Raw genomic sequence first — 57,671 nt, forward strand, 5'->3', positions numbered from 1 at the left:
CGCACGTCGGCCGGTGCCGCACCGCCCGGCGAACCGCGGTCCCCGCGACGCGTCACACCGTCAGCCGATCCCGAACGTCCCCGCGGGGGGCACCGGCGACGGTACGGCGTCCTCGTCCCGCACCGGCTGCGCACCGCCGATGAAGTCCCGTAACGCGGCACCGTGTTCCACCCGGGCCGGGAAGGCGTCGGCGGCGGTCGCGCGGGACAGGCCGGCGATGTCCAGGGGACGGTCGGCCCCGGCCAGGACGGCGTTGCCGAAGCGCCGGCCGCGCAGCACTCCCGGCTCGGCGATCAGCGCCAGTTCCGCGAACCGCGTCCCCAGGGTGGCCAGCTGGGAGCGCAGGAAGGCGAACGGGGCCGCGTCCGCGAGGTTGGCGAGGTAGACGCCGCCGGGCCGCAGGACGCGCGCGGCCTCACGGACGTAGCCGACGGAGGTCAGGTGCGCCGGCACCCGTGAGCCGCCGAAGACGTCGGCGACCAGCACGTCCGCACTGTCGTCGGGCGCCGCCTCCAGCCACGCGCGGGCGTCTGCCGCGTGCAGCGTGACCCCGGCGCCGGCGGGCAGCGGCAGTTCCTCGGCGACCAGTTCCAGCAGTCCCCGGTCGAGCTCCACGACGTGCTGTCGGGAGCCGGGCCGGGTGGCGGCCAGGTAGCGGGGCAGGGTGAGCGCTCCGCCGCCGAGGTGCAGGGCATCCACGGGGACGCCCTGCTCGGCGACGATGTCCAGGGCGTGCCCGAGCCGCCTCGCGTACTCGAACTCCAGGTGCGTCGGCTCGTCCAGGTCCACGTACGACTGCGGCGCCCCGTCGACGGTGAGCAGCCAGGCCCGCTCACGGTCCACGTCGGGCATCAGCTTGGCGGTGCCATGACCGACGGCACGGGTCACGGGGATGGGCTCGCTCACCGCTCCATTGTCCCCGCGGCCCGGACGTGCGGCTGCCCGCCCCCGTCACAGGGGCGGGCAGCCGTCCGCCGCTCAGCCGACCGACGTCACCGTGCCGGCCCCGACCGTGCGTCCGCCCTCACGGACGGCGAACCCGAGTCCGGCCTCCAGGGGCACGTCACGTCCCAGCTCGACGGTCACCGTGACCGTGTCGCCGGGCCGCGCCACCGCCGTCCCGCCGAGGTCGACGTCGCCCACGACGTCCGCCGTACGGATGTAGAACTGCGGGCGGTAACCGGTCGACACCGGTGTCGTACGGCCGCCCTCCCGGGCGGACAGCACGTACACCCGCGCCGTGAAGCGCCGGCTCGGCGTCACGCTGCCCGGCGCGGCCACCACGTGCCCGCGTCGCACCGCGTCCCGCGGCACCCCGCGCAGCAGCAGCGCCACGTTGTCCCCGGCCTGCGCCTCCTCCATGGGCTTGCCGAAGGTCTCCAGGCCGGTCACCACGGTCTCCACCTCCGCGCCGAGCACCTCGACCCGGTCGCCGACCCGGACCGTGCCCCGCTCCACCGCGCCCGTCACGACGGTGCCCCGGCCGGTGATGGTCAGCACGTTCTCCACCGGCAGCAGGAACGGCGCGTCCAGATACCGCTCGGGCATGGGCACATAGGTGTCCACCGCGTCGAGCAGTGCCTCGACCGACGCAGTCCAGCGCGGGTCGCCCTCCAGCGCCTTCAGCCCCGATACCCGTACGACGGGCGCGGACTCGCCGCCGTACCCGTGCGCGGAGAGCAGGTCGCGGACCTCCAGCTCGACCAGGTCGGTCAGCACGGCGTCCTCGCCGTCGTCCACGGCGTCCGCCTTGTTGAGCGCCACCACGATGTGGTCGACGCCCACCTGACGGGCGAGCAGCACGTGTTCGGCGGTCTGCGGCATGATCCCGTCCAGCGCGGAGACGACGAGGATCGCCCCGTCGAGCTGCGCGGCGCCGGTGACCATGTTCTTGACGTAGTCGGCGTGGCCGGGCATGTCGACGTGCGCGTAGTGCCGGGTGTCGGTCTCGTACTCGACGTGCGCGATGTTGATGGTGATGCCGCGGGCGGCCTCCTCGGGGGCCCGGTCGATGCGGTCGAACGGCACGAAGCTGCCGGACCCGCGCTCGGCGAGGACCTTGGTGATGGCGGCGGTCAGGGTGGTCTTGCCGTGGTCGACATGACCCATCGTGCCGATGTTCAGATGCGGTTTGGTGCGGACGTACGCCGTCTTGGACATGGCGGTACCTCGAAGCCTCTCGATGGTGACGCGTGGTGACGCGTGGTGACGCGTGGTGACGCGTGGTGACGCGTGACGGTCCCGGGCGCGGCGGATCGGCGCGCGGCGGGACTCCGGACCCCTGGAACCTGGCCGACCCTCCCCCTGGGGGGTCCGCCGGACTGTCCGGGGAGGGTCAGCTTCGGGCGCCGTCGACTGCGGCGGGGAAAGCCGGAACGGCAGCCTTCGGGGCATCCGCGACGGCGGATGCTGCGAGAGGGAAGGCGTACCGGAACATGGCTCGATCCTTGCCGAGAGGCCGTCCCGCGTCGAATGGTTTTCCGCGCCGTGCCGCGCCGCTACGCCCCGATGTTCCTCAGCGCCTCCCGCACCGACAGCGGCGCGAAACGTCCCTGCTCGCGCGCGAGGAAGGACCGCACGGCGTCCGGGTCGGTCCTGGCGTACTCGCGCAGGCACCAGCCGATGGCCTTGCGGACGAAGAAGTCCGGGTGGCCGGACCGGCGCAGGCAGTAGTCGAAGAGGCGTTCGGTGTCGGTGCGTTCCCGGAACCGCAGTTGGTGGAGCAGGGCGGTGCGGGCGAGCCACATGTCGTCGTCGGCGATCCACTCGTCCATGTCGGCGGTGAGTCCGGGGTCGGCGGCGACCAGCGCCCCGACGACGTGCGCGGCGAGCGGGTCGACGGTGTCCCACCACGGGACCGTGCTGACGAGGTGCCTGGTGACGGGCAGAAAGCCGGACGAGCAGTGCCGTACGTACCGGCGCAGATAGTCCACGGCGAAGTAGTGGTACTCGCGCTCGGGCAGTTCCCAGCAGCGCAGGGCGACGGCCGTGCAGTCGGCTTCGTCGGGCCGGGGAAGTCCCGCCGTGACGGTGGCGGACAGGGCTCGGCGGACCGGGGTGGTCAGGCCCAGGAACGGGGCGACGTCCTTCATGTAGGCCCGCATGACCGGGGCCCGCTCCGGGTCGGCCGCCGGCCCGTAGGCGGCGGTGAGCCGGTCCAGCACGGTGTCGGCGAGCGGGCTGCCCGGTGGACGCGGTGGGTCCGCCGCCGCCCCGTCTCCTGTGACGCGCATGAGACGAACACTACGGCGATCACACATATTTGTCGGTTAGTGTCGCCGGATGCCCGATGCCACCATCCGCTCCGGGGGCACCGCCGCGGTCTCTCCCCGGACCGCCGCCACCGACCTCGCGGTCGCCGTCCCCACGGCCGCACCCGCTCTCGCGCCCGTCACGGGCTTCGCCGCCCGCTGCGCGAGAGTCCTGCTGTCGCCCTGGTCACGGCTCTCACTGCTGGTCGTGCTGCTGGCCTCGGCGGCGGCGGCGATGCTGGTCCTCGAACCGCAGCGGCTGCTGACCGACGGCTGGCCGGACCGGCTCGGCGGGGCGGTGGCGGTCATGGCGTACGCGGTGGCCTACGGGGTGTGCACGGTGTCGTTCGTGCCACGACCGCTGCTGAACCTCGCGGCGGGGGCGCTGTTCGGCTCCCAGCTGGGTCTGGCCGCGGCGCTGGGCGGCACGGTGCTGGGCGCCGGGCTCGCCTTCTGTCTGGGGCGGGCGCTCGGCCAGGAGGCGCTGCGTCCACTGCTGCGCGGCCGCTGGCTGAAGGCCGCGGACAACCAGCTGAGCCGGCACGGCTTCCGCTCGATGCTGGCGGCCCGGCTGTTCCCGGGCATCCCGTTCGCCGCCTCGAACTACTGCGCCGCCGTCTCCCGTATGGGCCTGCTGCCGTTCCTGCTGGCGACCGCGCTCGGCTCGGTCCCGAACACCGCCGCCTACGTCGTGGCCGGCGCCCGCGCCTCCACGCCGACGTCCCCGGCCTTCCTCATCGCGCTGGCCTGCATCACCGTACCGGGGCTGCTGGGCGCGGTGGTGGCGTGGCGCAAGCGGCACCAGCTGCGCGCGCGGTGACGGTCCCGGCGGTACGTCAGACCTCTTGGGGGACGGTCGCGCCGGCCGGTCCGCCCGCCTCGCACATCGCCCGCGACGCGTAGCGGGCGCCGCGCTCACGCATCACGTGGAGCAGGGCCGTGGTCGGCCGGGGCCGCCGGCCCCGGGCTCCGCCGTATGGCCGCGTCCGAACACCCGCGCCCCTGCCGGATCGCCGTCGCCCACGTACGCGTCGGTGAGCCGTACTCCCCGCTCGCGACATCCTGGTCCCGCGGCCGCGGCGGCCGGCCGTCACCTGCCGGGCCTGCGGCGACGGTGTACCACAGGGGAGCCGGCCCCCCGTCCGCGGTCCCCGGGTGGACGGCGTGCGGCCCCACGGCGGCCCCGCGGCGGCCCGATCCGGTCATCCTGAGGGCGCCGGGCCGTCATCCCTCTTCCGCCGGGCGTTCATCCGGGGGCGATACGCTTCCCCCTCGGCGCACCTGATCACCGATCACCGCACACGGCGGTGCGGTGCGCCCTACTCCCGTTCACAATCGGCACTTGGACTCCGCTGCCTCATGTCTTGGTTTGAATCCCTCATCCTCGGACTCGTCCAGGGGCTGACCGAGTTCCTGCCCGTCTCCTCCAGCGCGCATCTGCGGCTGACCGCGGCCTTCTCCGGCTGGGAGGATCCGGGCGCGGCCTTCACCGCGATCACCCAGATCGGCACCGAGACCGCTGTGCTGATCTACTTCCGCAAGGACATCGGCCGGATCCTGTCCGCCTGGACCCGCTCCCTGACGGACAAGGAGATGCGCCGGAACCAGGACGCGCGCATGGGCTGGCTGGTCATCGTCGGCTCCATCCCGATCGGCGTGCTCGGGGTGACCCTCAAGGACCAGATCGAGGGCCCGTTCCGGGATCTGCGGCTCACCGCGGCGATGCTCATCGGCATGGGCATCGTGCTCGGCGTCGCCGACCGCCTCGCCGCGCGGGACGAGAGCGGCGGCCGGCACCGCGTGGCCAAACAGCGCAAGGAACTCGGGGACCTGACCGTCAGGGACGGTCTGATCTACGGCGTCTGCCAGGCCATGGCGCTCATTCCAGGCGTCTCCCGCTCCGGCGCCACCATCAGCGGCGGTCTGTTCATGGGCTACCGGCGCGAGGACGCGGCGCGCTACTCCTTCCTGCTCGCCATCCCGGCGGTGCTGGCCTCCGGCCTGTTCGAACTGAAGGACGCGACGGAGGGCGGGCACGTCTCCTGGGGCCCGACGATCTTCGCGACGGTCGTCGCCTTCGCGGTCGGGTACGCGGTGATCGCCTGGTTCATGAAATTCATCTCGACCAAGAGCTTCATGCCGTTCGTCTACTACCGGGTCGTCCTGGGCATCCTGCTGTTCTTGCTGGTCGGAGCCGGTGTGCTGAGCCCGCACGCGGGCGAGTCCGGCGGTTGAAACCGGGCCGCACAGGTAGTGCTATCCGGCATTTCCCAGTGCCTGATTGCAGCATCACGCCATGATCATCTCCCACTTGTCTCCCACTCATCTCCCACCGGGGAGGCGGGATACGCCCCACTAGGGCGTGTGCGTCCGCAAAGTAGGGGATGACGCGGAAGGGCCCGCACGGCTTGGGCGGGTTCTTCCGTACAAAGGGTGGAGCGGGTCAGCTCAGGCCGAGACGATCCAGGAGGGCCTGGACACACGGTCGGCGAGGGCCTCTCCGGGTCCGGGCTGCTCGTGGCCAGTGCCAGCACGGCGGTCACGATGACGTCGCTGAGCTCCTTGAGCTCCTTCTCGACGTCCTGCCACCTGTGGCTGCTGCCCTTGAGCGGGTTGGCACCGAGGGCGCCAGTGATGGCCTCCGCCGCCTCTCCACACTCCTCCCCGAGCTCGAGGACTCGAGCCGGCCGCCCAGCCGGCCGATGTCGGGCGAGCCATCCCACTCCGAGCCGGCCCGCCGTAGTGCGTGGGTATCGCACCGGCAGAGGCACCGGACAGGCGCAGGACCTGGCGGGCTTCACCGCCGAATTGGCCGCGTCCGCCCTGCCTGACGCCAGCCGCTTCTCGGACTTCGCCACACCACAGAGCTGGGATGCGGCCCTAAGCCTGCTCGCCACCGCTCTGCCCTCCGACGCACCCAGCATTGTCGTACTCGATGAGATGCCCTATCTCGTGCGTGAGGACGCCAGCTTCGAGGGAGCCTTGCAGAAGTCCTTCGACCGGACCCTGTCCAAGCTCCCGGTCCTGCTGATCCTCATCGGTTGGGACATCGCCACGATGGAACAGCTCAACACCTACGGACGCCCCTTCTACCAGCGTGGCACCGAGATGGCCGTCCCCGCTCTCACCCCCCACGACGTCGCCTCCCTGCTCGACCTGGCCCCGGCCGACGCCTTCGACGCTCACCTCATCACGGGCGGCCTTCCCTTGATCCTGGAAGAATGGCCCCACGGCGCCGCCCTGTGGGACTACCTCGAACAGGCCCTCACCCGGCCCACCTCCGCACTCCTCGTCAGCGGCGAACGCACCCTGGCCGCCGAATTCCCCACCGAAGCGCAAGCCCGCACCGTCCTCAGCGCCATCGGCCACGGCGAACGCACCTTCACGCTCATCGGCCGAGCCGCCGGCGGCCTCCACCCAGGCTCCGTCAAACGCTCCCTGGAACTCCTCACAGGCCGCCGCATGGCCGCCGCCGAACTCCCCCTGTCCACCAAGCCGAGCCGCGAGACGCGCTACCGCATCGACGACCCCTACCTGCGGTTCTGGCTCTCCTTCATCGGCCCCGGCATCCCCGCCGTCGAACGCGGCCGCGGCGACCGCGTTCTCGACTCCATCCGAACGAGCTGGACATCCTGGCGCGGGCGCGCCATCGAACCCGTCATCCGCGAAGCCCTCTGGCGCCTGGCCGACGACTGGCTCCCCGAGGGCACCGGCGTCGTCGGAGGCTACTGGACCCGCACCAACAACCCGGAGATCGACCTCATCGGCGCCGACCGCTCCCCCATCGCAAAGAAGATCACCTTCGCCGGATCCATCAAATGGCTTGAGAACAAGCCCTTCGACCAGCGCGACCTGGCCCGCCTGATCACCCATCGCTCCCAGCTTCCCGGAGCCGACGACGACACCCCCCTGCTCGCGATCGCCCGCAGCGGCTGCACCGCGGAAGGAATCACCACCCTCACCCCAAAAGACCTGCTCGCCGCTTGGAACTGAGCGGGGACTCAAGACCGTTCAGCTTGAGCACCGCGAGACGTCGTCGAGCCCGCCGTGAACGCCGGCCTCACCTTGCCTACCACAACGGCCGCACCGAAGGCGTCAACACCCGCACCAAAAGGATCATGAGACCGCAGCCGCACAGCGCACGGATGCCGATGCCCTGGCCCGAGGGCGCTTGGGTCCCCGGGGGGACCGGACGACGGGCCGGCGCTGCCGGAGCCCACGGAGCTGCCTCACTCCCCTGCCGGCCGTCGGAATGCATGCCGCGAATTGCCCCGCCCAGCGACGCCGCGATCCAGCATCACGGCCGTCGCCGTCGGGGATGTACACCTTGGCAAGGAGATCACTGACAGTGAGGATGTGACGTGGTGACGCTGCTGGTGGGTCTGACCCCTCGGCTGACAGTGAAGCCATCGCGCAACTGGCGCAGCACACTGCGCAGGCTCTTCCCCCGCAGCGCGTCGATCTCGTCGAAGAACAGCACCAGCGGACGCGGACAGCTCCGCACCCACTCAGCCAGCCCCCGCGTGAGCCGGGACCCGGGCACCGCGTCGGGCCGGGAGGCGCAGGGCGCGAGCCCATCAGGAAGCCCAGCGGACTCCGCGGACCGCCGAATCGCCTCCAGCACCAGCAGCTCGGCCTGGCCGTAGTCCTCCCCGGCCACCTCCCCGCTCTCGGACGAGAAGTGCAGCGCCGCGTACACGCGAGTGGAGGCCATGCTGCCGGGCCAGGCCAGGACCGAAGCCGAAGCATGGATCAGCCGGACGTCAGCCACCGTGGAGCACCTCGACCCCCTGAGCACGCCGCCCCGGCTGCCGACATCCCCGAACCACGAGCCGACGGCCTGAAGCCATTCCTCGGGCACTGGAGCCCCTACAGCCCACGACACGCCGCCCGACTGAGGCTCCACCCAGCGTCACGGAACGTCAGCATCGAAGGTTCCGGCCTCGGCCTGGACGCCGGCCGTCGAGGCGGGCGGTGAGGTCCGGGACGAGGCCCGGGTCGCCGAGCTCACCGGCGACGTCCTGGACGGCTGGCCCAAGGGCATGCGGCTGATCGTCCGCAAGGAAAGACCTCATCCCGGGGCCCAGTTGAGGCTCACGGACGCGGACGGCATGCGGCTGACCTGTTTCGCGATCAACACCGTCGGCCGGCCGATTGCCGCTCGAACGACTCGCACTCCTGCCGAACCCCGGCTGACCAGCGGATCCACCCGTCCCTACAACAGCCCTTCCCCACCCGGAGCAGTGGAACCCGGCGCCACCCCGAGACGACACTCGGGCCCTCGCCCTGCCCGACCTCAGCCCAGAACACGAAAACGGTCCACCGACTCCGTCGGCGGACCGTCACGCAAGATCGAGGCTAGCGCTCTCTCACTGGACTTGAAATCTTCCGTTCCGTGAGGTGCTGACCTACACGGCCTGATACGTCCTGACCCAGCGGTAGTAGATGTTGTTGATGCTGGGGTCTGCGAGTTCCGCGTCCGTGGGTTCGATACCTCGGTCGACGCGCCACTGATGACTCTCGGTGTTGAGGATCAGATGCATTGGCTGGTCGAAGAACCGGCTCCGGGGGTCCCTGAGGTCGTTCGACCGGTTCAGCCGGCGCACCAACCTGCCGTTGAAGTAGAAATCGAATTCGGTGGCGCTTATCCAGTGCACGCCGTAGCGGTGGAATCCATTCCGAAGAAGAGGTTGCCCGGCGCCGTCCCCAAACACCTGCCCAGTCTCACCATTGTACCCGTAGCTCCCATCTGCGAAATACCCCTTCTGGCTTCTCGCCAGTTCAGTGAAGGGGTTCCGCTGGAATATGTGGTAGGCGGTGTTCATGTGCTTTCCGTGCAATGACTCGTTGCCGTAGCATTCGATCACGTCAATCTCGTTGACGTCGTCTCTGCTCAGGAGCCAGAAATTCGATGAGAGCTTCAGCCCGCTCACACGCATGAGTACTTCGGTGTAGAGAGGGTACTCGACTGGGGTGCGGGAGGTCACGTAGCCGCAGTAGACCCTCCCGTCCGGCGCCCTGCGGCCCTCGACGATGAGATTTCCGTCGGCCACCCAGGAATGGCGCGCACTGTAGAGGCTGTTGGCCGGGCCCGACCAGCCATCCTTGTGCTGGTCCAGCCATCTGCCCCTGAAGGTTTGAGGCTTGCCGGTGTAGTTGAAGTCGTCCGAATGGCTGGGGAGAAGCTGCCAGGACCTGTTTCCGCCAGGGGCGGCCGGCACGGGGTACTGTTCCCATTCGAGGTCTGCGGCATGAGCGGCGGGTGCGGGACCCGCGAGCCCCGCACCCGCTCCGAGTGCGACGGCACTCCACTTGATGAGATCACGTCGGTTGACCACGATCGTTCTCCTTCTTCGATTCCCGCCTGGCTGAAGAATCTTATATTTGGCGATGACTTTCGCAGCCCCTGGGCGTCAAAATTCGAGAGCTCGCGTGCGTGCAAAAAGTTCCGGAACGCCCACGTGGCACGATCATTCCACCGCGCAGGAGGAACTAGGCTCCAGGAGGTAAGTTTCTGGGCTTTCGCTCGCTTGATCATTCAATGAGGTGAACCGGTTTCCCGAATGCTACAGCGGAGTGTCGCAGGGTGACAATCGGTACGGCTGCAGTAGTTCCCAGGATTTCGTGCCGTGCCCGACTGTGATCCAGCGGCGACCTCGGTCACTCGCCCCGTCGCGCCGGTCACGATTCATCAAGCCGGCCTTCCTGTGCATGGCATCCCCAGGGCCCGCCGTGGCAGGTGAGGATGCCCCGCCGAAGCCCCGACGCATCGTCCCCTCGTCTCTGGAGTCCGACTGAAGTCTCTACCGAACCCGTACCGAACCTGGAACGGTTCACTCCGGCTGATCCCGAGCTCCCGGGCGGCCTCGGTCACCGTCCGGCCCGACGACCGCACGAGCTCGATTGCGTCCCGCTTGTACTCCTCCAAGTACCGCTTCGTGTACTTGCTTCCCACCTGGCACTGCTTCCTCTGGGCTCTCACATCTCAGTCTCCAGGTGTCCACGATCACGGGAAGGCTTCACACGACCACCTCTCCCCCAGCGCCGACACCCACCACGACGACTGCCCGGCCAGAGCGTGTCGTGGCCTCCTGCGGACGTGGACAGACGAGTCGGAATGCCGGCAGACAGGAGTCTTCGACCGGATCCACCGGGTCCGGAGAGGCGGAGCTGCCTGCCGCCGGCGAACTCGCCTGGTCGCTCGGCATCGGGGGAGGTGACGACGAGTACGCCTGGCGGTTGCTGATCCCCGCCGGCACCAGTGCCGTCAGAGGGCAAGGTTGGGCCGCCGTCGGGATTCCATGGTCACGACTGGCCCGCGAGCGGTTCACATGCTCTGTCACGTCGTCGCCCGCCGGGGACCGCTGAACATGCGGCACGGCCACGCCTCCAGAGCAGGCAGGGAGCCAAGGGGCACAGGCAACTCCTGTTGCGGCGCCCATCCGAGGTCGCGCGTTGCGTTTTCGACGTCCCAGGCCCGTGCACCGTGGATCGAGACTCCGTGGTAGACACCCGACCCGGAGGCGGACAGGGCTTGTCGCACCAACGCGGCCGCATCCGCGTCACCCAGCCAGCCGTCTGCAAGTTCGCGATGTGTCAGGGGCCAGCCGGTGAGCCCTAGCCGCAGGCAAGAAGCCCCAGCGCCCGTAGCATCGTGATAGAGTGCGGCAGCCACCTCCATCGCCGCCTTGCCGGTGCCGTAGTGGCAGCACGGGCGCGCAGGCCGATCGGTTGCAACGGGAACGTGCCCTTCTCGGTAGGCTCCGCCGGCGGCGTGCACCGAGCTGGCCAGCACCACGGTGGGCACACTCTCCTCAGCGGCGGCGTCGAGCGTGTTCTGTGCCAGTGTCAGGTTGTCGATCGCGACGGGCCACGGCGACCACGGACTGGCGTTTGCGGCGAGATGGAGCACCGCGTCGGCGCCCCGCATCGCCCGTCGCAGAGGTCCCGGGTCGCGCATGTCGCTGATCGTGATTCGCTCAGGTGAGAATGAAGGGTCTCCCGCAGACCTGTCAATGACATGAATACGCCAGTTCTTGGCCAGCGGAGGTACAACTACTCTCGCGACCCGGCCGGAGCCCCCTGTTACCACCAGCCGCCGGGACTCAGTACGTCGCATCGAATGCTCCTCATTGCATCAGCAAGCGTCGACGGAGACCCGAAGTCTCCAGGCTCTCCCGGGACCGAGGCTCAGGCAGAAAGACGAAAGGTTCCAGTCGGACACACAGACCGTCTTCTCCTCTCTTCACGATCGCCCTCACGGCTCGCCCGGCGCGTTGGCTGCTGCTCGGCCCAGCCGCAACCGTCATCCAGCCGAAGGCACAACCACCAGCGTGCGCCCACGCCACGCCGCGCCGCGTGGAAGTGCCTTCCGCCCTGTCAGACAGGGTGGTCATGCTCTCGCCGTGCGCTCGGCCTTCTCTCGGGCCACCGCGGTGCGCAACTGCCGCACCCTGCCCTCGATCGAGCGAGGGTCTCCTGAAGTCAGTTCGCTGCCGATTCCCACAGCCACCGCACCGGCGCGGATGTAGTCGGGCGCCAGCTCGAGGGGCACACCACCGGTGGGAACCAGAGCGAGCTGTGGGAAGGGAGCAAGCAGATGCCTCACGACGTCCGCACCGTAGACGCTCGCGGGGAACAACTTGACGAAGTCGGCGCCTTCCTCAATCGCCGTGACGGCCTCGGTGGGGCTCAGTGCGCCCGCCAGGGTCGCCATGCCGTAGCGATGTGCGGCTCGGAGGACGGTGCGGTTCACCGTGGGAGATACGACGAATCGTGCGCCGGCGAGCTCGCTCATGCGCACGGTGGCTTCGTCCAGGACGGTTCCGACACCGATCAGAGCTTCGTGCGCCGGCCAGCCGTGGCTCAGGTCCGCGACGACATCAAGGGCCCCGGGAGTGGTCATCGACACCTCCACGACGCGCTGACCGGCTTTCAACAGGGCCAATGCCTGCTCACGGGCGAGATCAGGGCTCTGTGAGCGGACCACAGCGACGACCCCATCTCGGGCGATGCGGCTGGCAGTCTCGTAACGCGGCATGACTCCTCCGACGACGGTGTCCGTGGGGTGCTTGATATTCAGGGGTGTGGGCTCGCCTCGGCAGGGGAAGCGTGTCCGGGCCATTCGTTGCCGTGCTTCGCCCGTGCTACCAGCGCTGCCGGGGCGGTAGGCAGGTCGGCGACGTCCGAGAGCGATGTCATCGCGGCACCGGCCAGCAGGTGCCCGAGTCGCAGGCAACCGGCATCGTCAAGACCCACGAGGGCTCCGTGAATCCATCCTGCGGCGAACGCGTCGCCTGCACCGACGGGTTCGACCACGTCGACCGGCAGCGCGGGCACCGCGGTCCGACGGCCTCCGCGGAAGGCGACGGCCTCACTGCCACCGTCCTTCACCACGACGACGTCCGGACTCGGGAGGTGGTCCCGAACCGCTCCCGCGGTGCGAGAAGCCCACAAGGTCTGCGCCTCGTCGAGGCCGACGAAAACCACATCGCAACGATCGGCGATGGCCATGAGCGACTGTGCCGCAGCGTCGCGGGCGGGCCAGAGGGACGGGCGGTAGTTGACGTCGAAACTGACACTCGCTCCCGTGTCACCCGCGAGCTCAATCAGCGAGATGACCGCTTCACGACAGTTCTCCGACAAGGCCGGCGTCACACCGGTCAGGTGGATCCAGCGCGGACGCACCGCAGCGATCCGTTCCGCGTAGTCTCCGTCCATGAGCGTGGCGGCCGAGCCGGACCGGTAATAGTAGATGTCGGACCCTTCGGGCGCGGGGTCCTTGAAGTAGACACCCGTTCTGCGTCCCGGCATCGTACGCGCGAGCTTCGTCACCACGCCGTGCCGACGGAGTTCGCCAAGGACACGGAGACCCATCGGATCGTCTCCGACGAATCCGGCCCAGAACGCCGCTGTGCCCAGCCTCGAGAGGGAGACCGCGACGTTCGACTCCGCGCCCGCCACCCCGAAGGCACAGGCGGACGCCTCGTATAGACGAAGGCCGTCGATCGGCACGATCTGCGCCATCGTCTCGCCCAGACAGACGACGGCAGGCCCTCCTTCCACGACAGGCCGGGTCATCGGACTTCCGCCTCGTGCATGGTCACGGACGTTCCGACGGCTCCCTCGTCCGGCCGGTGCCCGGATTTCCTGGTCCCCATTCTGTCCCGCCTCTTCGAGGTGTCGAGTGCTTCGCTGTCGGCCCGCGTCACCAGTCACCGTGCGATCCGTCCTGGTGGGTGAAGCGGGGTGTGGTCCAGTCGCCGGCGTAGACACGGTCCATGAGCTGTGCTTCGTCGACTTCGATGCCCAGGCCAGGCCCGGTGGGTACGGCTATGTGTCCGTTCTCGACCGAGAACGGCACCGCCAGGATCCCGGCGCCGAGATCGGCCCCGTCGTCCAGTGCCAGATACTCCTGGATCAGGAAATTGGGTGTGCTGGCAGCCACTTGAAGGCAGGCGGCCAGCGAGACGGGCCCCAGGGGGTTGTGCGGGGCGAGCGCGACGTAGTGGGCCTCGGCCATGGCGGCGATCCGACGGACTTCGCTGATCCCGCCGGCATGGCAGAGGTCGGGCTGGACGACGGACACGGCCCGGCGTTCGAGGAGTTCCCGGAAGCCCCACTTGGTGAAGATCCGTTCGCCGGCCGCGATCGGCACGTTCGTCGCCCTGGCGATCTCCGCCAGGGCGTCGACGTTCTCCGGGAGACACGGTTCCTCGATGAAAAGGGGGCCCAGCGGACTCAGGCGTTCTGCCAGGCGTCGGGCCATGGCAGGTGACGTGCGGCCGTGGAAGTCGAGCGCGATGTCGAAGGCGGGACCCACAGCCTCGCGAACCGCAGCGACCCGGGCAACCTGGCGGTCGACGTACGCCACCGAGTCGAGCGCCCTTACCGGTCCGTCCAACCCGAACTTGATCGCCGTCATTCCCGCGGACCGTGAGCGCCGCGCGGCGTGGGCGAACTCCTCGTCCGTGACGCCCCGCGCGTGCCCGTACATGCGCACCGAATCACGGACAGCGCCGCCCAGCAATGCGTGGACGGGGACTCCCAGGTCCCTGGCGGTGATGTCCCACAGCGCCTGGTCGATTCCACTGATCGCACTGCACAGGACGGCTCCGCCGCGGTAGAAGGCCCCACGGTACATTCCCTGCCAGTGGTGTTCGATCCGTCTGGGGTCACGCCCTGCGAGGTATTCCGCGAGGTCGCCGATCATGCGCTCGACGACCCTCGCCTGCCCTTCCACAACGGCCTCACCCCATCCGATGACACCCTTGTCGGTCTCCACCGCCACGAACAACCATCTGGGGCGAACGTGGAAGGTGCGGACCTTCACTATTCTCACCGCGAATCTCCTCTTGGGGCGATATTCCTCGCCCTTTGACGACAAGCTGTAGATTCCTGAGCGGTGCGCCCGGCGGGTAGCCCGCGTACCTGCATCTGCCGCTCGGTGTCCCCGTCCCACGCGACCTTCCGGACGTGGCGGTGGTGCCGCGCTCCCCGGCCCGCGTGGACGGCGCCTCGACTCACGTCACCGAACTCCGGCGCCCAGCGCCTACCGGGCAAGCCAACCCCCGTCGACAGCGAGGACCTGGCCATGGACGTATGCCGCCGCGCGGGAAGCCAGGAAGACCGCCACGTCGCCCACATCGTCCGGGCCTCCCCATCGGCCGGCCGGGATGCGGACCGAGAGCTGCTCCAGCCGGACGGGGTCCGCAAGCAGTGCCGTGTTCATCTCTGTGGCCATGTATCCGGGCGCTATCGCGTTGACGTTGACTCCCCGGCCCGCCCATTCATTGCACAGAGCCTTGGTGAGCTGCGCGACGGCACCCTTGCTCGCCGCGTACGCGGCCACGGTGAATCCGCCCTGAAAGCTGAGCAGTGATGCGAGGTTGATGATCTTACCCTCACCGCGCTGGATCATGGGCCGACCGAAGATCTGGCACAGCTGGACCACCGAGCGCAGGTTGACGTCGATCACCGCGTCCCAGGCATCGAGCGGGAAGTCCTCGGCAGGATGCCGGACCTGCGCTCCGGCGTTGTTGACCAGGATGTCGACCTGGTGACCGGCGAGCACTTCGGCCCCCGCGGCCGCGACGCCTTCGCGGTCCCTGAGATCGACGCCGACGTGACTCACCGAGCGTCCGAGATCTGCGGCTGTCCGCCTCAGCCGGTCGTCCAGGGCGCTCCGGCTGAGCACGACCACATCGGCGCCCGCGGTCAACAACGCGCGGCTGATACCCAGTCCGAGGCCGCGTCCTCCGCCCGTGACGACGGCGGTACGGCCCGTGAGGTCGAATGGGGAGATCATGAGACTGCGTCCCCGTGTGTGCTGAGGAGAACTTTCAGTCCGTCCGAGCCTGTGGCCGCTGCGTCGAAGGCGTCGGAAATCCGGTCGAACCCGTAGACGGACACTGGAAACCTGTCCAGCCCCAGCGCGTTGTGCGCTATCAGGTCGATCGCGGTGCGGACGTCTTCGCGCGTGTAGACCCGCACGCCGACCACGGACTGCTCTTTGAAGCACACGGCCTGAAGGTCGACCGCGGCTGGTTCCTTGTACACACCGACGATGACTACGCGGCCGAGGACACGGGTGACATCGGCGAGTTCGGCGGCCACAGCGGGGTGAGCCGCGCTGTCGAACGTCGTGTCGGCTCCGTCGCCCTGCGAGAGCTCCGCGACCGTATCCCGCAGCCGTGCACCGTCAGGGACCGCGATCAGCCCCATGTCGCTCACCACCGCACGACGGCGGGCATTCGGCTCGGCGACCACTACGTGCGATGCCCCCTCGTGCCGGGCCACCAGTGCGGTGAGTATGCCTATCGGTCCCGCGCCGAAGACAGCCACCACATCCCCGGCTTCCATCCCCGAGCGGCGGACCGCGTGCACGGCGACCGCCAACGGCTCGGTCAACGCCGCCTGCGTGGGTTCGACGCCCGCCGGAACCTGATGCAGCACCGACGGCGGCAGCGCCACGAACTGCGCGGCGCCTCCTGGCGCGTCGATACCGAACAGACCCAGCCGGGCGCACACATGGCTGTGGCCTTCCCGGCACGCACGGCATTCTCCGCAGGAGATCAGCGGTTCGGCGACCACCAGCGTCCCTTCCGGAGGCCCGCCCGGCGCCGTGACCTCGACCCAGCCCGAGATCTCGTGACCGAGGATCAGCCCCCGTCGTGCCCGCGGGTGCTTGCCGCGCACGATCCCCAGGTCCGTGCCACATATCCCGGTGCAGGCGACCCGGACCAGCGCCCATCCCGGCGGCACCTCGGGCAGCGACACCTCCTCCACGCGGACATCGTTGACGCCGGCCCACACCACGGCGCTCATGCCGCCGCCCGTCATCGCCGGGCCTCCGACCGCTGCGCAGCCGCCGGCAGTGCCTCGGGATTCACCACGCCCCGGGGCATGCGCCCAGCGCAGGCGTCGACGACATTCTCCACGGTGCGCCTCTTGAGCTCGGCGTAGGACTCCTCGCTGTACCAGGCGAGATGCGGCGTGAGTACGACGTTGTCGAACGACGTCAGCGGGTGATCCCGCGGGACCGGCTCGATCTCGTGGACGTCGATGCCCGCTCCTGCGACGGCGCCGCGCTCGAGGGCGTCGACGAGAGCACCCGTATCGATCACCCCGCCTCGGCTCGTGTTGACAACGATCGCGTCGGAACGCATCCGCGCGAACGCGTCGGCGCCCAGCAGACCGCGCGTCTGCTCCGTGAGGGGCGTATGCACGGAGACGACCTGTGCCCGCTCGAGCAGCTCGTCGAGGCCGGCGGAGCGAAAACCGCGGAACGTCCGCGAGTCCGGGTCTGCGGCACTGTCATGAACGATGACTTCATAGCCGAGGCCTGCCGCCTTGCGTGCGGTGGCCGCGCCGATAAGGCCCATCCCGACGACTCCGAAGACTCGTTGGCCCACTTGGTACAGGGGACGCACCGCAGGGAGGTCGAACGAGCCGGCGCGCACGCCCCGGTCGAGCCGGGGGATACCCCGCGCGACGGACAGGGCAAGCCCTATCGCGTGGTCCGATACCGCCTCCGTGCCGTAGTCGGGCACGTTGCACACGAGAATGCCACGCCGCGTCGCCGCCTCCACGTCCACCGAGTCGACACCGACGCCGTAGCGCCCGATCACCTTGAGGCGTGGGAGACGGTCCATCACCTGCGCCGTGATCGCCGCGTACTGCACCACGATCGCGTCGGCGCCGGCACAATTGACCACCAGAGCGTCGGCGTCCCGGGACTGGGTGACGAGGAGTTGCCCCCCTGCGGAGGCGACTACGTCTCGTTCTATGTCGAAGGAATCATGGTCGCACTCCGTGATGGCCACCAGCGGGCCACCGCCTGTCGTTCTCATAGCCGTCATCAGGCGGATCACTCTCCAGGCTCTGTGTGATGTGTGATGGTGCTCGACGGAACACCGCCCTGACGCCCCGCGTGACTCCCTCCCACCGGCGATCGCTCGGTGGGACGCCTTCCTCCGCGGTGCAGAGCGTCTGCTACGGCTTGTTCAGTTCGCCAGGCGCCGTACTCGCGAACACCCGGTACCGGCGGCGAAGCGGTCCGAACCGCGCCGACGGCGGCCTAGGTGGCGGTTCAGGCGTCTTGACTGTCGTCGGCAGCCGGCTGGACCACTTCGCCGCAGTCGAACGACCCGCCCGTCTTCGGCCACGGCCCCTACGTCCGCCTGTCGACCAGGTCGCGCCAGTCACCGCAACCCAGGTAGATAAACCGGTTTTTCACCCTACATGACGGTCCTTGCACTGACTACCGCCACCCGATGCGGCACGCGATGAGTCCTGGGGGTGCGGCGGCGCCCCCGCCACCCCCTGCACCGCGGGGACCAGTTCCATCCGGTAGGCCAGCTCGTATCGTCCCGGTCCGATCCGGTACTCCGGGAGGACGTCGGGCCCGCATGCCCCGGTCCCGACCCCCCTGTGCGCCGCATCCAGGCACACGACCAGTCGGCCGTCCTCGCGCAGATCACTGGCGTTCCCGGCGGCGAACAGCGCCTGAGGCGCATACCGCGTCGCCGACCAGCAGAAGTCACCACCGAGCGAGGTCAGCCGAAGGCGGTCGCCGCGATCGTCGTCGATCAGCTCAAGCCAGAGTGTCCCGGTGCGCAGCCCGAATTCCTGCGGCACGAGGTAGGGAGAGGGTTCCACATGCGACGACCAGCGGCCCAACATCGCCGACCGGTTCCGGTCCGGGTAGTTCTCGTGCGGGCCCCGCCCGAACCAGACGAACCGGTCGAATCGGGGGTCCACTCGGAACAGCACGCCGACACGCGGCAGGTCCGCCGCCTCGTCGGGCACCTCGAACCGGTGACGGTAATCCGCACCGCTCTCGCTCCTGGACACGGAGACGGTGTGGTCCACGATCTCGTGCGCGGGCCGCGTGTCCAGACCGGCGTCCCTCCAGCGGATAAGGGTGCGTGATCCCATCTCTCTCACACGGACGATGTGCTCCATCAGCTTGAGCCCATCGTTGTCCGTCGCAGCGCGCCACACGTTGGGCACCGGGTCGTCCGCCGTCTCGCCCGGCACCGCGACAGCCCCGTTCACCGGCGGGCCGGGGGCGGTTCTTCCGTCCCGCAGAGCGAGCTGGTCCCACGCGACGGGATGCCCCGCCGGTGCGAACCACGACTCTGTTCGGGTCCGCCACGTAATGGTCAGCAGGGCTTGCGCGGCGCCCGCGCGCGCCGCGTCCGCGGGCAGCGGCACGGCCACGCTCCCACCGGGCGCGATGTCGGGGACGTCGAGCGTGCCGGAGGCCGACGGAGCGCCGTCCAGAAGGAGTTCCCAGCCTGCCGCGAGGTCTCCCGTGCCGGCGAAACGACGTCGGTTGGTCACGTACAACCCGCCGTCCACGTACTCAGTGGTCACAGGCCGGTACACCCAGGCGACTTCGGCCGTTCCGGGGTGAGGCTCGACATCGGCGGAAACCAGGCCGTCCGCGACGAAGTTCGCGTCGTGGGGGGCGTCGCCGAACTGCCCACCGTACGCGAGGCGGGTGGTTCCGTCGGGGAGCCGCTGTCGCAGGCCGTGGTCCTTCCACTCCCAGATGAAGCCGCCCTGGAGTCCGGGCGTGGAGGTGATGACGTCCCAGTAGTCGGCCAGTGAGCCGTTGCTGTTACCCATGGCGTGCGAGTACTCGCACATGATCAAGGGGCGGTCCGCCGCCCCGGCGGCCACCTGCTCCCCGTAGGCCCGGATCTCCTCGATGCCGGGATACATCGGGCAGACGACGTCCGTGGCGTGACGGCCCCCGTCGGTCCACCCGGAGTTCCGGATGGCGTCCTCGTAGTGGAGCGGACGCGAGCGGTCGGCGCGGCGGATCCACCCCGCGAGAGCGTCGTGGTTGACGCCGTACCCGCTCTCGTTGCCCAGACTCCACTGGACCACGCAGGGATGGTTGCGGTCACGCGCCACCATGCGGGCCCCGCGCTCCAGCCAGGTCGCGCGGTACCGCGGGTCGCCGCAGAGGTACCAGTTGAACGCGTGCGACTCGATGTTGGCCTCGTCGACGACGTAGAAGCCCAGTTCGTCGCAGAGGTCGTAGAAGGCGGGATCGTTCGGATAGTGGGATGTGCGGATGGCATTGATGTTCATCCGGCGCATGGCCGCCAGGTCGGCACGCATGTCCTCCGCGGTGACCGCGGCACCGGTGTCGGGGTGGTGGTCGTGCCGGTTGACCCCGAAGATCCATACACGTCGGCCGTTCACGAGGAAGTCCGGCCCGTCGATCTCGACGCGTCGGAAACCCACGCGTACCCGGGTCGCGTCGACCACGTCTCCGGCCGGGTCGATGAGCTCCGCTGCGACTTCGTAGAGCGTCGGCGTCTCCGCCGACCAGGGGAGGATCCGAAGCCCGTCCCGGTGCAGCCGGGCGATGTGCCCGGAGAACTCGTAGGTGTTGTTGACCGCATGGGGAACCGGAGCGTCCTGAGGCCCCGCCACTCCCGCACCGTCGCGGCCCGACAGCGAAACCCGGACGCGATATCCCTCCGCCGCCGTGCTCTCGCCGAAGTCGACCGTGGCGCGGACATCGAGCGATCCTTCACCAGAGCGGGGATCGAGGTCCGCCCGGGCATCCAGGTCGACGAGTCCGACAGGCGGGCGGGCCTCGACACGCACACCGCGGTGGAGACCGGCGAGCCACCATCCGTCCTGGTCCTCGAGGAAGCTGTGCGCCGAGTACCTCACGACGACCACGGCAAGCTGGTTCCTCCCCACGCGGGCCGCTTCGGTCACGTCGTACTCGCTCCCGAGACGGGCGTCGGTGCCGTATCCGACGAACACGCCGTTGAGGTAGACGGCATGCACACTGTCAGCGCCACCCACGTGCAGCAGCAGCCGTTGGCCCTCCCAGTGGGACGGGACGTCGAAGCCCGTGCGGTACACACCTGTGGGGTTGCGCGACGGGAGCCGCGGCGGAGGCTCGGCGAACGGCATCTGGATGTTCGTGTAGTGCGGAATGTCGTCGGCCGCCTGGACCGGCCAGCTACCGGGCACGTCGACCGATTGCCATTGCCCGGGCGCCCGCTCTCCTCTCACGGCATCGGCAGGCACCTGGTCGGGAGAGGGGAACAGCCGGAAGGACCAGGTGCCGTCCAGCGACAGCCGGCGGTCCCCCTCGGCGGCGGGACGCGCGCGCATCGGGAGTCGGAGCAGGGATGTCATCGTAGGGTCCGCCCACGGGCGGAGAGCACCGATGATGGGGAGCACGTCGATTCCTTACGTCATGGGACGTCACGGGGGGGGGGAGGAGGCGGCCGGTCCCGGCCACCGCCCGCTCATCGTCATACCGGCCGTGGGTCGGTGATCCGCCGACGGTGCCGACTGGGTCAGCCGCAGGCCGGGCGACCGGTCACCCCACCGCCAGCCGGCCGAGGCGCTCGAAGTCCAGCACCACGCCGTGCCCGGGGCGGTCGGGAGCGGAGACGCATCCGTCCGTGACGGCCATCGGCTCGGCCATGTAGGCGTGCAGGCCGAAGCCGTGTGCCTCCATGTAGGTCCGGTGGGGGACCGAGGCGAGCGCATGCACCGTGAGGTCGTGCACGCCGTGCGACGTCAGCAGCATGTTGTTCGCCTCCGCCAGTGCGGCGACCTTCCTGAACGTCGTGTACCCGCCGATGTTGCTGACGTCCGGCTCGGGAAGCGTCAGGGAGCCGGCGCGGACAGCGTTGTGGAAGTCGTACAGGGTGTGGAGGTTTTCGCCGCCCGCGATGGTGTGACCGCTTTCCCGAACGATCCGGGCGTTGCCGACGAGGTCGTCGGGAATCGTCGGCTCCTCGATCCAGTGCAGGTCGAAGGGCGCGAGCGCCCGAGCCGCGCGGATCGCGCCGTCGACCGTCCACTTCATGTTGGCGTCGACCATCAGCGGGAAGGAGTCGCCGAGGTGCTCACGCAACGCCGACACCCGGTCGACGTCCTCCTTGAGGTCCGGGCGGCCCACCTTCATCTTGATGGCCCGGAATCCCCCGGCCAGGAAACGGTCCGCCTGCGTCTTCAGATCGGCGACCGGCAGTTCCAGGTCGATGCCGCCGGCATACACGGGCACGACAGGGTCGTACCCCCCGAACAGCTTCCACAGCGGCGTCCGTGCCCGGATTCCCTTCAGGTCCCACAGGGCGATGTCGACGGCCGAGATCGCCGATGTGGCGTGCCCCCCGCGGCCGGCGTAGTGCAGCCGCCACCACATCGACTGCCATATCTTCTCGATCTGCTCGGCGTCGGCACCGAGCAGGCAGCCCCTCAGGTCCTTGTCCACCATCGTCGCCACGGCCGCCCCACCATGGTTGACCGTGTAGGTGTAGCCCAGACCTGTCGCCCCGTCGCTGTCCTCGATCCGCACGGTGATGAGCTCGAAATCCATCATGGCGCCGTGCGTCGAGTCGGTGAGCCTGGTCGGGAGCGGTATGCGATAGAGATCGGTGCATACCCGTTCGATCATGCCTTGTACCGTTTCTCTCTGAGGTGTGCGTCTGACCCGGCCTCACGGCAGGGAGCTGAGGTCACTTTTCGTGCGGAGCGGGAAGCGCGTCGGCCTCCGCCGATTCCGCCGTCTCGGGGCTCAGGCCGCGGGTGTAGAACATCTTCTGTCTCTCGTCGGCCGCGAACCCCTGGATGTAGTGCCACGATGCCGTGACGTCGTGGCACAGTCCCCAGCGAACCCCGTCCAGTGGCGCGACGGCGTGGTCGGGGAGCCTGAGGGGACCGGTCGCGACGGGTGGGTTCGCGATGTGGGCCATGATCTCGAAGTTGATCCCGTCGGGCGCGAACTGGATCGTGTTGCGTTCCGGTCCGTCGGTGGTGAGCATCGCGGCGATGCCGTCGCCGTATCGCCAGACGCAGGTCTCGTGTCCGCTGTTCGTCACGGGGTTGGCCGGACATCGGTGGTACGGTCCCTCGATGTCGTCGGCGATCGCCAGGCCCCACCGGGTCGTGCGTCCGCCGGCGGAGAACCCTTCCCCCATCTGCTCGCCCTTGTAGTAGAGGAAGAATCTGCCTTGGAACGGGACAAGGATCGGGTCGTGCACCTTGTGGCTGTCGAAGGACCCCTGGGAGACGACGCTCAGCCGGTTGTCCTCCTCTCCCGCCCACTCACCGTCCGCCTGGGGTCGGAGAATCGGCTGGGGGGACCTGACCCACGGACCGTCCGGGCTCGGTGCCTTCGCCATCGCGATCGACTCGAAGCTCCGTAGCGCGTAGGGCGACCGGATCACCTGGTAGACGAGGTAGAACCAGCCTTGGTGCTCCAGGACCTCCGGGGTGAACACGCTCCGGTCGTCGTAGCTGCCTGGCTCGCCCCTGCCGAGGGCACGCCCCTGCTCGACCCAGGTGGCGCCGTCGTCGGACGTCGCATGCCAGATCTCGGACCAGTCCCAGGGAAAGACCTTGGCCATCGGGTCGCCGGTTCCGAAGCCGTCGGTCTCCCCGGTCGAGCGGGTGTACCAGACGTGGTACCGCCCGTCGACCGTGAGGACGGAGCTCGGGTCCCGGCGGTGTACGCCTACCTCTGGACCGAGTCCCTGGACAGGGAAGGTCCGGAAGTCGCAGAACCACTCGGGATCAGCCGGGTACCGCCTGCCTCGAACGGTCGCCGCGCTCTCTGCGGGCATGGTCATGCGCTCGTACTCCTCATGGGGGGTGGTCACTTGATCGCTCCGCCGATCCCTCCGATGGAGAAGAAGCGGTTGAGCACGGCGAACACGATCACCGGCGGCAGCAGCATGACGACCGACATCGCCATCACGGGCCCCCAGTCGGTGGCGTTCTGCTGGAAGTAGGTCTGGAGCCCGATCGGCAGCGTGAAGTTGCTCTGCGACCTCAGGAAGACGGTGGCGACCAGGTAGTCGTTCCACGCGACGAGGAAGCTGAAGATCGCCGCCGAGAGAATGCCCGGGTACGAGTTGCGCAGCACCACACGGACGAATCCTCCCCACAGGGAGGCCCCGTCGACCCAGGCGGCCTCCTCCAGCTCGACGGGGATGGAGTCGTAGTAGGCAGCCATCATCCAGCACGTGACGGCCATGCTGCCGGCGATGAAGATGACGGCCACACCGCTGAGCGTGTCCGCCATTCCGATCTTCGCGAAGACAACGAAGAGCGGGATGACGAAGACGATGACGGGCAGGCTCTGGACGACGAAGAGCGAGAGCGTGTAGCCGCCGATGAACCTGTTGCGCAGTCTCGACATCGGATAGCCCGCCAGCGCCCCGATCACGACCGCGAACACGGTCGTCCCCAGGGTGACGGCAAGGCTGTTGTAGAGGTAGTCGAGGACAGGAGTCTTGGAGAAGATCTCGACGTAGTTCGAGAAGTTCCACGAGTACGTCCCGGAGGCGGTCTGTCCCGAGCGGACCGACAGGACCAGGATCATGATGATGGGTGCCAGGGCCACGAGTGTGACGACGGACATGACCGCTGTCTTGGCCCACCCGGCAGCGGATTCCCGCCGCTGCTTGCGCGTGATGCGGTCGGCGGCGGGGGTGGCTGTGCCGGCCCGGAGGGCGGAATGTACTGGAGTGGTCATCTGTACCGCCCTCAGCCGTTCGCCGACGCACGGTTGATGCGACGGAAGAAGTAGATGGACATGGCGATCAGGGCGGTGGTGATGAGGAAGGCGACCGCGACGCCGTAACCGGTGCGGAAGTCCTGGAACACGAGCCGGTAGGCGAACACGACCAGCGTCGAGGTCGACCCGACGGGTCCTCCCCCGGTCAGCAGGAAGACGGAGGGGAAGTCGTTGATCGTGAAGATCGAGGCGAGTACCCACGCGATGTAGACGGGCTTCGACATGATCGGCAGGATGACGTGCCGGATGCGTTGCCAACGACTGGCCCCGTCGAGCCGGCAGGCTTCCTCGACACTGGGGTCCACCGCCTGCAGCGCGGAACTCATCATCATCATCATGAAGGGGACCGTCCCCCAGATCTTGAAGATGATCACGATCGCCATCGCCGAACCGGGGTTGGCCAGGATCTGGACGTCACCGAACCCGAGCTCACGCAGGAGCGTGGGCACCGGGCTGGACGGCGTCGCGACCAGGAAGTTCCAGCTCGTCGTGCTGACAACCACCGGGACCACCCAGGGCAGCAGGAGCAGCACCCGGAACACCGATCTGCCGGGGAAGGACCGGCGCAGCACGAGAGCGAGGGCTGTGCCGATGACCCAGGCCACGAAGACCGAGACCACCGTGAACAGGAGGGTGAAGCGCACGGCTTCCCAGAACGCGGGGTCCTGCAAGGCGGTCGTGTAGTTCTCCAGGCCGATGAACTCCCCGGGCCCCGCGATCCCACCGTCACGCAGCGACTGGGAAACCGCGTAGAAGAGCGGATAGGCGTTGAGAGCGATGAGCAGGAAGATCGACGGGGCGAGCATCGCCGCCATCGTCTTCTTGCTCCCGGGGTGCCGGCTCTCGGCCTTCCTCTCTCGGCCCCGAGGCCTGTCCGTCCTCGCCGCCGATCTCGTCGGCACCGACACGTCCGTCATGGACGCCTCCTTCTGTGCGTCAGATGACCCGTGGGTCACATGACCTTCTCGATGCCGTCCTGCAGGGTCCGAAGGGTCTGCTCGCCACTGCTCTTTGCCTGGATGACCTGCTGGGCCCACTGGGTGATGGCCTGTCCCCCGTCGACCGCGTTGATCTCGGGGAAGGGCTCACCGGCGAGCTGGGTGAGGGACTTGCCCACGGGCAGCCACTCCTTGGTCGCCTTGACCAGGTTGGGCTGCGCCTGCACCTCGGGCAGGTCGAGGATGCTCTGGCGCACCGGGACCTTGTTGAGGACGCCCTTCTTCCAGTACGCCGACATGGCGTCGAGGTAGTAGACCGCGAAGTCCTCGACCACGTCCGTGTCCCAGTCACCGGTGTAGAGGATCAGGTCCGACGTGTACGCCATGGTGCCCTTGGTACCGTTCGGGCTGGTCAGGGGGCTTCCCAACGTGATGTCGGCCTTGAGCCGCGGGTCTTCGAAGGAATTGGCGATGTCCGGTGGCAGGATCGACAACGCCGCGGCGCCCGAGGAGAACTGGTCGTTCAGGTTCGCCACCGTGTAGCTCACGCTGCCCGGGTCCATGATTCCGTCCTTGGCCAGCTTCATGAGGAACTCCACGGCCTCCACGTTCGCGTCCGTCACGCACTGCGGCTCGCCGTCCTTGTCGAACAGGCCGCCACCGTTGTTGAACACGAACGACAGGAACGTCTGGTAGGCGTTGCCCCCGGCACCGCCCGAGGCGACCATGCCGTACACGTCGTTCTTCTTCAGCGCCACACCAACCCGGTACAGGTCGTCCCAGCTGCGCGGCTCCTCCACACCGGCCTTCTCCAGCAGCGACTTGCGGTACCAGAGCAGCCGCGAGTCCACGTTCCACGGCAGTGCGGTGTACGCGCCCTTGTACTTGAACACATCGAGCGTGCCCGGCAGGAAGTCGTCCAGCTGCCCCTTGGACCTCAGCTTCGCGATGACCCCGTCGGCCGGATGGACCGCGTCCTGGACGTAGTACTGCAACGACTGGAACGCCCCGCCCGTGGATATGGCCGGCCCGGTCCCAGCGGCGATGGCCGAGCTGAAGGTCTGAAGCCACCCGTCCCAGCTGATCGACTGGTATGTCGCCGAGCCACCCGAGAACGCTGCGGAGATCTCCTTGCCCGCGGCGAGGTAGTCCGGCCCGGGGGACCCCCAGGGCATGTCCCAGAACGCGAACTTCGAGCCACCGGAGCCTTGGGACGAGTTTCCGCCACCAGAGCACGCGGCCAACAGCACCGCCCCTGCCACACCTAGTGAGCCGCCCAGGAATCCCCGTCGGGACACACCGCTGGGCACAACAGGCTTGGTCATCGAACATCTCCCTCGAGCGTCGTTGCATCGGGATGTTCCCCCACTGGAGAACCGGTTTTCCACCGTAGCGTGGCGGCCCGTACCCCACAACCCTCGATCTCATACACGTCGACGGGCGGCTGTCTCCCGGGTCCGCGGGAGACAGCCGCCCGTCGATCAGCTCACGACCGCCTCGAGGTCGTCAGACTCGCGGAACGGCGACCGAGGCCCGCTCCACGATCTCGTACCCCCCCAGCACCTGACGGCTGCCGATCACACGGCCCTCTATCTGGTCGACGAGAGCGTCGACGGCCGCGGCTCCCAGCGTCGCCAGCGGCATGGCGAGCGTGGTGAGGGGAGGATCGAGGAACTCCGCCATGGGGAGGTCGTCGTACGCGATCAGCGACACGTCGTCGGGCACCTTCCACCCTCGGTCACGCACCGCCTTCATCACCCCGACGGCCTGCGGGAACGTGCTGGCGTACAGTGCGGTCAGCTCCGGCCGCGCGTCAAGCAGTCCATGTGCCGCCGCGCATCCGCCGGCCTCGCTGAAGGTTCCGGCGCAGTGGGCGGTGTCGTCCAGGCCCAGCTCGCGCAGCCTGCCCTGGAACCCGTCCAGCCGGGACCGGGCCGGAGCGAGGCCCAGGGGACCTGTCACCATTCCGATACGCCGATGCCCCCGGTCATGAAGGTGGTCGACGACCAGGGCGCTCGCCCCCCGCATATCCATGCCGACGTTGCGGTTGGACCCCTGGACCTCTCGGTTGAGAAAGACGTGTGCCAGCCCACCACGATCGGCGAGGAGGCGCTCGACCAGGGGGTGCTCGGGCCGGGACGACGCGACGAGGAGACCGTCCACTCGCCCGGCCGTCACCAGCTCCGCATAGGCCGCGTCGTCGTCCCCTGCGGCGTCCTCGGCGATGAGCAGCACGTAGCCGTGGTCACGCGCCCTGCGGAAGGCTCCGCGGGTGACCGCGGCGTACACGGAGTTCGACAGATCAGGGATGAGCAGCGCGAACGCCCTGGTCCGCGACACCGACAGCGCGCGCGCCGTGACGTTGGGCCGATACCCGAGTTCCGCGGCGACGGCGAGGACGCGCTCACGTGTCTCGGGCCTGATCCGGAGCGTGGTGTCGTCGTTCAGGATCCGTGAGACGACGGACTTGGTCACCCCCGCGCGCTTCGCCACGTCGACGAGCCGCGCTCGCGCGGGAAGCGCTTTCGCCTGGCCCGCCCCTGCCTCCGATGCCATTCCGTGCCCCTCTCCTACCGCCGCTGCCACGAGCATCTTGCCTGCCAGAGGATCGTGGCGTGCTCCATTACCTGTTGTCGACCAGGCGTGTCATCGTATGGTAAACCGGTTATCCGCGACGCGCGGACATGATCCGGGCGTCCCCGGCGGGAAGGAACGACGTGACTCACGAACTCTTCGACAGCAAGGGGCTGCTGGGCAGCGCACCGGCGGCCTTCGTCGCCGGTGAATGCGAGTTCGACTCCTCGCACGGCACGCTTCCGGTGATCAATCCCGCCAACGGGGAACTCGTCGCCGAGGTGCCCAGCAGCTCTCCCTCGACCGTGGACCGGGCCGTGACGGCGGCGGCGGCCGCGCAGCGCGAGTGGGGGCGCCGCAGTCACGTCGCGCGCGCGGCCGTGCTGGAGGCTGTGCGCGACGCGATCGCGGTGCACGCCGATGAGCTGGCGCGGATCGTCTCGGTGGAGCAGGGCAAGCCTCTCTCCGACGCCCGTGGCGAGACGGAGGGCGCGTGCGCCTTCTTCGACTTCGCGATCAGCCAGAAGTACCGGGCCGTGGGCTCCATGATGGCGAGTGAGCCGGGCCGGTCGCTCGGCGTGCGTGAGGAACCTATTGGCGTGGTGGCGGCGATCCTTCCCTGGAACTTCCCGGTCGCCATCTTCGCCCGCAAGGTCGCTCCCGCGCTCATGGCCGGCAACGCCGTCGTTCTGAAGCCGTCGGAGCTCACTCCCCTCTCCGCGCTCGCTCTGGCCCGGCTCTGCCGGCTGGCCGGGGTGCCTGACGGGCTGCTGAGCGTCGTGTGCGGAGAGGGCAGGGACACCGGACGGGCCCTCGTCACCCATCCAGGCGTCGGGATGGTCACCATGACGGGCTCGACACGCGGCGGCCGGGAGATTCTGGCCCAGGTGGCCGACCAGATCATCCCCGTCTCCCTCGAGCTCGGCGGGAAGGCTCCGTTCATCGTCTTCGAGGACGCGGACCTGGACGCCGCGGTCGAGGCCGCTGCCGACGCACGGCTCTGGAACACGGGACAGGTCTGTACGTGCAACGAGGTGACCTACGTGCACGCCGATCTGCACGACGAGTTCGTGCGCCGTGTGGTCGACCGGTTCGCCTCGGTGACCCCGCTCGATCCGTTCGCGGCCGGCTCGCGACTGGGCCCGCTCGTGGCGGAGCGGGAACGGACCAGGGTCCAGGGGATGGTTGACGCGGCCGTCGCGTCCGGTGCCCGCGTTCGGACCGGAGGCGGCCGTCCCGACGGGGAGCAGTACCAGTCCGGCGCGTGGTTCGCACCCACGGTGCTCACGAACGTGCGTCCCGAGATGGACATCGCGCGACGGGAGGTTTTCGGGCCGGTCCTGCCCATCATTCCGTTCGACGCCGAGGCCGAGGTGGTCTCGGCGGCCAATTCGACCGCCTACGGTCTGACCGCCTACGTCTACACCCGAGACCTCTCCCGGGCGATGCGCATGATCGACGCCCTGGAATTCGGGGAGGTCTACGTCAACCAGGCCGGGCCCGAACAGGTGCAGGGCTTCCACACGGGCTGGAAGAGCTCCGGCCTCGGAGGCGACGACGGCCCGCACGGCTATGAGAAGTACCTCCGGCGCAAGACCGTGTACGTGCGGCACGCTGTCTGACGGCGAGGCCCCGCCGGGGGACGTCCTACCCACCCGGCCCACCCAACCCGCCCGGCGCTCGGGTGCGGCCCCGGCGGAGCGTCCGGGCCCCTCCGGGCGGGGCTCATCTTGTCGTCGCAGCCGTGTGGACAGGGCGTTGTTCCACCCGCCCCGATGCTCGCCCTGCCCTCCACCGAGCCGTCAACCCTTCTCTGAGCTGCGCTTTTGTCCCGTCACATGGTTGAACGCAGCACAGGACGCAATCTGGTGCAGATACTTGCCCCGCATAAAAAAACCGGTTTACCATCGGGCCGCGCCCCTTCGGTCACGGTAGATCGAGGCGCAGCGTGCGCAGAGACCGTGCGAGCCGGTCCTCTGCGCACCTTCCCAGATGGAGGGAAGCATGACCGTGCACAAGCGCGCTTGCACCACTCCGCCGCCGCGAGCCAGCAGGTCGTTCCGCGTGAGGTGGCCTGTCCTGATAGCGGCCGCCTGCGCCGGGTTAGTCCTGACGACCACCAGCCCTCCGGCCGTCGCGGCCGGAGCTCATGACCTCGGCGACGAGACGATGCTCTACGACTTCCAGGACGGCCGGGTACCCACCGAGGTCGGCCCGTACCAGGCGAAGACGACAATCGTCGGTCGCGGCGACAAGAAGCTCCGGGTCGATTTCCAGGCCCGGAAGAACTACTACTCCTCGTTCTCCGTACGCCCCGAGCCCGTGTGGAACTGGTCGGCGGAGAAGTCCGAGTCGCTCGGCATCGCGATGGAGCTCACGAACCCGGGCAACCGCTCCATCCAGCTCACGATCGATCTGGAGAGTTCGACCGGCGTCGCCACCCGCAGTGTCAACGTCCCGGCCGGCGGCGGTGGCACGTACTACTTCGACGTCGACAGCCCCGCGCTCCACCGCGACACCGGGCTGCGCGCCGATCCGTCCTGGCTCGCGGACAGGGACGTCACCTCTGCGGTCTGGATGTGGGGCTCCAAGGAGACGGATACGAGCCGCATCAGCCAGCTGAACTTCTACGTCGCCGGCCTGCTGCACGACCGGTCGGTCATCGTGGACGACATCCGCGTCGTCCGTGACGCGCCGGCAGACCCCGGTTACCTCAAGGGCCTGGTCGACGCCCTCGGTCAGAACAGCAAGGTCGACTACGAGGGGAAGGTCTCCAGAACGTGGGAGATCCTTCGCCAGCGCGCTGCCGAAGCCAAGGACCTTCGCAGGCATCCGGTTCCGGAGGACCGGTCCAGGTACGGCGGCTGGCTGAACGGTCCACGACTCGAAGCAACGGGCAACTACCGCGTGGAGAAGTACCAGGGGCGGTGGACCCTGGTGGACCCTGACGGCTACCTGTTCTTCTCGACCGGCATCGACAACGCCCGCATGTTCGACTCCCCGACCACGACGGGCTACGACTTCGACCACGACGCGATCCAGGAACTGCCGCCCCCCAGCCTGACGGCCGGCGGCCCCGAGGACCTCAACCGCGTCCAGAAGTCGGCGCTGCCGACCCGCACGAAGATGTCCGAAACCCGCGCCGACCTCTTCAGCAAGTTGCCCAAGTACCGCACCCGCGCGGGCGAGGGCTTCGGTTACGCCCCCGACACCCTGGCCGGTCCCGTCGCGCAGGGCGAGACCTACAGCTTCTACAAGGCGAACGTCGCCCGGAAGTACCCCGGCAGCAACTACATGGAGCGGTGGCGGGACAACACGGTCGACCGGATGCTCAGCTGGGGCTTCACCTCCTTCGGCAACTGGACCGACCCGGAGATGTACGACAACGACCGTATCCCGTACTTCGCCCACGGCTGGATCAAGGGCGACTTCAAGACGGTGAGCACCGGCCAGGACTACTGGGGCCCTATGCCGGACCCCTTCGACCCCGCGTTCTCCGACGCCGCAGCCAGAACCGCGCGAGCAGTCGCCGACGAGGTCGCGGACAGCCCGTGGGCGATCGGCGTATTCATGGACAACGAACTGAGCTGGGGCAACGCCGGCAGTTTCAGCACCCGTTACGGCGTCGTCATCGACACCATGTCACGTGACGCGGCAGAGAGCCCCACCAAGTCGGCGTTCTCCGAAGAACTGGAGGACAAGTACGGGACCATCGACGCTCTCAACGCCGCCTGGCAGACGACAGTTCCGTCATGGGAAGCACTCCGTAGCGGGAGTGCCGACCTCGGCTCCGACGAGACCGCGAAGGAGTCCGACTACTCCGCGCTCATGACGCTCTACGCCACTCAGTACTTCAAGACGGTCGACGCCGAGCTCGACAAGGTCATGCCGGACCATCTCTACGCGGGTTCGAGGTTCGCCAGCTGGGGCCGCACACCGGAGGTCGTCGAGGCAGCGAGCAAGTACGTCGACATCATGAGCTACAACGAGTACCGCGAGGGACTGCACCCGAGCGAGTGGGCGTTTCTCGAAGAGCTCGACAAGCCCAGCCTCATCGGTGAGTTCCACATGGGAACGACCACTACCGGGCAGCCGCATCCGGGTCTCGTCTCGGCGGGAACGCAGGCCGAGCGGGCACGGATGTACGCCGAGTACATGGAACAGCTCATCGACAACCCGTACATGGTGGGCGGCCACTGGTTCCAGTATGCCGACTCGCCCGTGACTGGCAGAGCACTCGACGGGGAGAACTACAACATTGGCTTCGTCTCCGTCACGGACCGTCCCTACCCGGAGATCGTCGCCGCTGCCCGCGACGTGAACCAGCGTCTCTATGACCGCCGATACGGCGACCTGGCCACGGCCGAGGGACATTACACCGGTCGGCGTTCAGCGGAGTAGCCGATCGAGAGACGGACACTCCGTCCGGGGCCGCCGCCCGCACACATGGACGGCGGCCCCGGACCCGTGGCACGTGTGCCCGCCGATACTCTGGACGTCATCTCACTTGTCAAGCTCACCGAGGAGGGCGGCCTGTGGGGCTGATCCTTTGGAGTGGACACCCTGACAATGGATCTTGATGGTCCAGGGAGGGATGTCCAGGTGGGACGCAGGTGTCCGTATCCGGAGGAGTTCAGGAAGGACGCGGTCGCGCTCTACCGTGCCGCGGCCGGGAAGAGAACCTACGCGGCAGTGGCCGCGGATCTCGGCATCACCGCAGAGTCGCTGCGGACGTGGGTGCGTAAGGACGAGGCCCAAGCCGTGCCCGGACGCCGTGACACGGGTGGCGAGGCGGAGGAGCTGGCCCGGCTGCCCTGGCTCCTGCGTGTCATGCGGCGATGGCGCTGGGGATGGCCGTCATGTTCGCCGTGCTCGCGTGATGCGGCCGGCTGACCGGAGAAACCTGTCGGTGCGCTGTTTTCCGCAGTTCCTCGTGGGGAGTTAACGGTCGAGCCGTCCGTGTCCCGCGATCGGTGGGCGGGACAGCGGCGAGGGAACAGGGGTGAGGTGCCGTGGCCGGAGCACTCGGCAGTCAGGTGAGCGGCGTGGACGAGGCGTGGCCCTGGGAGCGGCCGGCCGGCGGTGTACGCGGGTGGACGGCGGTGAGCGAACGCCTGAGCAGGGTGTGGTCCCTGTCCGTACTGGCCACGATGGTGCTCGCCGGGGGCTACGGCTGGCTTGGGTTCTTCGTCGGCGGTGTGGCTGGGGCGCTGATCGGGGCTGCCGCGGGGCTGGTGACGAGCGGGGTGCTGCACCTGGCGGTCAACCGGGCGGTGTCGGGTCCGCGTTGACGCTCCCGCGTCTCCCACGGTCCGGGTCTTGCGACGCCCGCTGACGAAGGAAGTCGTTCCACTCTGGGCCACCGGGGCCGCACAGCACCCGGCGGCCGTGAGCAGAACGGGGTCCGTCAGGCCGCGGCCGGTTCCGTGACCTCGTACCCCGCCTCCACAATCGCCGCGCGCAGCCGCACGTCGTCGAGTTCCGTGCCGCCGACGGAGACCGACCCCGCCGCGACGTCGACGTCCACGTCGGTGACACCGGGGACCTGGGAGACCTCCTCGGTGATGCTCGCGGCGCAGTGCTCGCAGGTCATGCCGGTGACGAGGTACTGCCTGTTTCGCAGCCCGGTCGGGCAGCAGCAGGCGGCGGGTGGTCCGTTTGCCGTGCCGGCGGCGCCACCACCCGGACTCCCTTCCCGGGTACGGGAGTCCGGGCATCAGGTCACTCGCCGGCGCCCCCTTCCGGGGTTCTGCGGCGCCGCAGTGTGCGGACGGCGAGGAATCCGCCGCCCGCCGCCACGGCGACGACCCCGGCGAGGGCCGCGGTCGCCGTAGTAGAACCGAGGCCCAGAACGGAGTCCGAACCCCCCGTCTCCGGGGCGGGCAGGCTCAGGGCCGCGCACGCCGCCGGGGTGCCGGCCGGCCTTTTGCCGTCGGCGGCCTCGAACTGGTAGGCGTTGGTCTGGGCGTCCCCATCCCCCGCGGTGATCGAGTAGGTGAGGGTGATGACCCCCTTCGGCAGCGGTGACACGGCGGCGCAGGCCGTGGTCGTGTCGGTGACGACCGGCTCTCCGACCGGGATCTCCTTGCCGTCCGGCCCGATCATCCTGATCTTCGGCGCGATGCCGGAGGTCAGGTTGTCGAACGTCAGCCTGACCACGTCGGTCCCGGCCCCGACCGTGGCCCCGGGGGCCGGTGCGGCGTCCTTGAGCGCGGTGTGGGCGTACGCGGGCGCGTTCCCCAGGATCAGCAGCACGCCCGCGCACACGGTGGATCCGGCCGTCGCCGTCAGAAGTCGAAGTCGGCGCATGCGATCCGGTTGTCCTGTGCCTCGTTGGGGTGGACCACGACCGCGACCGCGTCCTTGCCGGTCTTGCGGGAGTTGGTCACCGTCGTCATGCCCATACCGGACTTGTCGGCGGTGAACATCAGGTGGATCTCGTTCGGGGGCGTGGTCGCACCGCCCTTGTCGAACTGGAAGTGGGAGCCGCCGTTGCCGTCCGAGCAGTGCTGGGCGTGCAGGTGGGCCATGTAGACGTGATCGGGCTTGAGTCCGGTGAGAGAGACGGTGACGGTGGTGCCCTTGGGGCCCTGGGCCAGCCATGCGGTGCCCTTGACGTCGTTCATGCCGGGGGGCCGGGTGTCGAGCAGCGTGAAGGTGCCCTTCGCCACGGTCGCGCCGGACAACTTGTAGGCGGGAGTGGCGGACGGGTCGCCCATCATCTTGTCGGACATGCCGTCCATGCCGTGGGAGGAGGACGAGGCGGATGCCCCGCTGTGGGCGGAGGCGTGCCCGGCCGAGTCGCCTCCGCAGCCGGTGAGCAGGACCGTCAAGGTGGTCGCGAGGAGGGCGCCCAGGGCCAACCGGACGGTTCGGCGTGCGGGTTGAGGTGCCGGCGGGTGGTCCGTGGCGGACGGGTGGACGGGGGTGACGTCGTGCATGGGAATCCCGATCGTTGCGGGGCACCGCACGCCGCCGCGCGCAGGCGGACGGGTGCGTGCCAGGGCCGAGGTGGACGAACACACGGAGCGCACGGCAGCAGCGCGTGCGGACCGTCTTGTCCGCCCCGGCGGACCGAGAAGATTCAGGGGCACATGGCGAACAGCGGACCACAGGACGCGCGCAGGGCTGCCGAGCGGTCGCGTGGGGGTCCTCTGCGGACGACGGCATGCCTGAGCACGGCGAAAGCCGTCGGCGCGGCCGGGGCGTCTTCCGGCGATGGCAGGCCCGCGTGGGTCCGGAGACCGGGGACGGGGCGTCCCAGGAGCCCGCGGACGCGGCGGAGCGGCGCGAACACGACGACCGCGAGCGCCCGGCCCAGTTGGTGAACCGCCGTCTCGCCGCGCCACAGCCACACCCCGCACACGACGGCGGCGAGAAGGTGCGCGAGGAACATCGCGGCAGGGCCCTGGCCCGCGGCCGAGAGCGTCGGCAGGACGTGGGAGTCGCCTGCCGTCGCACCGTGCGCCATGGTCATGCCCGCCCCGGAGTGGTCCATGTGCATGGCCATCCCTGAGGGGGAGAACATCATGGCGTGGCCCGCACCCGTGGCCGATACGGTCTCCGCGGCGCGGGCCGGTCCGTGGGCCACCTCGTGTGCCAGGTCGAACAGCACATACAGCAGCCCCTGCGCGGCGGTCGTGACACCGACCACGGTCACGGGTCCGCGTTCTCGGCGGGTGAGCCACCAGCCGGCCGAGGCCGTCCCCGTGAACGCCGCTCCCAGCGCCCACCAGGGCAGCAGGTCGCCGGACATCAGGGCATGTCCGAGCGCGCTCGTCACCACGCAGACGGCCGCGAAGACCGCCGCCGACAGCGCGCGTGGGCTGCCGACGCGTTCCGCGGCCGACGTCGCGCGGCTCGCCCGGCGCGTTGCGCCGGGACGGCTCCGGGACACCAGTCAACTCCTCGTACCGATGGGCTCATCGCCTCTTACGGACGGGAGGGGCCTTTCATTCAGCCGCGCGGCCGTTCTTCGTGAGCCGGGGCGCGGCGGACGTCAGGCGGTGACTATGCCGTCCAGCTTTCCGGCCTTCGCGTCGGCCACCAGGGAGGAGAACTGGTCGGCGCTCATCTGGACGCGCTGCCCGAAGTCGTCGGTGAGCAGGACGCGTCGGTCCGCGGGGGCGCTCGGGTCGACGAACAGCTGCGGACAGCCGCAGTTGCACTCTCCGCAGAAGGTCGCCAGGGGCTCCAGGCCGTTGATCTCGTTCATCGTGCGCTGCCTTTCGACGGGAGGGTCGGGCCACCAGGTCCTTGCCGTCGCCTGGCCGGATGGTGGTGGCCGAGACATACCCCCGGGCGCACGGCGCCACACTCCGGCACGCGCAGCGGCCGGGGCACGGCCGAGCGCGCCCGTGCGCCGTTTCGCACCCGGTGCTTCACGTACCCGGCGTCCCGGCGGAACCAGTCAGCACCGGCCAACGACTACATGAGGAAGGGCTGTTGTCCGTCCGCGAGACGGCGTCGGTCAGCCCGTGCCGTCCGTCGAACCGCGGGCTAGGGTGTGGCCATGGCCGACGACGCCCTGACCATCGGTGTGCTGCTCTTCGACGATGCCGAGGAACTCGACGTGGTGGGTCCGTGGGAGGTGCTCGGGTTCTGGGCCTCCCACATCGCGACCTCGTCGGTGCGCGTGGTGGCTCTCGGCCCGCAGGCCGGAGTGGTGCGCGGTTCGAAGGGCCTCGGCATGGTCGCCGACCACGCCATGGACGAGGCGTTGCCGCTCGACCTGCTCGTCCATCCCGGTGGCAACGGCACCCGCGGCCTGGTCAAGGACGCGGCACATCCGGAGTGGCTGCGCGGCCTGCACGAGCGGGGCACCGTGCTGGCGAGCGTGTGCACCGGTTCACTGGTGCTGGCCGCGGCCGGGCTGCCGGCCGGCCGGCCACCACCCACCGTGACTATCTCGACAGGCTCGCGAAGATCGACCCCTCGATCGAGGTGCGGCGCGGAGAGCGGTTCGTCGACGACGGCACCGTCGTCACCAGTGCCGGCGTGTCGGCCGGCATCGACATGGCGCTGCACCTCGTGGCGCGATACGACGGGGCCGAGTCTGCGGAGTTCACGCGGGCCGGAATCCAGTACGAGGCTCCGGAACCCGTCCCGGGCTCCGGGGCCTGACGCCCGCTCACCGCCGGTTCAGCGGTCGGCCGTCTCTGCCAGGCGGGCGGCAGCGTCATCCTCGGGATTCTCACCGTGCGCGAGGGGCCTGGCCTCGTAGGTGATCCGGACGACGCCATCGGCATGCCGTTCGGTACTCGCGCGGACCCCGAAGACATCGGCGAGCAGGTCCGGGGTGAGGACGTCCAGGACCGGCCCCGCCGCCGCGACGGCGCCGCCGCTCAGGACGACCAGGTGGTCGCAGAGGCGGGCGGCGAGGTCGAGGTCGTGCAGCACGGCGAGCGTGGTGACACCGGTGGCACGAATCAGGTCCAGGAGCTCGAACCGGGCCCGGATGTCGAGGTGGTTGGTCAGTTCGTCCAATACGAGGAGCCTGGGGTTCTGGGCCAGTGCCCGGGCCAGCAGAACACGTTGGCGCTCGCCCCCGGAGAGAGAGGTGTAGTCACGGTCCGTGAAGGGCCGTACCCCGCAGCGGTCGATGGCGTCGGACACCGCCTCGTGGTCCTGGGGACCGTCACGGCCGAGCAGACCGTGATGAGGGGAACGGCCGAGAGCGACGATCTCCCCCACGGTCAGACCGGCGGTGCTGCCACCCGCGTCCTGGAGGACGGCCGCCGTACGGCGGGCCGCCGACCGGGGGGACAGCTCCCATACGTCGTCCTCGCCCACCCTGACCACCCCCTCGGCCGGGCGCAGGGAGCGGTAGACGGTTCGCAGCAGGGTGGACTTGCCGCTGCCGTTGGGGCCGACGAGGCCGACGATCTCGCCCGCGCGGGCCTCCAGGCTCACGTCGCGCAGGATCGGGGTGCGGTCGAGGGCGACGTGGAGCCGGTCGACGATGAGTTTCATGTTTTCAGTCCAGGCCCTTGTTGCGGCGCAGCAGCCACAGGAAGAAGGGGGCGCCGAGCAGGGCGGTCAGGATGCCCAGCGGCAGTTCATTGGGGCGGTTGAGGGTGCGGGAGAGCAGGTCGACGAGGACCAGGTAGACGGCGCCCAGCAGGGCCGTCAGGGGCAGCAGCCGACGGTGGTCGGCGCCGATGGTCAGGCGCACCAGGTGCGGGATCATCAGGCCGACGAAGCCGATGCCGCCCGCGACCGCGATGACCGTGCCGGTCAGCAGCGCGCTGAGGACCAGCAGGACGGCCCGCAGCCGGCTGACGTCGACGCCGAGCGCGGTGGCCGACTCGTCCCCGGCCAGCAGCACGTTGAGGCGGCGGCCGAACAGGGACAGCAGCACGGTCGTCACCAGCACCACGACGGCGACCGTGGGCAGTTGGTCCCACTGGGCGCCCGCGACGCTGCCCAGCATCCAGAACATGACCGTCCGCAGCTCGGTGGGGGTCGCCTGGAGCTGGACGTAGCTGGTCGCGGAGAGGAAGACATAGCCGATGGCGACACCCGCGAGGACCAGCCGGGTCGGGGCCAGCCGCCCCTGGCGCCGGCCGAGCGCGAAGACCAGGGCTCCGGCGGCCACCGCGCCGAGGAAGGCCGCCGCCGACACCCCCAGCCCGGCCAGCGCCACTCCCCCACCCAGGGTGATGACGAGGACCGCGCCGAGCGTGGCGCCGTAGGAGAAGCCCAGCACGACGGGGTCGGCCAGCGGGTTGGACACCACGGTCTGCAGGACAGCCCCGGTCACGGCCAGGCCCGCGCCGACCAGCGCCGCCAGGACCACCCGCGGGGTGCGGAAATTCCAGACGATCTGGTCCAGCGCCAGGTCCGAGGGGGCCGTCCCCGCGCCGGTGACGTGGTGCAGGACAATCGCCCACACGTCGGCGACCGGGACGTTGACGGCTCCGATGCTGATCGCCACGATCATGGTGGCGACCAGCGCGACGGGCAGCAGCGTGAACGCGAGCGGGACCTTCAGCCGGGTCAGAAGGCGTCCGGGTGCAGCATCTTCGCGACCTTCTGCACGGCCAGGTCGTTGCTGGGGCCCAGGTACATCGAGTCGGACAGCGTCACGTACGTGTTGTTCTCGGCGGCCGGCCACTGGGGGAACTCCTTGAGCAGCTTCTTGGCGTACGCCGCCGGGTTCGGGTCGTTGTAGCTCATGACGACGACGGCGTCGACGTCGGTGGCGGCGACCTTCTCCTTGCTCAGGTCGGCGAAGGTGGCCTTGGTGGTGTCGGCGAAGGCGTTGGAGCCGCCCGCCTTGGCGAGGATGTCGTTGACGATGCCGTGGGCGAAGACCGAGCTGAAGTCGTTGCTGCCCATGGCCATGTTGGAGAAGAGCACCATGACCTTGGGCTTCTTCTCGCCCTTCACCTTGGCCGAGACGGCCGCAATGCTCTTCTCCGAGGCGGCGATCAGCTTCTCCGCTCTGTCGCTCACGTTGAAGACCTTGCCCATGTCGCGCAGCAGCTGGTAGCTGTCGGCGACGGTCATCTGGGAGGGGTCGTCGTCGCAACCCTGCGGGGAGACGTAGCTGTTGGCGCCGACCTGCTTCAGCTGGTCGCGGGTGGCGAAGCCGTTCTTCTGGTCGAAGCCGTACGTGGTGACGGACAGGACGAGGTCGGGACGCAGTCCCAGCATCGCCTCGCGCGGGATGTCGTACGCCTCGTTGACCTTGACGTCGCCGGTGGGCAGGGCCTTGATGGCCGCGGCCCGGCCCGCGACCTCGGACATGCCGTAGCCCTGCTGGTTGGCGACGATCCTGTCACCGAGACCGAGGGCGAGGAGCGTGGAGACTTCGGCGACCGAGGCACCGTTCATCACGACGACCCGACTGGGCGCCTTCTCGAAGGTCTGCTTCTGGCCGCAGTTGTCCAGCGTGACCGGGTAACCGGTCCTCGAAGCCGCGGCCTCGTTCGACTTCGCACTCGCCTCGTCGTCCGAAGCCGAGCCGCCACATGCCGCCGTCAGCAGACAGAGGGCGGTGGCCAGGGCGACGGCGGCCGGCCGGTTCATCGACATACGGGGCTCCTTGCGTGCAGGACGTGATCATGGGCACGGGGCTTCTGTTGCAGTAGTCGCCGCGAGGTGGCCTTGAGTTCCCGGCGGTCGCGGTCCGATTCGCGGACATCCCGAAGCGGGGCGCGTTCCGTCGGCCGAGGTCGGGCAGCGCATCTCCGAGGAGGGATCGGGCAGCAAAGTCCACACATGGGTGCCCCAGGCAGCGGCGGTCAGGAGCTTCGCCAGACAACACCGCGCTGCTCGTACTCCATGATGGACTCGACACCGAGGGCGACGGAGGCTCCGCACGCGCGGGTGAGCAGCCAGAGCGCCAGATCGATTCCGGACTCTGTACGACCCACCACCTGGCCAAGCCCGAACTGGCCTCCCAGGGAGGCAAGGTGATCGACGCACGGGTCGTCGACGCACGGGGCGATGTACGACGCGGTCAACCATGGCTGGCTGGAACCGCGCCGTCTGCGCAGGCTGCTGACCTCCACGCCGCTGCCGCGGGCCGCCGACGGGCGGATCGTACTCGCGGTGGACGTGAGCAACTGGTCGCGTCCCGACGCCCCCACCAGCCCGGAGCTGTTGTTCTGCCACGTCTACGGGCGGGGCCACAGCGCGGATCAGTTCATCCCCGGCTGGCCCTACTCCTTCGTCGCCGCGCTGGCGACGGGACGCACGTCCTGGACGCGATCCGGCTCGGGCCGGCCGACGACGCCACCGCGGTGACCGCCACCCAGCTGCGGGAGGTGGTCACCCGGCTGGTGCAGGCAGGGCAGTGGCGGCCGGGCGACGCGGACATCCTCGTCGTCATGGACACCGGCTACGACGTCACCCGCCTCGCCTACGTCCTGGCCGACCTGCCCGTCGAACTGGTCGGCCGGCTCCGCTCGGACCGCGTCATGCTTCGCGATGCCGGCCCACGCCGCTCCACCCCACGCGGTGGACAGCCCCGCAAGCACGGCGGCGTCCTCACCTTCTCCAAGCCGGACTCCTGGCAGACCACCCGACCAGGCCACCACGTGCGACACCACCCGCTACGGCAGGGCCGAAGCCCTCGCCTGGGACCGGATGCACCCCCGCCTGCAGGCCCGCGGCCCCTGGCTCGACCATTACGGCGAACTCCCCCTGATCCACGGCACGTTGATTCGACTGAAGGTCGAGCACCTGCCCGGTGACCGCGACCCCGAGCCGGTCTGGCTGTGGTCCTCACACACCGGGATGACCGGCCAAGACGTCAACCTGCGCTGGCAGGCGTTCCTCCGCAGATTCGATCTTGAACACACCTTCCGGCTGTTCAAACAGACCCTGGGCTGGACCGTCCCCAAGGTCCGCGATCCGCACACGGCCGACCTGTGGACATGGCTGATCATCGCCGCCCACACCCAACTCCGCCTTGCCCGGCCCCTCGCCGAGGACCTCCGCCGACCCTGGGAACGGCCCGCCGAGCCCCGCCGGCTCACCCCAGCCCGGGTCCGCCGGGGGTTCCGCCACCTCCGCGTGAAGACCGCCCGTCCCGCCGACGTGCCCAGACCCTCCAAGCCCGGCCCCGGACGCCCACCCGGCTCGAAGAACCGCAGGCCAGCCCCACGTCACGAGCCAGGGAAGACCGCGAAACGAATCGAAACCCTCACCGAGCACGTCCGCCTGAAACAGCAGCGAGGTTAATGATCAAGCTCAGACAGAAGTGGGGCTGCCATTACAGACGTCAGCCGGATTGTGCAGTCTCACACTGACGGAGCACGTCGTAGCCCACGAACTCAAACAGTCGGGTGCTGGTGCGCAGGGGGCGAGGCGTGCCGGTGAACCGGTGCACACCGACCCCGTAGCCAGCACCCGGTTCGGACAGCCACTGCAGTTCGAAACCCTGCTCGGCGAACCAATCGCAGATCATGGGGACTCGGTCGGGGGCGGCATGGTTGCGGGTCCAGATGACGGTGCCACCGGTCTTGCACAACTGGTTGCAGGCGCCGATGGTGCCCTTGATGTCGCTGTCGGTGATGTTTCCGAAGACACCGCAGACCAGAACGAGGTCCGCGGGGGTCATGTCCCGGTACTGGTCGATGAGGGAGGCGTCGCCCGTCACTACCTCGACCTGGTCCAGCTTTGCCAGGCGGGCCGTCTCCGAAGCCGCGGCGGTGTTGCGGGCGTCCAATTCGACAAGCCGCGCCCGCACCTCGTGGCGGCGTGGATGATCGGACAGGACGTGGAGGAGGTCGCGACCGTCCCCGGCGCACAGGCTGATCACCTTCAGCGGCCCGGCCGGGGCATCGTCCAGGGCAGCCCGGGTCTGCGATTGAACGGTCCGCAGCCTCTGTTCCATCCAGGAGTCCGCTACGTCGTACTTGCCATGCCAGGCGTTCCAGTCCATTGCCGCACCCTACGACTGACCACGAGCCGCAGACGATCCAATTTCGATCACCGCAGGGGCAACCACTGCATTGGCCAACATGAGTCACAGCCCGTCAGGTCGCGGCGGTCACGTCCTCCGTCATCGGGACAACCGTCGAGCGGCCCCCCACAGGTCTTGACGATTACTCCGACGACCGTCCACGTCACCCCTTCCTCCGGACAACCCGCTGTGTACTCGCCACCACTCCCCCTCTGTCATCACCGTCAGCGGCACCTCACCGCTGTACCGGATAACGCACCGCTCACAGAGAACACACGGTCCACGACCGCATGCCACAGATGTCAGCGGCATCGAAAACAGAGTGCGGATAACACATGGTGCCGCTGGCGAACGCCTGACGCTCCGGCGCGAACACGTGGACGCAGGAGAAGCGCAAGGCCTTCGCGAACGATCTGACGCACTCGCAGCTGCTGGCCGTCTCCGCCGCCTCGAACCGGTCCAAGGGCGACCAGGGCCCGGACGAATGGCAGCCGCCGTCCAAAACCTACTGCCGCACCTAACCTACGCGCGCGCCTGGGTGTCGGTGAAGTCCACCTACGGACTGTCGGCGACCGAGAACGAGAAGACCACGCTCACCGACATGCTGGGTACCTGCCCCTCATGAACACCAACCCCCCGCAGCCGGAACAGCTCGTCAGTGAGGTGAAGGCCGGGCCGGGCGGCGCGATGACGGACGAGGTCGGCATCATCACCGGCGATCTCCCCGTCGCCACCCGCCTGCTGCCCGACGGGCGCGCCCATATCGCCATCCAGTACACGGACGCAGACGAGTGGTACACCCTCACCGGCAGCCCCGTCCCAGTGTCGCCGGAGGGCCTGGTGACCCTGCACGAGCAGATCGTGGAACGGGTCCGCCGCGGTGGTGGCGCCGAAGCCCAGCGCTGAAGGGCGAAGCCCTTCCTGCTGTCGGCCATGGAGTGCGTCCCCCTTCCGGGCGGCACGCCTGTGCCTTCACCCCGGACGCACTGACGCGAGCCCGGAAGAGAATTACCGCAGGGAGACCACAGTGCGTACTCACGGCCCCGAAGGGCTCTCCGAGCGCTCATAGGTACTGGCCGGTATGGCAGAAGGATCCGATCCGCAGCAGGACGTCACCTGCCGACGCCGGTCGGGTCCGTGGGCCTCAAGGTGTTCGACGACGTCAACATCAGCGACGCCGATTTCAGCGGGCCAAGGAGAAGATCCCCCGCTGGTCCCCTGGCCGGAGACGGACTCGCGCAGGCGCATGCCCGTGTCCTGTATGCCGAAACTGGGCTGATCGTGGTTGTTTGGGGGCATGATCGGCAAAGTGCGCGCCCGTGTCCTGCCGGCGTCCCAGCGCCGCTCGCTGGACGAGTTGACCGAGGATCTGGATCTGTCGTTTGGGGACACCGCGTCCAAGCGTTCGGCCTTCTGGACGATGCTGACGCTGTCGTCGGTCATCGCTTCCGGTGGGGTGCTCACGGACTCGACGGCGACCGTGATCGGCGCGATGATCATTGCGCCGCTGTCCACGCCCATCATGGGCATCGCCCTGGGTTCGGTGCAGCGCCGCCGTACCGGATCGGCCAGGGTCGTCCTCCTTGCGTGCCTGCTGGTGATCGTGGTCGGGATGGTCATGTCGGTGGCTCTGCCCAGCGACTACGACCTGCTGTCGAACAGCCAGATCTCCTCAAGGACGTCGCCGGGCCTGATGGACCTGGTCGCCGCCCTGGCGACCGGTTTCGCCGGCGCGGTGGCGCTGGCCCGCCGGGACGTCGCCGCCGTGCTGCCCGGGGTCGCGATCGCCATCTCTCTCGTCCCGCCCCTGGTGGTGGCGGGGGTGTGTCTGGGGCAACTGTCGGGATGGCTGGCGCTGGGCGCGCTGGTGCTGTTCGTGTCGAATTTCTTCGCCCTGGTCTTCGGGGGCATGGTGGTCTTCGCCTCGCTCGGTTACGGCGTGGAGGCCGACAAGACGGCCGGACGGCCCGCCCGCAGGGCTTATGCCGCCATGGTCCTGCTGTTCGTCGTCGTGTTCGTTCCGCTGACGGCCAACACCGTGGTCACGTTCCTGCTCGACACGTGGACCGGCCGGACCAAGGACGCGGCCGAGCAGTGGCTCGCCGACGTGCCGGGCGCGTCCGTCACGAGTGTCGACGCGGCCTCCCGGACGATGTACGTCCACGTTCGCACCCCCGGAGACCTCCCGCCGGTGGAGTTTCTGCTCGACCGGCTCGAGGGACGGATCCCGGACGGCATCCCCGTCGTGGTGGACACCTCACGCGGTCGGCGCATCGACGCCGGAGTGGTCGGCGACTGAGCGTCGCACCGGGCCGTCCCGCCGTGCCCGTCGTCCGTGACGGGAGCGGAGCACTCGGCACACCCGCCGTCAGCTCCCGTGAACGGTGACCGTGACCCTGTCGGCCTCGGCCACGCCGTCCCAAGCGTCGACGATCGCCACAGCGCGGCCCCTCGGCCGTCCGGTCCCGTCCAGTCACCTGAACGGGTGGCGATGACGCCACGTGAGGGCGGATGGCCTCGTCCGCGCCAGGCCACTGACACCGTGAACCGTATCGCCGAGGAACTGAGGCCATGCCGACGGAACCCCCGGCGGCACCCTGCTCCTGTCCGCGAAATGGAGTTCTTGTGCGTCGTCGCAGAGCCGCTCTGCTCACCGCTCTTCTGGCTTCCCTTGTGGTGGGGGCCTCTTGTCCGGAGGCCCCCGGTGGATCGTCGCCCGGACACGGCACGCTGGATCAGCGCGGTGTCGTGCGCAGTGGCAGCCGGCCCATCGCCGCTGCCGAGGTGACGCTGCTTCAGGCCGGGGACCACCCCGGTGCAGGCGCTCGTCCGCTGGCCCGCACACGCAGCGACGCCCACGGCCGTTTCAGCCTCTCGTACCATGCCCCGGACAACCCGGACGCCGTGCTGTATCTGACCGCGGACGCCGGACCGGCCGGCTACGGGCACCCCCGGGCCGCCCACCGTGTGCGGCCGGTCCGGCTGGTCGCGATGCTCGCCGCCGGCCGCCGTACCGGAAAGGTGGTGCTCAACGAGCGCACCACGGTCGCGGCGGGCTTCGCGATGGCGCAGTTCACCCGCGGAGGAAAGGTGGCCGGACGCAGCCCCGGGCTGCAGAACGCCGCGGACGTCTCCCACAACCTGGCCGACATCACCAACGGCGCGGCGGCCAGGACGCTCGCCACCGCCCCCAACGGCAACCAGACGTCCACGCTGCGCGCCTTCAACACGCTGGCCGACATCCTGTCCGGCTGCACCGCCGGACAGACCTGCGGCACGCTGTTCGACCTGGCCGGGCGGCCGGGGGCACCCGCTCCCCGGGAGACCTTCCAGGCCGTCGCGGACATCGCCCGGCTGCCCGGCAACCACGTCGCCGAACTCTTCGCGCTGGCCGACGGCCGCAACATCTACCGGCCCAGGCTGACCGCGGCCCCCGACGCCTGGACCCTCGCCCTGCGCTATGTGGGCAACGGGCACGAGCTGGACGGACCGGGCAACGTCGCCTTCGACGCGAAGGGCACCGCCTGGATCGGCAACAACTACGAGTTCAACCGCGATCCCCGGGAGTCCGTCTGCGGTTCGCGCATCCTGTCCCGGCTGACTCCGACCGGCCGGGACGTCCCCGGCGCCCCCTACCGCGGTGGTGGACTGTATGGCGTGGGTTTCGGCACCGCCATCGATCCCAAGGGCCACGTCTGGGCGGCCAACTTCGGTTTCCAGGGCACCGGCTGTCCCCTCGACGCCAGCCGCCTGTACCGCAGCGTCTCGGAGTTCACCGCCGACGGCCGGCCCCTCTCACCACCCCAGGGCTGGCGGCAGGGCGACATCGTCCAGCCGCAGGGCACCGTGTCGGACCGGCAGGGGAACATCTGGATCGCCAACTGCGGCAGCCGGAGCGTGACCCGGATCCCGAAGGGGAACCCCCGCCGGGCCCGGAACATCACGCCCGGCGACAGCCTGATCAAGCCGTTCGGCGTCACGGTGGACACGCGGGGACGCGCCTGGGTGACCGGCAACGGAAGCGACAGCGTGAGCCTGCTGTCCCCGCAGGGCACACCCCTGCGCTCGATCACCGGCGGCGGGATCAAACGGCCCATGGGCGTCGCCTCCGACAGCCTGGGCAACGTCTGGGTGGCCAACGGAGGCGCGGTGGTCGCGCCCTGTGAGGGCACCACGCCCGCCATGGTCGCCGAGGCGATCAAGGACATCGTCACCCGGCACGTCGACGCCTCGGTCACGATGGTCCGTCCCGACGGCACCACCCCCGCCAAGCCGTTCGTCAACGACGGCCTGTTCCTGCCCTGGGGAATCGCCGTCGACGGCAACGACACCGTATGGGTGGCCAACTTCGGCGGCCACCGCCTGGCCAACCTGTGCGGCGCACGCCAGTCCGCCTGCCCGCCCGGACTCCGCACGGGCGACCCGATCTCACCGGCCGACACCGGCTACCCCAGCGACGGACTGGAACGCAACACCGCCGTCCAGATCGACCCCTCCGGCAACGTCTGGCTGGCCAACAACTGGCGGACCGTGCCCCTGCGGACCAACCCAGGCGGCCACGAGATGGTGGTGTTCATCGGGCTCGCTGCCCCGGTGCGCACCCCGCTGCTCGGACCGCCGCGGCACCTCTGACAGCCGGGGCCCGGGGGCTGACCTGCCTAGTGCCCGATCGGCGCCCGCTCCCGGCCCCGTTCCGGACTGCTCCTACGACGACGATCATCGCCGGACGTCTCGACCATGGCGGACCTTCCCGCTCAGACCGGGACGGGCGACAGCGGCTCGACCGACGCGGCACCTGCTGCGTGCTGCCGACTTCCTGCGCGATCGAGGAGCACGGGGGCGTTCACCGAGGAGGAGCCGGCGGAGACGCCGAGTTCCACGACCGGCTGCCCGACACGGTCTGTCACACCGAGGGCCGCCTGCCAAACCCGACGGCCGCGATCGTGGACTGGCAGCCGGTGCGGGCGGTACCGGGCCTTCGGACGACGCCGGACTGCTCGACGGCCTGGAGGCCGAGGTGATGGGAGCGGCCCGCGCCGACATCGCCCTGGTGCGGCAGTGTGTGTGACGGGAGTGCAGGTCCCCGGGAAGACATCTGGCGGTGACGGTCCGGCCGTCGGTTGCGGGGTACCCGCACCAGGGGTCCACTGAAGGGCGGGAGTCCGGGTTCTCAGGGAATCCGGGCCCGCAGGTCCGTTCAGTTGGAGGGAACGCGGAGGAGGCGGCCCGTAGGCGTAGGAGTGACCGGCATCGTCGCGGCCACCGTAATGGTACGCGACCTCACGCGCAGCGTGCGAGCTGGTACTGCGAGGTGCTCGATCTGCAGTTCATCCGCGAATTCACGGTCGACGGCGCGGTATGGGGAGTCGTCCTGCACGACCGGGACGCGGACTTCGTCATCGTCCTGCAGGACCTGTCGACCGTGCCCGGGGTGCGGGACCTGCACGGCAGCCGCCCTCTGGTGCTGAACGCGCCCTCGCGGGAGACGGTGGAGAGTCTGGCCGGGCGGTTCGGCGGGCTCGGGCTCGACCCGCGCGGCCCGGTCACCGACCCGGACGGGACCGTCGTGGACGTCGTCGACCCGGACGGGATCATCCTGCGTGTCCGGCACGTGACGAGCCCGCCGGACACCGGCTTCCAGGGCGTGGCGTACGACGCCGACGGCACGGTCACGGGCATCTACGCCACCCCGGCCCTCGACGTAGCCACGCCGTGATCGGTGCCGCCGGACGGCACCGATCACGGGCCAATGCCCGGCCGCGGGCCCGAGGACAGTGGAGTCTCGTGGTTCACGTCCTCGAACACCGGTAGACCGTCCACCAGGCGGCGGCGCACCCGGGCGGTTGCTCGGGACGGCGCCCCGGTCGATGGCGTAGGCGCAGCGGTAGCCGGTGGTCCGGGGGTTGCCAGGTGGCCCGGGCAACTGCGATCAAGGGCCGGCTTGCCGTGGCCGGGGGCCGTGCCGCCCGCTGGGGACCTGCATGTGACGGTGGGGCAGCGGCAGTATTCCCGGACGTTGATGCGGGGTGGCCCGTCCCGTCGCTGGCTGACGTCCGCCGGGGCGGTGCCCGTATTCTGGCCCCGTCTGTCCAGCCCTCCTGCAGCCCGTTTCCCTCGCCCTTTCGCGCGCGCCGGTCACGGACGACGCGTGACCACCGACGGGACACCGTGTGAGCACCGACCAGCCGGCAACTCCTCTGACTCCCTACCCGGCCCGCGTCGCGGTGCCGGGCCGACGCGACTGGTGGCCGGCCCTGCGCAGGACGCCGGCGGCCTTGCGAGGGAGGACGCGACGGACTGGGCTGCCGCGCTGACGTATTACGCGGTGCTCACCATCTTTCCCACCCTGCTGGTGGCGCTCTCGCTGCTCGGGATCGCCGGCGGCCCGGGAGCCGGGCACCTCGTCGACCAGGTGGCCGCCGTCGTCCCGGCGCGGGCGCGCCCCGCCGTGCTGGAGAGCATGGCCGTCCAGCAGACCCCCGCGCGGCTGCTGGCCGCCTTCGGCACCGTCGGTGCCCTGTGGTCGGCTCCAGCTATCTGAGCGTCTTCCGTCGCGCGGTGCACGCCATGAACGGTGTCCAGGACCGCCGCCCGCTGTGGAAGAAGGCCCCCTGACCGTGATCACCGCGCTCGCGCTGCTGACGCTGCTCGTCTCCAGTGTCCTGGCCCTGGTTCTCACGGGCGATGCGGCCCGCGCGGCGGGCCGGATCATGGGGGTGGACGGCGCCGCCGTCGCGGCGTGGAACGTCCTGAAGTGGCCGCTGCTGGCGTGCCTGGTCACCGTCCTGGTCCTGGTGCTGTTCCGCTCCGGCCAGGCCACTGCCTACGGCCTGCGGCACCGGGCCGTCGGCGGCATGCTCGCCGTCGTCCTGTGGCTCCTCGCGTCCGCGGGCTTCACTCTGTACACCACCAACTACGCGGGCACCTACGACCGTCTGTACGGGTCACTCGCGGGCATCGTCGTCTTCCTCGTCTGGCTGTGGATATCAAACCTCGCCCTCCTTGCCGGAGCCCAGTTCAACGCCGAACTCGCCACGCTCCGCCACACCCGGCCGGTCCCTTCCGACGGAGTCTGACGCCCCCTGCACGGGTGCCTCCGGGCCCGGTTCCCGCCGCCGGGCCGCACATGTGGCCCGCCCGGTCGGGCAGGGAGCCCGAGGGCACCGAACCCCTACATGTCCGGTGTGGCACCAACGGGGCCGCGGACCCGGTACTGTCGCACTGCCCTGATGCCCGGGCGCGGCGGACTACTGCAGAGCCCTCGACGGGACGGGCTGAGCCGTCGGGGGTCGGGGCCCGTCCGGACGTCGGCCGAGTAGAGGACCCGTATGCGCCCGTGGCTTCGCCGAATACCGACCGTCCTCGGGTACACCACCGCCCTCCTGGCCGTCGCCGCCCTGTCCGTGGCGCAGGTGGTGAGCGTTCCGTCGACACGACCGCCTCGGCGGAGTGATCCACGAGTACCAACACGCCGCTTGACCTGCACGGACATGATTCTCGGCATGCACAGTCCGGGAGGGGTGGTCAGGGCACGAGGCTGTCGAGGTCGATGTCGACGGGGATGGGGACGGAGACCTTCAACCGGTTGCGGTGGATGCCGGTGGCCACGTAGGTGCTGGTCATGGTGTCGAGTTCGTAGGTGTGGACAGTGGGGGCGCCGATCTCGTCCTCGACGCGCCAGAAGTGGGGGATCCTGGCCTGTGCGTACTTGAAGGGCTTCAGGGAACGGTCGCGGTTCGCCGACTCCTCCGAGACGACCTCGATGACCAGGGCGACGTCTTTGGGCGCGTACCACGTTCGGTCGGGATCGTACGGGGCGGTCGTGACCAAGATGTCCGGCTCGGGGCGGCTCTTCTTGTCGAGCCTGATTGTCATCTCACGCTCGGCGTCGAACCCGGCGGGGGCGGCCTGGCGCAGGGCGAAGGTCAGGTTCTCCACCAGCCGGGCGTGCCAGGACCGCTGCGGCGACATCATGAAGATCAGGGCTCCGTCGATGAGTTCGGTGTGCCGCGGCGCCTGGGCGAGGAGGTCGAGGTCATCGGCTTCCCAGCCGCTGATCCTGGGCGGGATCATCCAGTCGGGGAGTTCGGCGGTCACGGCTTCCTCCAGGCGCCTCAAAGAGGTCAGGGGCCCTCATCCCGGATCGCGGACACGGGCGCAACGCTGGTGTCAGCATAGTCGAGCGACCGGACCTCTCACTCGGCCCGTGTGGATCCGAGGAGCCGGAGGCCCGGCCTCATGCATCCTGCCCTTGCCGAAGATCTCATCCGTGTCCCAGGCATCGCCGGTGAGGTCGTCCAGTGCGGCGGCGGCAGTGAGGATGAGCCGGCCGAGGCGCGCCTCCACGTCCTCCCACGTGTGCGTGATCTCAGCCACCTCACCGCGCGGGCCGGTGCCCAGCGCGCCGTACACGGCGGTGGCGATGGCGCCCATGTCGCCGCTGATCGCGGCATCCGCGTCCCGGGTGCGGACTGCCGTTCCAGGCGCGCGAGCCGCGGGGCTTGTCTGTCCCCTTTCAGCCGCGGGGCCGGGGCCATTTCTCCCGCAGCCACGCCAGGTCGGTCTCGGCGCGGATGCGGGCCGCTTGCTCCCGGGTGAACACCGCGTTCGTCTTGGTCAGGACCAGAGTGTAGGGGCGTCCCTGACGCCGGGTGGTGTGGGACACGGGCAGGCCGGCCAGATCGATACGGCTGTGGATGTGGCGGCGCCGGTCCTTCGCGAGCGGCCAATCCATGACCCGACGGGTGCGGGAGGTGAGGAAGGCGTCGAGGTCGGGGCAGAGGCCGCAGCCGGACCGGCAGGTACCGGCCGGGGTGAGTGACCAGTCGTCCGCCGCGCGTACGGGGCGAGTGACGGCCGCGGTGAGCCGGGCCTCGCAGTGGTCGGCGAGCGTCTGGTAGGCGTGGGCCGCGGGTGCCCCGTCTCGTACGGTCGTCGGTCGGTGGGCCGCGGTGCGCAGGGCCGGGAGCAGGCATTCCAGGGCGGTGTCCGGCAGGCCGCGCAGCGCGGTGACGATCGTGTCGGCGGTTTTCGGGTCGCACGCCTGCAGGATGCGGGCCAAGGGAGCTCCCAGCCGTTCCATGCCCGCGCGGCGCTCCGCCTCGCGGCCCACGTCGAGCCAGCCGGTGAGCTGCTGCTCGGCCGCTTGCCACACGCCCTCCACCAGCGGTGCCGCCACCGCGTCTCCGTCACCGTCAGCGGTCCGCAGCGCGGCACAGAGGCCGGGCAGAGACTCGAGCCACGCTGCGCGATCCGCCCCGGTGTACGCGGCGACCGGGCCGAACCAGCTGCCGACGGCCTCGCGCGACCACGTCCGCCCGTACCGTGCGGCCGCTTCCGCGAGATCGGGGACGTGTCGCTCGCCCAGGGTCTCCACCCCGAAGGGCGCAAGGAGCATCGCGGCGGTGTCCGCTTCCTCCACTCCCACCGCGACGTGCAGGGCGGCAGTGAAGAGTGGGGCGGCCGCTTCGCCCGAACCGCGATGCTTCCAGATCGGGGCGAGCGACCGGGCCAGCGTACGCGCCAGCTCCAACCCCCCGGTGTCCAGGTGCCCCTGGAGTTCTCGCAGGGCTCCCTCGGAGCCGGCCTCGGCGCGTGCCGCGAACGAGCGTTGCCGGGGCCAGAGCACCACTGCGGCCCGCCGGTACCAGCGGTCCAGGGTGTTGCCGTAGTTGCCCATGTAGCCCTCGTACTCGGACTGGTAGGGCGTGAGGTCCTTGTTCTCGGTGGTGGCGCACACCTCGGTGTAAGAGACGGGCAGGGAGATCTGCTCACCGTCGGCGCCGTCGGGGCGGGTCCACCAGTCGAGGGTGATCTCGTCGTCGATCAGGTCGCCCAGCTCGTAGTCGGAGAAGTCGCCACTGCGGCGGCGCTCGGCCCCGGGCTCCCCGTCGGGGTCGAGGAGGCACTCACCCTCGCACTCCTCGTCCTCGCAGCCGTCGAAGTGCTCGACATCGCCGTAGTAGTCGTAGCGGTCGTAGGGCGGTACGGCGTCCCAAGTCTCCTTCACCTCGGCCAATGCGAGGACCGCCTCGCAGCCTGCCTGCCCGGCGGCCTGGCGGAGCCGGGTGGCACGCGTGGCGTCGGCACCCTTGAGGCGGTCCCAGTCCAGGCCACGCTGGGTGTACTCGTGGTCGAGAAGGTACACGAGGCGGTTCGGGGGCGCCGTTTTCTGGCGGCCGTAGGCGTAACGCTCTTCGGCCGGCTCGGTGAAGTGTTCGGTCAGGCAGTGGGCCAGGTCGGCGGCCGGGCCACCGCCGTCCTCGCCGGCCGGGCGGGTGCGTTCGGCGAGGAGGTTCATGGTGAGGGTGACGCGGTAGCCGGACTTGACGGGCTTGACCTCGTGCAGGCAGTCCGCGTAGAAGGCAGCGAAGGTCAGCTTCTCCCGGGACGCCTGGTGGACGACGCTCCGGCCGGCGTGGGAGACGACGAGTTCGCCGCCGGTGTGGTGCGAGGGCAGCGAGACCACCAGGGTGCCCACCATGGAGTCGTCCTTCTCGGAGTCCTGGTGCGGCAGGAAGAACTGGCCCTTGCCGTAGACGAGCAGCGCGTGCGGTTCGGCCCGCAGGACGGTGGTGGGCGGCAGACCGAGCGCGGTACGGACGCCGTCGAGGACGCCGCTCAGGGTGCGGTCCCAGTCGGGGCCGCCCAGGGTGATCCGGTCCGGGGTGATCTCCCAGGTATCGCGCACGCTGGTGTCGGCCAGGGTCTGCTCACCGCGGCCGAAGCGGGCCTGCCGGGCCTGCGCGATCAGCTTCTTGGTGGCCGGAGCGCGCAACGGCAGGGGCAGCACCCCGACGCCGTCGACCTCGATCCGCAGCGCGCGGGCGGACATCTCGATGCGGGTGCTGAAGTCCCCGCATCGCTCCGAGGCATCGAGCAGCTTCGCCAGTTGCTTGCGTGCTCCGTGTCCCATGGTGTTTCGTTCCCCTGGTCGCCAGCGTGCCATTCCCTCTGTCCCGGAAACCCTAGCGCTGCTGGAAGTCCCTGTTCTCAGATGGCAGAACGGCCTTGACATTCGGGGCACCCGCGCAGGTTCAGGGAAGGCCCGGGACCGGTGGGGCGTTCTGCGGGGTGACCGAGGGGGCGGTTCTGTTCCCTGTGGAGATCGACCTCAGCCGGATCTTAGGCGGTACCCCATCCCGGTGCCTACGCGCGGGGATGTCGTGCGGCGAGCTCTCTGAGCGGCCGCGCCGACGAACAGCCCGGCTTGCGGCGGCGGGAATCCCGGATCGCCAAGGACGACTGACGGGCGCCGCCCGCCACCAGTCGTGCGAGCCGCACCTCTGGCCGGCTGCTCACGTCATCGTCCGTCGCGCCGTTCCGGTCCGTCGGGGCTCCGTCCCTTGAGGTATGGCTTCAGTTCCGCCGGCGTGGGCTCACGCGTGTGCGGCATTCCTGGAAGCCGGGTCAATGAGCACTGTGCATCGTGAAGTTGCTGGTCACGGTCCTGGTGTGCGTAGGGTTCGGGATGCTCGTGCTGGTGGCGGACGGATGACTTCGGCGAAGATCGTCGGTCAGCGGGCGACTTCCCGGTTCGTCAGCACCAGCAGGGCCCGCACGAGGAACGCGCCTTCGGGGGAGCGTGAGTGCAGGGCTTTTCGCAAGGCTCGTGCCTCATACCGGGGACATTTCACTGCAGGAAGGCTACGACGGGCGCGGGGAGAAGATCCCGCAGATCGGTGATCTGAACGTGGGCGGCATGGGTCGCGGTGAACTGGGCGACGGACATGCTCGGCGGGCCGAAGATTGTGGTGAAGGTCCGCAGTGCCCCTGGGGTGCGGTCCAGGGCCCAGGCCGCGGTTGACGTGCTGGTGGTCAGGAAGCGGCGGGGCTCGGGGCCGATCACGAACAGCTCTGCCCGGCGGCCGGAGGTGTCGGCGGCGAGCATCACGAGGTCCTTGAAGGTCTGGCGCTTGCGCATGGCGTCCGCGCCGCGCCAACGAGCGAGCTTGAACTCCGCGATGCGCTGGTCTGTCTCCACGTCGTACGGGCGGCTCGGGTCATTGCCGGCGCCGAGGGAGGTGCGGACGGTGATGTGCTCTCCTTCCCCGAGGATGTGGGGCAGGACGAGGAGGATGCCGCAGGCGTGGATCAAGTCGTTGATCCGGCCCAGGCTCTCGCGGACCGTGAGCGCTGAGGCAAGCAGCTCCGGAACGACGTGGCCGTCCTCCGCGACCCGCATGACATCTGTCCCGTCGGCGCCCTTCAATCGGTGCTCCAGCGAGGCCAGGGTCTGAGTGAGCGGCTGGCGGCTCAGGAAGTCAGCGAGGACCCCCACGGCGGTGCTCAGCCGCTCTGCTTCTTCACGGTCCTGGTGTCCTGAGGAGGTGTCCATGACCGGACAGTCTGGTGCTCCTCTCGCAGAAGCATGAGGCCTGCCCCGAGTCACAGTGCGCGGGGGTCCCGCTTGTTGCCTTGGACGCGGACCATGATCACGGTTCATGAGCGGGGCGGCAGCGGGGCCCAACGTGCCCGATGTGGGCAAGAACAGTGGATGGCAGAGAACCGCAGGGCGGGTCCGAAACGCCCTTCCGTGCACGCCGGGTCGACGAACTGCGGCAGGCCCCGGCCGGAGAGAGCACGTGTCCTGAGTGCAGTCAGTGAGGCGTGTGTATGCCGCCGGCGCTGTTCACCGACATGGGCTGGGCCGGCTCCATCGCGCCGCTTCTCGGCGCCTCTCTGCGCGGCAACCCTCGCCAGCTGAAACGCTTCATGAACTCGGTGATCATGCGCCGGGGAAGCGCGCAGCGTCGGGGAACGGACCTGGACGCAGCTGTGCTGGCCGAAGAACGTGCCGCGGCCCGCCCCCAGGGTTTCATGTGCAGTTCGGTGCTGACGTGTCAGCACCGAACTGCCGTGATTCCTGGCTGCCGAGCCCCTCCAGCTCCCGCACCGAACCCGTGCTGCTCCGGGAACACGGCCACGGGAGGAAGATCCGGGGGCGCTCCGGGCTGAGGTCTCCCAGCCGTCAGGCGCGCAGCAGGGTGACGGTGCGCCCGGAGGGCGTGGTCTGCTGCGAGAAGGCGGTGCGCTCGTGGACCGGGGCTGCCTGCGGGCGGGTGTCGAAGACGACGAGGGTGCCCGTGGACAGCTCCATGCGGTCCAGGTAGTCGTCCAGCTGTGCCAGCCCCTCGGCGAGGGGGTCGGTGCGGCCCTGGCGCCACACCTTCAGCTCCAGCGCCTCGCGCTGCACCGCCCGCGAACCGTCGGCAGCGGTGTACGGCTGGCGAATCAGCAGGTCCACGCGCCGCCGGCCGACCCCGTACTCCCGGTCGATGAAACCCGCCCCGTTCACGATCCGGTGCAGGTAGGCCATCATCACCAGCTGTGCTGCGGCCTCTGTGTAGGTCGAGGCGGTGGCCAGGATCTCGCCGTTCTCCCGCCAGAACTCGGCGAAGGAGCACAGCAGCTTGTCCATGTCGATCCGGCCGTCCGGCAGCCGGAAGCTGCTCGGGGCGGCGACGACCTGGCCCTCCGTGTTGTTTCCCAGGACCCGGACAATGACCTCCTGGTAGATCGGATGGGCCACCCGCACCGGCGCGTCCGGAGCGACCAGCCCCAGGTCGCGCACGTACGCCAGATCGTCGTCGTACGTGTCCGTCGGCAGGAGCAGCTCGCCCGCGATCACCGGCTGGATCACCCGCCGCACCCGGTCCTCGCCCAACCTGGCGGCCGGCGAGTCCAGATGCGTCGCACGCGCCAGGATCAGCCGGGGAACCTCATCGCATCGCCGTGGAGACCCGCATGGGCCACGAGGTCGCCGGCGTGGAAGGTCTCCACTCGCACGTTGCCCTGGCCATGGAGCAGGAGATTGCCGATTCGCTGCAAAGCAGGTGGCTGCACCGTTCGTGGTCGGCGAGGGAGGGCACTGGAAAGGCGCCATCTCCCACTGCTCTACCATTCGATCTTGAAAAGTGGTGGAAACCAGCCAGCTTCATGCCGTTCGTGATCTACCGGATCCTGCTCGGCATCCTGCGTGCTGAGCCCGTACGCGGGCGAAACCGGCGGTTGAAACCGGGCCACACAGGTAGCGCTATCCGGCATTTCCCAGTGCCTGATTGCAGCACCATGCCATGATCATCTCCCACTTGTCTCCCACTCATCTCCCACCGGGGAGGCGGGATACGCCCCACTAGGGCGTGTGCGTCCGCAAAGTAGGGGATGACGCGGAAGGGCCCGCACGGCTTGGGCGGGTTCTTCCGTACAAAGGGTGGAGCGGGTCAGCTCAGGCCGAGACGATCCAGGAGGGCCTGGACACACGGTCGGCGAGGGCCTCTCCGGGTCCGGGCTGCTCGTGGCCAGTGCCAGCACGGCGGTCACGATGACGTCGCTGAGCTCCTTGAGCTCCTTCTCGACGTCCTGCCACCTGTGGCTGCTGCCCTTGAGCGGGTTGGCACCGAGGGCGCCAGTGATGGCCTCCGCCGCCTCTCCACACTCCTCCCCGAGCTCGAGGACTCGAGCCGGCCGCTTCGGGCGCAGCATCGCGATCACCGTCTTGTTGACGGCCATCGGTTGGGAGGCCCCGCTGGAGCCCGAGCCGCGTTGCCCTGCGTGCCCGGTCCAGGCACGTCATGACACCAGGCCGGCCCCCTCCAGCTCGGTCAGCCGCACGGTGCACAGCCCCCCACGTTCGGCCTTCACCTCCGTCACCTTCAACTGCGTCCCCGGCGCGAGGATGTACTCCTCCTCACCTGTGAACGCGGAGAACTGCCGGATCCCCACCGCCCGCGCGGGTGTCACCTCGAACAGTGTCCGCCGGCCACGCCCGCCGAGGAACGCGCGAGCCACACCCGGCTCGGACGTGCACGACGACACGCCCCACCACGTCACCGTCCGCCCCAGCGGGTACTGGGACCGCAGATCCAGCGCCACACCACGCCACAGCGGCCGTGTCTGTGCCCAGGGCTTGATCAAGTTCCGTGAGTGTCTGGGTTGTTGGTGATGCCCAGGATGGCGAGTGCTCGTTCGGGTTCGTGGCGGATGGCGCGGGTGGTCTTGGCGATGTTGTCGGCTCCGAGGATCTTCAGGGTGCCGATGGCGAGGTTGCGGATGGTGGCCATGGCGCGGGGTGCGGTGCCGGTGTGAATGGTCGAGGCGTCCTCGGCGAACGTGACATCTCGGATGTAGTGGGAGGAGTTTTCGATTCCCCAGTGCCCCCGGATGGCGGTGGCGAGGTCGATGGGGCGGGTTTGATGGGCGGCGAGGCTGGTGACCGCGTAGACGTTCTCGCGGGTTTCGGGCCGGCCGGTGGGCTTGCGGCGGCGGTGGACCCGGATGGCGAGGTGGGCGTGGGGGAAAGCGATGCCGCCGAGGTTGTCGGCGATAGTGCAGGTTTTGATCGAGCGGGACTCGCGGCGGCCGTGGGCGGTGGCGGAGGCGGTGTGCTGGACCTTGATCGAGGTCCAGGGCAGGGCGGC

General features: G+C 69.4%; 52 protein-coding genes and 5 pseudogenes (1 of these 57 running past the window's edge). 19 read left to right on the forward strand and 38 right to left on the reverse strand.

Annotation, left to right across the window (positions count from 1 at the left end; translation table 11 throughout):
* Positions 1-60 precede the first annotated feature (60 nt).
* The 3 genes from B9S61_RS37640 to B9S61_RS37650 all read right to left on the reverse strand — a co-directional run bounded on the left by B9S61_RS37640 (position 61) and on the right by B9S61_RS37650 (position 3,233).
* A complete protein-coding gene (locus tag B9S61_RS37640) occupies positions 61-906 on the reverse strand; it encodes a spermidine synthase (RefSeq protein ID WP_103546182.1) in 846 nt (281 codons plus the stop codon).
* 72 nt (positions 907-978) lie between these two features.
* Positions 979-2,160: an elongation factor Tu gene (gene tuf / locus B9S61_RS37645; RefSeq protein WP_103546183.1), complete on the reverse strand. Its 1,182-nt coding sequence runs from the start codon at positions 2,158-2,160 to the stop codon at positions 979-981.
* Between the two features lie 338 nt (positions 2,161-2,498).
* Positions 2,499-3,233: a DNA alkylation repair protein gene (locus tag B9S61_RS37650; protein WP_103546184.1), complete on the reverse strand. Its 735-nt coding sequence runs from the start codon at positions 3,231-3,233 to the stop codon at positions 2,499-2,501.
* 49 nt (positions 3,234-3,282) lie between these two features.
* Here B9S61_RS37650 and B9S61_RS37655 point away from each other — a divergent pair, with 49 nt between their 5' ends.
* The 3 genes from B9S61_RS37655 (at position 3,283) to B9S61_RS37665 (ending at position 7,244) form a co-directional block, all read left to right on the forward strand.
* A complete protein-coding gene (locus B9S61_RS37655; protein WP_103546185.1) occupies positions 3,283-4,071 on the forward strand; it encodes a TVP38/TMEM64 family protein in 789 nt (262 codons plus the stop codon).
* Between the two features lie 539 nt (positions 4,072-4,610).
* Entirely contained in the window at positions 4,611-5,486 is an 876-nt protein-coding gene (locus tag B9S61_RS37660) for an undecaprenyl-diphosphate phosphatase (RefSeq protein WP_103546186.1), read from the forward strand.
* Between the two features lie 507 nt (positions 5,487-5,993).
* Positions 5,994-7,244, forward strand: coding sequence for a DUF234 domain-containing protein (locus tag B9S61_RS37665; RefSeq protein WP_258040084.1), 1,251 nt, complete (start codon positions 5,994-5,996; stop codon positions 7,242-7,244).
* Positions 7,245-7,590: 346 nt separating this feature from the next.
* On the opposite strand, the gene B9S61_RS37670 is transcribed toward B9S61_RS37665, so the two are convergent.
* Positions 7,591-8,022, reverse strand: coding sequence for a hypothetical protein (locus tag B9S61_RS37670; protein ID WP_258040085.1), 432 nt, complete (start codon positions 8,020-8,022; stop codon positions 7,591-7,593).
* 163 nt (positions 8,023-8,185) lie between these two features.
* On the opposite strand from B9S61_RS37670, the pseudogene B9S61_RS37675 reads away from it, so the two are divergent.
* Positions 8,186-8,410: pseudogene (locus tag B9S61_RS37675) on the forward strand (IS1380 family transposase); the annotation flags it as partial.
* Between the two features lie 249 nt (positions 8,411-8,659).
* Here the strand turns inward: B9S61_RS37675 and B9S61_RS37680 are convergent.
* From B9S61_RS37680 to B9S61_RS37755, 16 genes are all read right to left on the reverse strand, one after another.
* On the reverse strand, positions 8,660-9,589 hold the full coding sequence (locus B9S61_RS37680) for a family 16 glycosylhydrolase (protein WP_011029010.1): 930 nt from the start codon (positions 9,587-9,589) through the stop codon (positions 8,660-8,662).
* A gap of 353 nt (positions 9,590-9,942) precedes the next feature.
* Positions 9,943-10,233: a transposase gene (locus B9S61_RS43640; protein WP_360414489.1), complete on the reverse strand. Its 291-nt coding sequence runs from the start codon at positions 10,231-10,233 to the stop codon at positions 9,943-9,945.
* A 357-nt stretch (positions 10,234-10,590) separates the two neighbouring features.
* Positions 10,591-11,370 (reverse strand): NAD(P)-dependent oxidoreductase, encoded by a 780-nt coding sequence (locus tag B9S61_RS37690; protein ID WP_103546187.1) that lies wholly within the window; start codon positions 11,368-11,370, stop codon positions 10,591-10,593.
* Positions 11,371-11,643: 273 nt separating this feature from the next.
* Positions 11,644-12,291 carry a bifunctional 4-hydroxy-2-oxoglutarate aldolase/2-dehydro-3-deoxy-phosphogluconate aldolase gene (locus B9S61_RS37695; protein ID WP_103546188.1) on the reverse strand — a complete coding sequence of 216 codons (648 nt, stop codon included), beginning with the start codon at positions 12,289-12,291 and terminating at the stop codon, positions 11,644-11,646.
* 38 nt (positions 12,292-12,329) lie between these two features.
* A complete protein-coding gene (locus B9S61_RS37700) occupies positions 12,330-13,331 on the reverse strand; it encodes a sugar kinase (RefSeq protein WP_103546189.1) in 1,002 nt (333 codons plus the stop codon).
* Between the two features lie 127 nt (positions 13,332-13,458).
* Complete coding sequence (gene dgoD / locus B9S61_RS37705; protein WP_103546190.1) at positions 13,459-14,592, reverse strand: galactonate dehydratase; 1,134 nt, start codon at positions 14,590-14,592, stop codon at positions 13,459-13,461.
* Between the two features lie 210 nt (positions 14,593-14,802).
* Complete coding sequence (locus tag B9S61_RS37710; RefSeq protein WP_275405188.1) at positions 14,803-15,555, reverse strand: SDR family oxidoreductase; 753 nt, start codon at positions 15,553-15,555, stop codon at positions 14,803-14,805.
* The gene (locus B9S61_RS37715) at positions 15,555-16,577 is read right to left on the reverse strand and encodes a zinc-binding dehydrogenase (protein WP_181007721.1); all 1,023 of its coding nucleotides are present in this window, start codon (positions 16,575-16,577) and stop codon (positions 15,555-15,557) included. The genes B9S61_RS37710 and B9S61_RS37715 overlap by 1 nt, the downstream gene beginning before the upstream one ends.
* An 11-nt stretch (positions 16,578-16,588) precedes the next feature.
* Positions 16,589-17,602, reverse strand: a complete 1,014-nt coding sequence (locus B9S61_RS37720; RefSeq protein ID WP_258040086.1) for a C-terminal binding protein — start codon at positions 17,600-17,602, stop codon at positions 16,589-16,591.
* A 382-nt stretch (positions 17,603-17,984) separates the two neighbouring features.
* A complete protein-coding gene (locus tag B9S61_RS37725) occupies positions 17,985-20,927 on the reverse strand; it encodes a glycoside hydrolase family 2 TIM barrel-domain containing protein (protein WP_258040087.1) in 2,943 nt (980 codons plus the stop codon).
* A gap of 187 nt (positions 20,928-21,114) precedes the next feature.
* Positions 21,115-22,200, reverse strand: coding sequence for a mandelate racemase/muconate lactonizing enzyme family protein (locus tag B9S61_RS37730; protein ID WP_103546195.1), 1,086 nt, complete (start codon positions 22,198-22,200; stop codon positions 21,115-21,117).
* 61 nt (positions 22,201-22,261) lie between these two features.
* On the reverse strand, positions 22,262-23,404 hold the full coding sequence (locus tag B9S61_RS37735) for a glycosyl hydrolase (protein ID WP_219820008.1): 1,143 nt from the start codon (positions 23,402-23,404) through the stop codon (positions 22,262-22,264).
* Complete coding sequence (locus B9S61_RS37740; RefSeq protein ID WP_103546196.1) at positions 23,401-24,282, reverse strand: carbohydrate ABC transporter permease; 882 nt, start codon at positions 24,280-24,282, stop codon at positions 23,401-23,403. Before B9S61_RS37740 ends, B9S61_RS37735 begins: the two co-directional genes overlap by 4 nt.
* Before the next feature lie 11 nt (positions 24,283-24,293).
* Entirely contained in the window at positions 24,294-25,241 is a 948-nt protein-coding gene (locus tag B9S61_RS37745; protein WP_011029022.1) for a carbohydrate ABC transporter permease, read from the reverse strand.
* 35 nt (positions 25,242-25,276) lie between these two features.
* Positions 25,277-26,437, reverse strand: coding sequence for an ABC transporter substrate-binding protein (locus B9S61_RS37750; protein WP_161270098.1), 1,161 nt, complete (start codon positions 26,435-26,437; stop codon positions 25,277-25,279).
* Between the two features lie 331 nt (positions 26,438-26,768).
* The gene (locus B9S61_RS37755; protein WP_103546197.1) at positions 26,769-27,818 is read right to left on the reverse strand and encodes a LacI family DNA-binding transcriptional regulator; all 1,050 of its coding nucleotides are present in this window, start codon (positions 27,816-27,818) and stop codon (positions 26,769-26,771) included.
* Positions 27,819-27,979: 161 nt separating this feature from the next.
* Here B9S61_RS37755 and B9S61_RS37760 point away from each other — a divergent pair, with 161 nt between their 5' ends.
* From B9S61_RS37760 to B9S61_RS37775, 4 genes and pseudogenes are all read left to right on the forward strand, one after another.
* The gene (locus tag B9S61_RS37760) at positions 27,980-29,458 is read left to right on the forward strand and encodes an aldehyde dehydrogenase (protein WP_103546198.1); all 1,479 of its coding nucleotides are present in this window, start codon (positions 27,980-27,982) and stop codon (positions 29,456-29,458) included.
* Positions 29,459-29,900: 442 nt separating this feature from the next.
* Positions 29,901-32,237, forward strand: coding sequence for a beta-galactosidase (locus B9S61_RS37765; RefSeq protein WP_258040088.1), 2,337 nt, complete (start codon positions 29,901-29,903; stop codon positions 32,235-32,237).
* 201 nt (positions 32,238-32,438) lie between these two features.
* Positions 32,439-32,648: pseudogene (locus B9S61_RS37770) on the forward strand (transposase); the annotation flags it as partial.
* A gap of 200 nt (positions 32,649-32,848) precedes the next feature.
* A complete protein-coding gene (locus B9S61_RS37775) occupies positions 32,849-33,127 on the forward strand; it encodes a hypothetical protein (RefSeq protein ID WP_103546200.1) in 279 nt (92 codons plus the stop codon).
* 116 nt (positions 33,128-33,243) lie between these two features.
* On the opposite strand, the gene B9S61_RS37780 is transcribed toward B9S61_RS37775, so the two are convergent.
* From B9S61_RS37780 to B9S61_RS37800, 5 genes are all read right to left on the reverse strand, one after another.
* Positions 33,244-33,429: a heavy-metal-associated domain-containing protein gene (locus B9S61_RS37780; RefSeq protein WP_374936278.1), complete on the reverse strand. Its 186-nt coding sequence runs from the start codon at positions 33,427-33,429 to the stop codon at positions 33,244-33,246.
* Positions 33,430-33,557: 128 nt separating this feature from the next.
* Entirely contained in the window at positions 33,558-34,145 is a 588-nt protein-coding gene (locus B9S61_RS37785; protein WP_103546202.1) for a copper resistance CopC family protein, read from the reverse strand.
* The gene (locus B9S61_RS37790) at positions 34,124-34,777 is read right to left on the reverse strand and encodes a superoxide dismutase family protein (protein ID WP_258040089.1); all 654 of its coding nucleotides are present in this window, start codon (positions 34,775-34,777) and stop codon (positions 34,124-34,126) included. The genes B9S61_RS37785 and B9S61_RS37790 overlap by 22 nt, the downstream gene beginning before the upstream one ends.
* 143 nt (positions 34,778-34,920) lie before the next feature.
* Positions 34,921-35,733, reverse strand: a complete 813-nt coding sequence (locus B9S61_RS37795) for a hypothetical protein (protein WP_258040090.1) — start codon at positions 35,731-35,733, stop codon at positions 34,921-34,923.
* A 102-nt stretch (positions 35,734-35,835) separates the two neighbouring features.
* A complete protein-coding gene (locus B9S61_RS37800) occupies positions 35,836-36,051 on the reverse strand; it encodes a hypothetical protein (protein WP_103546203.1) in 216 nt (71 codons plus the stop codon).
* 297 nt (positions 36,052-36,348) lie between these two features.
* On the opposite strand from B9S61_RS37800, the pseudogene B9S61_RS43100 reads away from it, so the two are divergent.
* Together B9S61_RS43100 and B9S61_RS43105 are read left to right on the forward strand one after the other, a co-directional pair.
* Positions 36,349-36,663, forward strand: a pseudogene (locus B9S61_RS43100) (DJ-1/PfpI family protein); the annotation flags it as partial.
* 11 nt (positions 36,664-36,674) lie between these two features.
* The gene (locus B9S61_RS43105) at positions 36,675-36,959 is read left to right on the forward strand and encodes a hypothetical protein (protein ID WP_234308074.1); all 285 of its coding nucleotides are present in this window, start codon (positions 36,675-36,677) and stop codon (positions 36,957-36,959) included.
* A gap of 18 nt (positions 36,960-36,977) precedes the next feature.
* On the opposite strand, the gene B9S61_RS37810 is transcribed toward B9S61_RS43105, so the two are convergent.
* The 4 genes from B9S61_RS37810 to B9S61_RS43110 form a co-directional block, all read right to left on the reverse strand.
* Positions 36,978-37,808, reverse strand: coding sequence for an ABC transporter ATP-binding protein (locus B9S61_RS37810; protein ID WP_103546204.1), 831 nt, complete (start codon positions 37,806-37,808; stop codon positions 36,978-36,980).
* 4 nt (positions 37,809-37,812) lie between these two features.
* The gene (locus B9S61_RS37815) at positions 37,813-38,778 is read right to left on the reverse strand and encodes an iron ABC transporter permease (RefSeq protein ID WP_103546205.1); all 966 of its coding nucleotides are present in this window, start codon (positions 38,776-38,778) and stop codon (positions 37,813-37,815) included.
* 56 nt (positions 38,779-38,834) lie between these two features.
* On the reverse strand, positions 38,835-39,875 hold the full coding sequence (locus B9S61_RS37820) for an ABC transporter substrate-binding protein (RefSeq protein WP_042177133.1): 1,041 nt from the start codon (positions 39,873-39,875) through the stop codon (positions 38,835-38,837).
* Between the two features lie 209 nt (positions 39,876-40,084).
* Positions 40,085-40,216: a hypothetical protein gene (locus B9S61_RS43110; RefSeq protein ID WP_258040092.1), complete on the reverse strand. Its 132-nt coding sequence runs from the start codon at positions 40,214-40,216 to the stop codon at positions 40,085-40,087.
* Between the two features lie 64 nt (positions 40,217-40,280).
* Here B9S61_RS43110 and B9S61_RS37830 point away from each other — a divergent pair.
* Positions 40,281-41,528 (forward strand): annotated as a pseudogene (locus B9S61_RS37830) (NF041680 family putative transposase); the annotation flags it as partial.
* A 40-nt stretch (positions 41,529-41,568) separates the two neighbouring features.
* Here the strand turns inward: B9S61_RS37830 and B9S61_RS37835 are convergent.
* Positions 41,569-42,231 (reverse strand): class I SAM-dependent methyltransferase, encoded by a 663-nt coding sequence (locus B9S61_RS37835; RefSeq protein ID WP_103546207.1) that lies wholly within the window; start codon positions 42,229-42,231, stop codon positions 41,569-41,571.
* 353 nt (positions 42,232-42,584) lie between these two features.
* On the opposite strand from B9S61_RS37835, the pseudogene B9S61_RS43115 reads away from it, so the two are divergent.
* The 4 genes and pseudogenes from B9S61_RS43115 to B9S61_RS37855 form a co-directional block, all read left to right on the forward strand.
* Positions 42,585-42,877: pseudogene (locus B9S61_RS43115) on the forward strand (DUF1524 domain-containing protein); the annotation flags it as partial.
* Positions 42,874-43,158 carry a hypothetical protein gene (locus tag B9S61_RS37845; protein ID WP_103546208.1) on the forward strand — a complete coding sequence of 95 codons (285 nt, stop codon included), beginning with the start codon at positions 42,874-42,876 and terminating at the stop codon, positions 43,156-43,158. The pseudogene B9S61_RS43115 and the gene B9S61_RS37845, both read left to right, overlap by 4 nt.
* Positions 43,159-43,561: 403 nt before the next feature.
* Entirely contained in the window at positions 43,562-44,551 is a 990-nt protein-coding gene (locus B9S61_RS37850; protein ID WP_258040093.1) for a TIGR00341 family protein, read from the forward strand.
* Positions 44,552-45,000: 449 nt separating this feature from the next.
* Complete coding sequence (locus B9S61_RS37855) at positions 45,001-46,884, forward strand: hypothetical protein (RefSeq protein ID WP_258040095.1); 1,884 nt, start codon at positions 45,001-45,003, stop codon at positions 46,882-46,884.
* A 122-nt stretch (positions 46,885-47,006) separates the two neighbouring features.
* Here B9S61_RS37855 and B9S61_RS41865 read toward each other — a convergent pair whose 3' ends face one another.
* Positions 47,007-47,159: a hypothetical protein gene (locus B9S61_RS41865; RefSeq protein ID WP_219820010.1), complete on the reverse strand. Its 153-nt coding sequence runs from the start codon at positions 47,157-47,159 to the stop codon at positions 47,007-47,009.
* Positions 47,160-47,563: 404 nt separating this feature from the next.
* On the opposite strand from B9S61_RS41865, the gene B9S61_RS37860 reads away from it, so the two are divergent.
* The 3 genes from B9S61_RS37860 (at position 47,564) to B9S61_RS43125 (ending at position 49,328) form a co-directional block, all read left to right on the forward strand.
* Complete coding sequence (locus B9S61_RS37860; RefSeq protein ID WP_103546211.1) at positions 47,564-47,968, forward strand: hypothetical protein; 405 nt, start codon at positions 47,564-47,566, stop codon at positions 47,966-47,968.
* A 528-nt stretch (positions 47,969-48,496) separates the two neighbouring features.
* Positions 48,497-48,793, forward strand: a complete 297-nt coding sequence (locus B9S61_RS43120; RefSeq protein WP_258040096.1) for a YhjD/YihY/BrkB family envelope integrity protein — start codon at positions 48,497-48,499, stop codon at positions 48,791-48,793.
* Positions 48,794-48,848: 55 nt separating this feature from the next.
* On the forward strand, positions 48,849-49,328 hold the full coding sequence (locus tag B9S61_RS43125; protein ID WP_258040097.1) for a YihY/virulence factor BrkB family protein: 480 nt from the start codon (positions 48,849-48,851) through the stop codon (positions 49,326-49,328).
* 448 nt (positions 49,329-49,776) lie between these two features.
* Here the strand turns inward: B9S61_RS43125 and B9S61_RS37870 are convergent, their stop codons facing one another.
* From B9S61_RS37870 to B9S61_RS37890, 5 genes are all read right to left on the reverse strand, one after another.
* On the reverse strand, positions 49,777-50,325 hold the full coding sequence (locus tag B9S61_RS37870; RefSeq protein WP_374936279.1) for a Uma2 family endonuclease: 549 nt from the start codon (positions 50,323-50,325) through the stop codon (positions 49,777-49,779).
* A gap of 96 nt (positions 50,326-50,421) precedes the next feature.
* Positions 50,422-50,685, reverse strand: coding sequence for a hypothetical protein (locus B9S61_RS37875; RefSeq protein ID WP_103546213.1), 264 nt, complete (start codon positions 50,683-50,685; stop codon positions 50,422-50,424).
* Between the two features lie 82 nt (positions 50,686-50,767).
* On the reverse strand, positions 50,768-53,167 hold the full coding sequence (locus tag B9S61_RS37880; RefSeq protein WP_103546214.1) for a 2OG-Fe(II) oxygenase: 2,400 nt from the start codon (positions 53,165-53,167) through the stop codon (positions 50,768-50,770).
* A gap of 717 nt (positions 53,168-53,884) precedes the next feature.
* Complete coding sequence (locus tag B9S61_RS37885) at positions 53,885-54,589, reverse strand: PE-PGRS family protein (RefSeq protein WP_103546215.1); 705 nt, start codon at positions 54,587-54,589, stop codon at positions 53,885-53,887.
* Between the two features lie 633 nt (positions 54,590-55,222).
* On the reverse strand, positions 55,223-55,894 hold the full coding sequence (locus B9S61_RS37890) for a hypothetical protein (protein WP_258040098.1): 672 nt from the start codon (positions 55,892-55,894) through the stop codon (positions 55,223-55,225).
* A gap of 104 nt (positions 55,895-55,998) precedes the next feature.
* Between B9S61_RS37890 and B9S61_RS41340 the strand changes: the two genes are divergently transcribed.
* Entirely contained in the window at positions 55,999-56,331 is a 333-nt protein-coding gene (locus B9S61_RS41340; protein ID WP_181007722.1) for a hypothetical protein, read from the forward strand.
* Between the two features lie 492 nt (positions 56,332-56,823).
* On the opposite strand, the gene B9S61_RS37895 is transcribed toward B9S61_RS41340, so the two are convergent.
* Together B9S61_RS37895 and B9S61_RS37900 are read right to left on the reverse strand one after the other, a co-directional pair.
* On the reverse strand, positions 56,824-57,168 hold the full coding sequence (locus B9S61_RS37895; RefSeq protein ID WP_258040099.1) for an ADP-ribosyltransferase domain-containing protein: 345 nt from the start codon (positions 57,166-57,168) through the stop codon (positions 56,824-56,826).
* The coding region annotated (locus tag B9S61_RS37900; RefSeq protein ID WP_107499716.1) for an ISAs1 family transposase crosses the window boundary (this coding region is incomplete at its 5' end): on the reverse strand, positions 57,165-57,671 show 507 of its 542 nt. The annotated region continues 35 nt past the right edge of the window. The genes B9S61_RS37895 and B9S61_RS37900, both read right to left, overlap by 4 nt.

The organism is Streptomyces sp. SM1 (genome assembly GCF_002910825.1).
In the GTDB taxonomy this organism is placed as follows: domain Bacteria; phylum Actinomycetota; class Actinomycetes; order Streptomycetales; family Streptomycetaceae; genus Streptomyces; species Streptomyces okerensis.

Bases quoted from the DNA above. Each gene is read 5' to 3' on its own strand.
- tuf (WP_103546183.1), bottom strand. From the start codon at position 2,160: ATGTCCAAGACGGCGTACGTCCGCACCAAACCGCATCTGAACATCGGC.
- B9S61_RS37650 (WP_103546184.1), bottom strand. From the start codon at position 3,233: ATGCGCGTCACAGGAGACGGGGCGGCGGCGGACCCACCGCGTCCACCG.
- B9S61_RS37655 (WP_103546185.1), top strand. From the start codon at position 3,283: ATGCCCGATGCCACCATCCGCTCCGGGGGCACCGCCGCGGTCTCTCCC.
- B9S61_RS37660 (WP_103546186.1), top strand. From the start codon at position 4,611: ATGTCTTGGTTTGAATCCCTCATCCTCGGACTCGTCCAGGGGCTGACC.
- B9S61_RS37690 (WP_103546187.1), bottom strand. From the start codon at position 11,370: ATGCGACGTACTGAGTCCCGGCGGCTGGTGGTAACAGGGGGCTCCGGC.
- B9S61_RS37695 (WP_103546188.1), bottom strand. From the start codon at position 12,291: ATGCCGCGTTACGAGACTGCCAGCCGCATCGCCCGAGATGGGGTCGTC.
- B9S61_RS37700 (WP_103546189.1), bottom strand. From the start codon at position 13,331: ATGACCCGGCCTGTCGTGGAAGGAGGGCCTGCCGTCGTCTGTCTGGGC.
- B9S61_RS37715 (WP_181007721.1), bottom strand. From the start codon at position 16,577: ATGAGCGCCGTGGTGTGGGCCGGCGTCAACGATGTCCGCGTGGAGGAG.
- B9S61_RS37720 (WP_258040086.1), bottom strand. From the start codon at position 17,602: ATGAGAACGACAGGCGGTGGCCCGCTGGTGGCCATCACGGAGTGCGAC.
- B9S61_RS37725 (WP_258040087.1), bottom strand. From the start codon at position 20,927: ATGACATCCCTGCTCCGACTCCCGATGCGCGCGCGTCCCGCCGCCGAG.
- B9S61_RS37730 (WP_103546195.1), bottom strand. From the start codon at position 22,200: ATGATCGAACGGGTATGCACCGATCTCTATCGCATACCGCTCCCGACC.
- B9S61_RS37740 (WP_103546196.1), bottom strand. From the start codon at position 24,282: ATGACCACTCCAGTACATTCCGCCCTCCGGGCCGGCACAGCCACCCCC.
- B9S61_RS37745 (WP_011029022.1), bottom strand. From the start codon at position 25,241: ATGACGGACGTGTCGGTGCCGACGAGATCGGCGGCGAGGACGGACAGG.
- B9S61_RS37750 (WP_161270098.1), bottom strand. From the start codon at position 26,437: ATGCCCTGGGGGTCCCCCGGGCCGGACTACCTCGCCGCGGGCAAGGAG.
- B9S61_RS37755 (WP_103546197.1), bottom strand. From the start codon at position 27,818: ATGGCATCGGAGGCAGGGGCGGGCCAGGCGAAAGCGCTTCCCGCGCGA.
- B9S61_RS37780 (WP_374936278.1), bottom strand. From the start codon at position 33,429: ATGACCTGCGAGCACTGCGCCGCGAGCATCACCGAGGAGGTCTCCCAG.
- B9S61_RS37785 (WP_103546202.1), bottom strand. From the start codon at position 34,145: ATGCGCCGACTTCGACTTCTGACGGCGACGGCCGGATCCACCGTGTGC.
- B9S61_RS37790 (WP_258040089.1), bottom strand. From the start codon at position 34,777: ATGCACGACGTCACCCCCGTCCACCCGTCCGCCACGGACCACCCGCCG.
- B9S61_RS37800 (WP_103546203.1), bottom strand. From the start codon at position 36,051: ATGAACGAGATCAACGGCCTGGAGCCCCTGGCGACCTTCTGCGGAGAG.
- B9S61_RS37810 (WP_103546204.1), bottom strand. From the start codon at position 37,808: ATGAAACTCATCGTCGACCGGCTCCACGTCGCCCTCGACCGCACCCCG.
- B9S61_RS37815 (WP_103546205.1), bottom strand. From the start codon at position 38,778: ATGATCGTGGCGATCAGCATCGGAGCCGTCAACGTCCCGGTCGCCGAC.
- B9S61_RS37820 (WP_042177133.1), bottom strand. From the start codon at position 39,875: ATGTCGATGAACCGGCCGGCCGCCGTCGCCCTGGCCACCGCCCTCTGT.
- B9S61_RS37835 (WP_103546207.1), bottom strand. From the start codon at position 42,231: ATGGACTGGAACGCCTGGCATGGCAAGTACGACGTAGCGGACTCCTGG.
- B9S61_RS37845 (WP_103546208.1), top strand. From the start codon at position 42,874: ATGAACACCAACCCCCCGCAGCCGGAACAGCTCGTCAGTGAGGTGAAG.
- B9S61_RS37870 (WP_374936279.1), bottom strand. From the start codon at position 50,325: ATGATCCCGCCCAGGATCAGCGGCTGGGAAGCCGATGACCTCGACCTC.
- B9S61_RS37875 (WP_103546213.1), bottom strand. From the start codon at position 50,685: ATGGGCGCCATCGCCACCGCCGTGTACGGCGCGCTGGGCACCGGCCCG.
- B9S61_RS37880 (WP_103546214.1), bottom strand. From the start codon at position 53,167: ATGGGACACGGAGCACGCAAGCAACTGGCGAAGCTGCTCGATGCCTCG.
- B9S61_RS37885 (WP_103546215.1), bottom strand. From the start codon at position 54,589: ATGGACACCTCCTCAGGACACCAGGACCGTGAAGAAGCAGAGCGGCTG.
- B9S61_RS41340 (WP_181007722.1), top strand. From the start codon at position 55,999: ATGGGCCACGAGGTCGCCGGCGTGGAAGGTCTCCACTCGCACGTTGCC.